This window comes from Streptomyces sp. 11x1 (genome assembly GCF_032598905.1).
GTDB lineage: Bacteria > Actinomycetota > Actinomycetes > Streptomycetales > Streptomycetaceae > Streptomyces.
In genome coordinates this window covers 4,006,941-4,064,611 of record NZ_CP122458.1, presented here as the reverse complement: position 1 = coordinate 4,064,611, position 57,671 = coordinate 4,006,941, and the positions used below count along the sequence as shown (strand labels likewise).

Below are 57,671 nucleotides of genomic sequence, written 5' to 3'. Positions count from 1 at the left end.
CAGGAGGAACAGGCGGAAGGCCGCGTTCGACCAGCGGTCCCGGGTGCGGACGGCCACGTACGCGAGCGGAATGGACAGGGCCAGGACGATGCCCACGACCGACACCGCGACGATCGCCGTGTTGCTCAGCAGATGACCGAAGCCGCTGGTGAGGACGGTGTTGTAGTTGTCGAGGGTCGGGTCCGTGGGAGGCTTGAGGGGGTTGCCCGTCAGGGCCTTGTCCGCGTTCGTGAGCGACGCCGACAGCATCGCGTAGATCGGGATCAGGACGACGACCAGCCAGACGAACGCGCCGAGTCCCGCGACAGGGTTGGGCCGCCGGGTCCAGTGCCGTCGGCGCCGGGGTGACTCCGTGGACGGGCTCCCGTCCGGCTGCCGGGTGCTCGTGGGGCGCGCCAACGTGTCGTGTGACACTCCGTCACATCCCTTCGCGGGTGCTGCGCATGGCGCCGAAGCCCGTCAGCCGGACCAGGACCAGCGAGAGGCCCGTCGCGGCGATCACCAGGAACGACGCGATGGCGCTCGCGTAGCCGAAGTCGTACGTCTTGAAGCCGGCCTCGTACATCAGGTACGGCAGGATCGCGGTGTCCGTGCCGGGGCCGCCCTTGGTGAGGATCAGGACCGTCTCGAAGTACGTCAGTGAGCCGACGACCATCAGGACCGTGGACGTGGTGATCGTGTGCCGCAGCTGCGGCAGCGTGATCGAGAAGAACTGGCGGTAGCGGCCGGCGCCGTCGATGGCGGCGGCCTGATAGAGGACCTCCGGGATCTGACGGGCCCCGCCCTGGTAGATCAAGGTGTGGAAGGGGATGAACTGCCAGCCGCCGACGAAGACGATCGCGAGGAACGCGCCGCTCTGCGAGCCCAGGGTGTCCGCCTGGATGATGCCGAAGTTCGGGTCGAGCAGGGCGTAGAACAGGATCGCGATGGCGGTCGAGGAGAGCAGGAACGGCACGAAGAAGACCGCGGAGAGGATCGCGCGGTTGCGCTGCCGGCCCGCCGCCCAGACGCCGAGCAGCAGGGCGATGACCGTCTGGAAGACCCAGCTGGCGACCGTCAGGACGACGGTCAGCCACAGGGACTGCGTCATCCGCGGGTCGTCGAGGAGCTTCCGCCAGTTGTCGAGGCCGACCGGCCGTGGATCGCCCAGGCCGTCCCAGCTGGTGAAGGAGAGGTAGAGGGCGAGGGTCATCGGGACGACCGCGAAGAACGTGAAGAACAGGACTCCGGGCAGGGCCCAGGCGGCGTGCGGACGGCCGGCGCGGCTCGCACGGTGCTCCGGTCCCTTCCGCGCCGTCGGTCCCTTTCCCGGCGCCGGTGCCTTCTCGACCGTGACGGTCACTTCAGCCCCTTGCACGCCGTCACGAACTCGCTCGGCGAGGACTTGCCGGCGAACAGCTTGCCGATCTCCGTGTGCATCTTGGTGCCGATTCCGTCGCCGAGGGCCTGGTCCCAGGAGAGCGTGAAGGCGGGGGCCTTCTGCACCATGTCGTACTGGAACTTCGCGTACTCGGGGTTCGGCGCGGAGGCGAGGAGCGCGGCCGCGTTCGAGGTGGTCGGTACGTCGCCGTTGTCGACGAGGGCCTTCGCGTACGCCTCCGAGGCGCAGTCCTTGAGGAAGCCCACGGCCAGGTCCTTGTTCTTCGTACGGGCGTTGATGGACCAGTAGTTGGTGGGGTTGCCGACGACGTTGCGGACATCGCCGGTGCCGCCCTCGACCGTCGGGAAGGGGGCCCAGCCGAGGTTGCTCTTGGCGAAGTCCGGGAACTTGCCGAGCTGGGTCGAGTACTCCCAGGAGCCCATCAGGTGCATGGCGGCCTTGCCGCGCGCGAAGACCGCGGGGGCACCGCCGTTGACGTACGACACCGAGGTGAACTTGGAGCCGAAGGCGCCGTCGTCGACGAGTTCCTTGACCAGTTCGGCGGCCCTGAGCATCGCGGGGTCGCCCCAGCCCTCGAAGTCGCCGTCCTGGATGCGCTTGAAGACCTCGGGGCCGCCGAGCCGGTCGACCAGGTACTCCAGCCACATCAGGTTGGGCCAGAGGTCGGAGCCGCCGAGGGCGAAGGGGGTGATCCCGGCCTTCTTCAGCTTCGCGTTGTTGTCGAGCAACTGGTCCCAGGTGGTGGGCGGCTGGAGCTTGTGCTCGGCGAAGACGGACTTGTTGTAGAAGAGGATCACCGGCTGCATGCCGCGCATGGGGATGCCGTAGTGGCGGCCCTTCAGGTCGCCGGCGGACAGGACCGAGGGCAGGAAGCCGTCCTTGAGCACCGGGTCGTCGTCGATGATGTCGGTGAGGTCGACGAGCTTGCCCGCCTCCTCGTACGGCTTGATCGAGCCGCCGCCCCAGTTGAAGAAGATGTCCGGGGCGCCGGGCGAGCCCATGGCCGTGCGGAGCTTGGGGGAGTAGTCGGAGCCGGGGACCTTCTGGAGCTTGATGGTGCCGCCGGCCTTCTTCGCCGCGGCCGACTTGTTGAACCGGTCGACGCTCGCCTGCTGGACCTTCACCGCGTCGTCGCCGTACACGAACGCGGTGAGCGTCTTGCCGTCCCCGCCGCCCGCGCCGCCGCCGGAGCCACAGCCGGTGAGACCGGCGCCGAGCCCGGCGGTGAGCAGCGAGGCGGACCCCGCGCCGAGGAACCAGCGCCTGCTGAACGGCCGGCCGCCCGCGCCGCTTTCGGTGGACCCGCCCACGCCGCTTCCGGTGGACCCGCCTGCGGTCGCCCCGGTGGACCGGCCTCTGCTCGACTCCATGACAGCACCCTTCGCGAATGTTCGGATGTGCGAATGTTTCGGATGTCACTTCGAATGTTCCGGGAACGTAAGGCCGTCGAAAGGGTTCGTCAAGGGGTCGCGCAGGGATACGATCCCGCACATGAAGCCCGCGAAGCCCGAGGAAATTCAGACAAGAGCGCGTTCGTCGCAGTCCACGCAGACCGCGACGCTCGCCGAGATCGCCCGCCAGGCCGGCGTCTCGGCTCCGACTGTTTCGAAGGTGCTCAACGGCCGCGCGGACGTCGCGCCCGCGACCCGCACCCGCGTCGAGGACCTGCTGCGCGAGTACGGCTACCGTCGCCGACGCGCCGAGGCGACCCGGTCCCCCCTCATCGACCTGGTCTTCCACGAGCTGGAGAGCGCCTGGGCCATGGAGGTCATCCGGGGCGTGGAGAACATCGCGCGGGAGGAGGGCCTGAGCGTCGTCCTCTCCGAGAGCGCGGGGCGGCTCACCCCCGGCCGCACCTGGGCCGACCAGGTGGCAGCCCGGCGCCCGCACGGCGTCGTGCTCGTCCTGTCGGGGCTGGACGAGTCCCAGCGCGCGCTGCTCACCAGCCGCTCCATCCCGTTCGTGGTGATGGACCCGGCGGGCGACCCCGGCGACGACGTGCCCTCGATCGGCGCCACCAACTGGCAGGGTGGCCTGGCCGCCACCCGCCACCTCGTCGAACTCGGCCACCGGCGGATCGGCGCCATCAGCGGGCCCTCGCGGATGATCTGCAGCCGCGCCCGGGTCGACGGCTACCGGGCCGCGCTGGAGACCGCCGGGCTGCCGGTCGTGGCCGACCTGATCAAGGCCGGGGACTTCCACCACGAGACGGGCTACCGGCTGGGGCTGGACCTGCTGCGCCGCCCCGACCGCCCGACCGCCGTCTTCGCCGGCAACGACCTCCAGGCCCTCGGTCTCTACGAGGCGGCCCGGGAACTGGGCCTGCGCATCCCGGAGGACCTCAGCGTCGTCGGCTTCGACGACCTGCCGGTGGCCCGCTGGGTGGGGCCGCCGCTGACGACCGTGCGACAGCCCCTGATGGAGATGGCCGAGGCGGCGGCCCGCCTGGTGCTGGACCTGGGCCGCCAGGACGGGGGCCCGTCGGCGGCGACGAGAGTGGAACTGGCGACGAGCCTGGTGGTGCGCAGCAGCACGGGGGTGCCGCCGCTTCATTGACGCCCTCGCCTGCGTGAACGCAAACGATTCCGGTCAGCACCGCTACGCGGTGCCACCTCGGGTTCCTGCTTCACGGGCCCCTGCCACCCGGAGGTGGTCCTACAAGGCCTCCACAGGCCTGACTTCCCGCCCGTCCGGCGGTAGGTCCGCCAACCATGTTGTAGGACAAAGCGACTCTAGCGGCGGCGCTGCGCCCCTACGGGCCGCCGAGGCGAGGATGCCGTGCACCTCCCCCCTGAGGGCTGGAGCACTGGGCAAGTGTTCGGTAGCCCCTTCAGCTCTGAAAGGCCGGCGAAGCCGACTGTCAGGGGCGCGGGGAACTGCGCGACAGGCCGCGACGGTGCGTTTGCGGCCTGGAACCCGTCGCGGCAGACGGGTGTCCGGAAGTTGATGTGTTGACGGCCGAGCCGAGCCGCCTCACACTCCTCCGAAGCCAATCGGTTGCACAATCGAAACTTTCGGATGCGCCCGCACGAGATCTCTGAGAACCGGCTTGTCCCTCACCTCGCTGCTCACCGGCACCGTGGCCCTCGCCGCCCTGTTGGTCGCGGCCCCCACCGCCCACTCCGCCGACCCCGTACGTTCGGGGCGGGGCAGCAGGTCGGCCAGGCCTGGAACGCGAGCTGCGCCCAGACCGGCGCGGCGGTCAGCTGCTCCAACGCCTCCTGGAACGGGAGCGTCCCGAGCGGCGGTTCGTGACCCGTACCGACGGTGACGCTGGGCTGAGCGTGACTGCAGAGGGCTGAGAAGTCTGAGAATTTCCGAAGGACCGGCGGCATGAGGTTCTGCCCGTAACAATTCGGACGTAAGTTCCTGTGCGTGAATGGTGAAGAAAGCGCGTTCGGGGGCGGCAGTGGGGACCCGGGGGGACGGCGGCGCCGGCTGAAGATCGCCGGGGGGCTGCTCGCCGGGATCCTCGTGGTCGGCGCGGGCGGGGCGGGCTGGGCCTTCTGGCGGCTGAACGACAACATCCAGAGCGTCGACATCGACGCCGCCCTCGGCGACAACCGCCCCGCGAAGGTCCGTACCTCACCGGAGCCGTCCGCGTCGGCCACCGTCGAGGCCCTGCCGAGCGGTGCCCTGAACATCCTTGTCCTCGGCTCCGACTCCCGCAGCGGCAAGGAGAACGCGAAGCTCGGCGGCGGCGGCGAGGGGGCGGGGGCCCGCTCGGACACGGCGATGGTCGTTCACATCGACGAGGGCCGCACCGGCGCGACGGTCGTCAGCATCCCCCGCGACACCCTCGTCACCCGCCCGTCCTGCCCGCTGGAGTCGGGCGGATCGACGGCGGTGGCGTACAACGTGATGTTCAACAGCGCGTACGCGGTCGGCGGCCCGGTCTGCGCGGTGAAGACCGTCGAGTCGGTCACGGACGTCCGCATGGACCACTACGTCGAGATCGACTTCGCCGGCTTCGCGAAGCTCGTCGACGCCCTCGGCGGCGTCACGGTCACGACGGAGGAGGACATCGACGACGAGGACAGCCATCTGAGCCTGCGGGCCGGCACCCACCACCTGGACGGCGAGCAGGCCCTCGCCCTCGCCCGCACCCGGCACGGCATCGGCGACGGCAGCGACCTCGGCCGTATCGGTCTCCAGCAGAAACTGGTCAAGGCCCTCCTGGACCAGATCTCCTCGACCGACCTCCTGACCAACCCGGCCCAGCTCTACCGGGCCGCCGACGCGATCACCGGAAGCCTGACGACGGACACCGGCCTGGACTCCCTCACTGAACTGACGAGGCTGGGCGAGAGTGTGCGGGGGCTGTCCTCCGTCGGCACGAGGACCGTGATGATGCCGGTGGTCACGGCCCCGTACGACCGCAACCGGGTCGTGGCGGACGAGCCGGAGGCGGGGCGGCTGTGGGAGTCGCTGAAGTAGGGGCGAAGGGATCGCCGAGGCGGCGGCGAGAAAGATTTTGAAGAAGTTCGCCGGCCGTGTCGATCCGGGGTGCGGTCGTTCGACGTAGGGGTGAGAGTCGGGGAAAGCCCCCGCCCGCCGATGCCGTAGGAGCCACCATGCCGCGCTATCTGTCGCTGGTTCAGATCGACGAGAAGACCGCCCCCGCCGAGGGTCCCAGCCCCGAGCTGATGCAGCGGATGGGGGAGCTGCTGGAGGAGATCACCAAGGCCGGGGTCATGCTCGACACCGCCGGGCTGACGCCGACCGCCCAGGGCAAGAGGGTGCGCTGGGAGGGCGGGAAGCTCTCCGTCACGGACGGGCCGTTCACCGAGTCCAAGGAGGTCGTCGGCGGCTACGCGCTGATGCAGTGCAAGGACATGGCCGAGGCGATCGAGTGGACCCAGCGGTTCCTGAAGGTGCACGAGGAGCACTGGACGGTGACGTGCGAGGTGCGGGAGATCGCGGAGGGCTGAGCCCGTCCGGCCGGGTCCGTCGGGTGAACTTGTCCGGCCGGGTCCGCCGGTCGGGTCTGGTCTGTGGGGCTGGGTCCGCCGGTCGGGTCTGGTCCGTGCGGCCGGGTCCGCCGGCGGGGCCGCCGCTTCTCGGACGCCGGGGATGTCGTGTCTGATGGTGGGCTGTGACTCCACAGCCCACCACGGACAGCACGCCCGACCCGGACCCGGACCCGGAGGGAGGCCCGGACGCGGAGAGGGGCCCGGCCTCGGAAAGGGATCCGGGCTCGGAGAAGAACCCGGACACGGCCATCGAGACCGTCTTCCGGATCGAGTCGCCCAGAGTCATCGCCGGTGTCGCTCGGATCGTGCGGGACGTCGGCATCGCGGAGGAGCTGGCGCAGGACGCGCTGGTCGCGGCGCTGGAGCAGTGGCCGAGGGACGGGGTGCCGGACAACCCGGGGGCCTGGCTGACGGCCACGGCCAAGCACCGGGCGATCGACCTCGTGCGCCGCCGTGAGCGGTACGCGCGCAAGCTCGCCGAGGTGGGGCGGGACCTGGAGGCGGCGGGGCCGTACCTCGACCAGCCGTCCGACCCGGACGACATCGACGACGACCTGCTCCGCCTGGTCTTCACGGCCTGCCACCCGGTGCTGTCCGCCGAGGCCCGCATCGCCCTCACCCTGCGCCTCCTCGGCGGCCTGACCACCACCGAGATCGCCCGCGCCTTCCTGACCCCCGAGCCGACGATCGCCCAGCGCGTCGTCCGTGCCAAGCGCACGCTGGCCACGAAGAACGTCGCCTTCGAAGTGCCGTACGGCCCCGACCGCGAGGCCCGCCTCGACTCGGTGCTCGAAGTCATCTACCTGATCTTCAACGAGGGGTACGCGGCCACCGCCGGCGACGACCTGCTGCGCCCGGCGCTCTGCGAGGACGCCCTCCGACTGGCGCGCGTCCTGGCCCAGTTGATGCCCAAGGAGCCCGAAGTGCACGGCCTGGTGGCCCTGCTGGAGCTTCAGGAGTCGCGGGCGGTGACCCGCACGGGGCCCGCCGGGGAGCCGGTCCTGCTGCGGGACCAGGACCGCCGCCGCTGGAACCGCCTCCTCATCGCCCGGGGCTTCACCGCGCTCGGCCGTGCCACGCCCGCCGCGCACGGCGCGCCGGGCCCGTACGCCCTCCAGGCGGCCATCGCCGCGTGCCACGCGCAGGCGCACACCTACGAGGAGACGGACTGGCCGAGGATCGCCACGCTGTACGCCCTGCTGGCCGCGCGCGCCCCGTCGCCCGTCGTCGAACTGAACCGCGCGGTCGCCGTCTCGATGGCCGAGGGCCCCGGCGCCGCCCTGGAGATCGTGGACGCCCTCACCGCCGAACCGGCCCTGCGCGACTACCACTTGCTCCCGAGCGTCCGAGGAGACCTGCTCCGTCGCCTGGGCCGCACGGAGGAGGCCAGAGCGGAGTTCCTGCGGGCGGCGGGCCTGACCCGCAACGAACGCGAGCGCGAACTGCTGCTGGCGCGGGCGGAGGAGGACGACCGAGGGGCCGGTGAAGGGGGCTGGCCGACAGGGGGCTGAGAGGCGGGATGAGGAGTGGGGGCGCGAGGAGTTGGGGCGAGGAGCGGTTGGGCCGCGCGCTGAGGGCTGGGGACGCGTCGATGCGCGGCTGCTCCGTGTGCGGGGCACCGAGGGCCCTGCGCAACGACGGGCCTTTGACGAGCCGCGAGGGTGCCCGAGGAAGCCGCGCCGGGCCGCGCCGGGGGCCGTGATGAGCCGCAGGGAGGACCGAGGAGCCGCACGCTGGGTCGGCCGGGCACGACGGCCGCGATCGCGGCTTGTCACGGGCCGGGACAGCCGTGCGACCGGCAGCCCCACGGGCGGCGACGGCACGGCGCGGTACCCCCGGCGGAACCCGTCGGCGGTACCCCCGGCGAAGCCCGCCCCCCTACGCCGGGTGGCCGATCAGCATGGTGGGGGCTCCGGCCACCCGGGTCAGGAAGACCGTGGCCGAGTTGCGGCCCTGCGGCTTGACCTTCCTGCGCAGTTCCTCCGGCTCGACGGCCGACCCCCGCTTCTTCACCGTGAGGATGCCGACCTCCCGCTCGCGCAGCAGGGCCTTCAACTTCTTCACGTTGAAGGGCAGTTGGTCGGTGATCTCGTACGCCGCCGCGTACGGGGTGACACGGTGCTCGTCGGCCGTGACGTAGGCGATCGTGGGGTCGATCAGCCCGCCCTCCAGTTCCTCGGCGACCTCGGCGACCAGATGGGCGCGGATGACGGCGCCGTCGGGCTCGTACAGATACCGGCCCACCGGACGGACCGGCGGGTCGGGCAGCATCGTCGCGGGGGTGGCGTGGACACCTGCCCCGGCGGGCAGCAGCATCGCCCGCCGCGCCCCCGGCGTCCCGTCCGCCCGGAACCAGAGCACGGCCTCCTTCACGTCCCCGCCGTCGGAGATCCACTCGGCCTCGGCCTCCGGCGGGATCGCCTCGTGCGGGATGCCCGGCGCGATCTTCAGCGCGCCGAGCGGGGCCTTCAGCGCGGCCGACACGGCCCAGGACAGGGGAGGGGAGTAGGCCTCCGGGTCGAAGATCCGGCCGCGCTTGGAGGAACGCCGGGCCGGGTCGACGAACACGGCGTCGTACCCGTCCGTGTCCACCTCCGTCACATCCGCCTCACGCACCTCGATCAGCTCGGCCAGCCCGAGCGCGTCGGTGTTGGCGCGGGCCACCGCCACGGTCAGCGGGTCGCGGTCGACGGCCAGCACCCGGATCCCGGCGCGCGCGATCGCGATCGCGTCCCCGCCGATCCCGCAGCACAGATCGGCCACCGAGCGCACGCCCAGCGCCCGGAGGCACTCGGCCCGGTACGTCGCCACGCTCGTCCTGGTCGACTGCTCGACCCCGTTCGGCGTGAAGAACATCCGCCCCGCGTCCGTCGCGCCGAACTTCGCCGCCGCCCGCTGCCGCAGCCGGGCCTGGGCCAGCGCCGCCGAGACCAGTTCGGCTGGGTGGTCGCGGCGCAGCCGGGTCGCCACGGCCAGCTCCCGGGCCGGCTCGGTGTCGCGTACCTCGTCGAGGAGGGCGCGGCCCTCGGAGGTGAGGAGGGGGGCCAGGAAGGTGGCGGGGTCGAGGTCGTTCACCGGGTCATTGTCGGTCAGGGGGGCGGGGCCGGGGCCAGGGGGGAGGGCGGTCCGGGCCAAGGAGAGGGAGGTGCGGGGCGAGGGGAGGGTGGGGTGGGCCAGACGGTGGATGGTGGGGGGAACCGTGGCGGTGTCGGGGCGGTGGAGGCGGTCCGCCCTGCGAGGATGCGGCGCCATGCGATTCGTACGACAAAATGATGTAAAGAGTGCGAAGCGGGCGGGTCTCCGGAGGGGGTGGGGCGGTGTCCGGGGCTGCGTCGCGCTGCTCGCCGTCGCGGCAGTGGTGTCCGGATGCGGCGGGGAAGGCGCCGAGGAGGCCTTGGAGCGGGGCTCCGCCGGGCGGCGAGGTGCCGCCGAGGCCGGGGCGACCGCCGGGACCGCCGAACCCGCCCACGGCCAGCAGGGCGGGGCGCGGCAGCACGGACAGCGGCGCCTCGACGCGCCCGCCGCACGCGCCCTCGACGCGTACGCCGGGAAGGTGCGCCGGGCGCACGCCGCGCGGGTCGCCGCCGCGAAGCGCTGGGGGCTGGCGAAGGTGCCGCTGAGCGCGCCCGCGCCGCCGGTGCGGAAGCCGGAGCTCAGGACCCGCGAGGGGTTCGAGGTCGACGGGCACGCGGAGGACGGCCTCCCCCCGGTCTTCACCACCGTCCCCACCCGCCACAAGGTCGTCTTCCTCACCATCGACGACGGCGCCGAGAAGGACCCCGCGTTCCTGCGGATGATGACCGACCTGCGGATCCCGTACACCGCCTTCCTCAGCGACTACCTGATCAAGGAGGACTACGGCTACTTCGCGCGGATGCGGGACCGTGGCGCCGCCCTCCACAACCACACCCTCCGCCATCGCCACCTGCCCCCGCTCTCCTACGCCGCCCAGAAGCACGAGATCTGCGGCATGCAGGACGTGATGGAGAAGCGGTACGGCACCCGGCCAACCCTCTTCCGGCCGCCGTACGGCAGCTACGACCGGGACACCCTGCGCGCCGCCGCGACCTGCGGGGTCAAGGCCGTCCCGCTCTGGAACGAGGAGGTCTTCGTCGACCGCTGGGACTACCGCGAGTCGGACCGCGAACTCCGCCCCGGCGACATCGTCCTCAGCCACTTCCGGGGCACGTCGGACTGGAAGGGCACCATGCCCGACATGATCCGCCACTTCCTGAACCTGGTCACCGCCGAGGGCTACGCGGTGGCAAGGCTGGAGGACTACCTGTGAGGGCCTACGGGGGCGGGCGGGGACCGGTCCGGGGCGGGTGGAGACCTGTTCGGGGCGGGGGGCGCGGTCCGGGTGCGCTGGGCGTACGCCGCGGGTGGGGTGCATGTCGTGGGCGGGGCGCAGGCCGCGAGGGGAGCGAGGCCTGTGGGCGGCGTGCGGGCCGTGCGGAGAGCGCAGGCCGTGGGCGGTGTGAAGGCCGTGGGGGGAGCGCCGCCCACGGGTGGGGCGTGGGGCGTGCGTGGGGCGCTGGCCGTGGGCGGGGCGCAGGCCGCGAGGGGAGCGCGGCCTGTGGGCGGCGTGCGGGCCGTGCGGAGAGCGCAGGCCGTGGGCGGTGTGAAGGCCGTGGGGGGAGCGCCGCCCGTGGGTGGGGCGTGGGGCGTGCGTGGGGCGCTGGCCGTGGGTGGGGCATAGGCCGTGCGTGGGGCGCTGGCCGTGGACGGGGCGCAGGCCGTGCGCGGGGCGCCACCGACGCCCGGACGTCAGCCCCCCGCCCCCTGGCCACGACCGTCCTTGCCGCCGTCGCCGCCCTCACGGCCCTGACCGCTCTGCTTCTCACCGGGTGCGCTGCCGCCCCGGCGCACCCCGGCCCCGTCGCCCCTAGCCTGGGTGCGAGCGGACCCATGAAGCCCGGCCCCGTCGCCCCGCGCCCGGGTGCGGGCGGGGCGATGCAGTCGCGTCCCGCACCTCCCCACTCCGGCGCGCAGTCCCCCGCACGCCCCCACCTCCACCCGGCGTCGCCCCCCTACCGCCGCTGGGGCCTCCCCGCCCCCCTCGCCCCCGCGCCCGAGAAGCCCGACCGGCCCCCGGCGCCCCGCGCGGCGGAGCCGGGGCTGCCGCCGGTCGTGGACCGGGTGCCGACCCGGGACAAGGTCGTCTTCCTGACGTACGACGACGGGGCCGAGAAGGACCCCCGGTTCGTGGACATGGTGCGCGAACTGCGGCTGCCGGTGAGCATGTTCCTGACGGACAGCGTCGTGGGGCCGGGATACGGCCACTTCGCACGGCTGCGGGCGGTCGGCGCCACCGTGCAGAACCACACGCTCGACCACACCGCCCTGCGCGGCCTGCCGTACGCCGGGCAGCGCGCCGAGATCTGCGGCCAGCAGAACAAGCTCAAACAGCGCTTCGGCGTCCGGCCGACCCTCTTCCGCCCGCCCTACGGCGTCTACGACACCACCACGCTCCGCGCCGCCGCCGACTGCGGCCTCTCCGCGGTGGTCCTGTGGCGCGCGTCCATGCAGATCCACGACCTCCGCTACGCCGTCGGCGACCGCCTCCGCCCGGGCGACATCGTCCTCGCCGGATTCCGGGGCCCGGACCAGCTCAAGGGCACCACCCTCACGGAGATGACGACCCGGCTGCTGCGCCGCGTCCAGGAGCAGGGACTGACGGTCGGCCGCCTGGAGGACTACCTCTGACACCGCGACGACCGACCGCCGCAACCCGCTCGATTAGCAGTCCGCTTGACCGAGTGCTAATCGCGGTCATAGTCTCAGGTCTGGCACTCCCCCCTGGAGAGTGCCAACAACGCGACGGGCAGGTCCGGCACCCGCGACGACGGATCCACCTGGTCGCCACCTCAGACAGTTAACCCCGTGAGATCTCCGAAGGGGGAGGTCGGATCGTGACGACCACCAGCTCCAAGGTTGCCATCAAGCCGCTCGAGGACCGCATCGTGGTCCAGCCGCTCGACGCCGAGCAGACCACCGCCTCTGGCCTGGTCATCCCGGACACCGCGAAGGAGAAGCCCCAGGAGGGCGTCGTCCTCGCCGTCGGTCCGGGCCGCTTCGAGGACGGCCAGCGCCTGCCGCTCGACGTCTCCGTCGGCGACATCGTGCTGTACAGCAAGTACGGCGGCACCGAGGTGAAGTACAACGGCGAGGAGTACCTCGTCCTCTCGGCTCGCGACGTGCTCGCGATCGTCGAGAAGTAGTTCACCCGCTTCACCTGCTTCACCCGCTTCCTCACCGAAGCACCTTGCTTTTGAGCTGCGCCCTTGGCCCCCGCGACCACTAACAAGCCGGGCGTCGGGGGCGCAGTTCGTTTCACCCACGTTTTCCGAGAGGGCTGAACCGCTCCCATGGCGAAGATCCTGAAGTTCGACGAGGACGCCCGTCGCGCCCTCGAGCGCGGCGTCAACAAGCTTGCCGACACGGTCAAGGTGACGATCGGCCCCAAGGGCCGCAACGTCGTCATCGACAAGAAGTTCGGCGCCCCCACCATCACCAACGACGGTGTGACGATCGCCCGCGAGGTCGAGGTCGAGGACCCGTACGAGAACCTCGGCGCCCAGCTGGTGAAGGAGGTGGCGACCAAGACCAACGACATCGCGGGTGACGGCACCACCACCGCCACCGTGCTCGCCCAGGCGCTGGTGCGCGAGGGCCTGAAGAACGTCGCCGCCGGTGCCTCCCCGGCCGCCCTGAAGAAGGGCATCGACGCCGCGGTCAAGGCCGTGTCCGAGGAACTCCTCGCGACCGCCCGTCCGATCGACGAGAAGTCCGACATCGCCGCCGTCGCCGGTCTGTCCGCCCAGGACCAGCAGGTCGGCGAGCTCATCGCCGAGGCGATGGACAAGGTCGGCAAGGACGGTGTCATCACCGTCGAGGAGTCCAACACCTTCGGTCTGGAGCTGGACTTCACCGAGGGCATGGCCTTCGACAAGGGCTACCTCTCGCCGTACTTCGTCACCGACCAGGAGCGTATGGAGGCCGTCCTCGACGACCCGTACATCCTCATCCACCAGGGCAAGATCGGCGCCATCGCCGACCTGCTGCCGCTGCTGGAGAAGGTCATCCAGGCCAACGCCTCCAAGCCGCTGCTGATCATCGCCGAGGACGTCGAGGGCGAGGCCCTGTCGACCCTGGTCGTCAACAAGATCCGCGGCACCTTCAACGCGGTCGCCGTCAAGGCCCCCGGCTTCGGCGACCGTCGCAAGGCGATGCTGCAGGACATGGCGACGCTGACCGGCGCCGAGGTCATCTCCGAGGAGGTCGGCCTCAAGCTCGACCAGGTCGGTCTCGACGTGCTCGGCTCCGCCCGCCGCGTCACCGTCACCAAGGACGACACCACGATCGTCGACGGCGCCGGTGACTCCGGTGCGGTCCAGGGCCGCGTCGCCCAGATCAAGGCCGAGATCGAGAACACGGACTCCGACTGGGACCGCGAGAAGCTCCAGGAGCGTCTCGCGAAGCTGGCCGGCGGCGTGTGCGTCATCAAGGTCGGCGCCGCCACCGAGGTGGAGCTGAAGGAGAAGAAGCACCGTCTGGAGGACGCCATCTCCGCGACCCGCGCCGCGGTCGAGGAGGGCATCGTCTCCGGTGGTGGCTCCGCGCTCGTCCACGCCGTGAAGGTCCTGGAGGGCAACCTCGGCAAGACCGGCGACGAGGCCACGGGTGTCGCGGTCGTCCGCAAGGCCGCCGTCGAGCCGCTGCGCTGGATCGCCGAGAACGCCGGCCTGGAGGGCTACGTCATCACCTCCAAGGTCGCCGAGCTCGACAAGGGCCAGGGCTTCAACGCCGCCACCGGCGAGTACGGCGACCTGGTCAAGGCCGGCGTCATCGACCCGGTCAAGGTCACCCGCTCCGCCCTGGAGAACGCCGCCTCCATCGCCTCCCTCCTCCTGACGACCGAGACCCTGGTCGTCGAGAAGAAGGAAGAGGAGCCGGCCGACGCGGGCCACGGCGGCCACGGCCACGCCCACTGACGTACGACGTCGGCAAGCCGTAGGCGAAGGCCCGGCACCCCTCGGGGTGCCGGGCCGTTCCCATGTCCCCGCTCTCGCCCACCGCTTCCGGCGCCGCCTACCGCTCCAGCGCGTCGAGCGCGCCCAGCTGCCCCATCAGCCCGAGCCGGTCGTACTGCCACCAGCCCTCGACGATCTTCCCGTCCGGCGAGAAGCGATGGATCGTCGTGCCGGTCATGGTGACCTCCCGCCCGGTGGCCGCGATCCCGAGGAAGTCGCCCTGGTGCGTGCCGTTCCACGTCCAGCGCGTGCACACCTGGTCACCCTGCGCGATCTGGTCACCGATCGCGAACGAGAAGTCGAAGGCGGCCCGCCACATGCCGACCTCGCGCCTGACCGCGTCCATGCCGATGGCGTCCTGCGGGTTGGCCGGATCGTGGTCGTGGTAGTCCTCGACCAACAGATCGTCGAGCGGCGGCAGTTCGCCCTCGGTCCCGATCGTCTCGAAGAACCTGCGCGCGTTCGCCGCGTACAACTGCTCGTCGCGCACCACGTCCAGATCGGTGAACGTGGGCATCTCGTCGCACAGCGCCACCATCTCCTGGAAGATCCGCTCCGTCTCCGGCAGCCCGGAGTTCCGCATCGCCTCCTCGTACGAGGGGAACTCCACGATCTCCACGAAGTGCGAGCCGTCCGAACGGTCCTTCCCGATCACACTGTGCGTCGCGGTCCGCTTCCCCTTGGTCTGCTCCACCCAGGTGTCCATCAGCCGGTTCATCTCGTCGAACCTGCTGGTCCTGCAGTCGATGAGCTGCACGAATGTCATGACACACCGCCTCCGACCCCCCTGGGTCCGGATGAACAGCTCCATTGTCGCGCCGGGCCGCCGCCCCCACCCGCCGGGCCGTCCGGGGGACGGCTACTGCGGCCCGTACTTCCGTCCCGTCTTCGAGCTGATCCCGCCCAGCAGCCCGCGCGGCACCACCTTCACCACACCCATCAGCGCCTTGTAGCGGGGGTCCGGGATGGAGACGGACCTGCCGCGGGAGAGATCGGCGAGCGCGGCGGTGACGAGCTTGTCGGCGTCGAGCCACATCCAGGAGGGGATGCTGTCGGTGCCCATGCCGGCCCGCTCGTGGAACTCGGTCCGGACGAAGCCGGGGCAGAGGGCCATCAGCCGCACCCCGGTCCCGGCCAGATCACGCGCTGCACCCTGCGTGAACTGCACGACCCACGCCTTCGACGCCCCGTACGTGCCGCGCGGCACGAAGGCCGCCACCGACGCCACGTTCACCACACCGCCCCGGCCGCGCTCGCGCATGGCCTCGGTGGCCGCCGAGGTCAGACGCAGGACCGCCTCGCAGTGGACCTTGAGCATCCGCAGCTCGTCGGCCATGGCGACGTCGAGGTAACGACCCTTGTTGCCGAAGCCGGCGTTGTTGATCAGCAGGTCGACCGGGTTCTTGCGGTCCGCCAGCCGCCGCGCCACCGTCTCGATGCCGTCGTCCTCCGCGAGGTCCGCCGTCAGCACCTCCGCCTCGATGCCGTGCCGGTCGTGCAGCTCGGTCGCCTGCTCCCGCAGCCGCTTGGTGTCCCGCGCCACCAGCACCAGGTCGTGCCCGTCCGCCGCCAGCCGCCGCGCGAAGGCGGCACCGATTCCCGCGGTCGATCCCGTAATCAGAGCCGTTGTCATGGCCCAAGCGTAGTGACCGCGACCGCGCGGGTCCGATTGCTCCACCGCACGTTCACCAGCGACTTCGCCGACACCTCGGTGAACCCCCGCATCGCCGTGGCACCTTCACCGGCACCCCGCCCTGCCCCGACCCGTCACCCCTGCGCCGCCACGTACTTCCGCGCGATCTCCAGCACTTCCGGATGCAAGGCCTCGTCCGCCGCCAACAGCCTCGGCAGCAGGGAGTGTTGATCCATCATGGCGCGGAAGACGAGCGCCACGGTGACATCGTGGTCGGGCCGGTGGACGATCTCGATCGGATCGCCCGGGCTGATCTCGCCCGGCCGGATCACCCGCAGATACGCTCCGGGCGCGCCCTGGCGCGTGAAGCGCTTGACCCAGCCCCGTTCGCCCAGGTGGCGCTGGAAGTTGAGACAGGGGACGCGACCGGAGGTGACCTCCAGGACCACCTCGGAGCCGATCCGCCAGCGTTCGCCGATGAGGGCGCCGGAGACGTCGAGGCCCTGAGTGGTGAGGTTCTCGCCGAACACCCCGCTGGGCAGGGTGCGGCCCAGTTCGCGCTCCCAGCCGTCCAGGTCCTCCCGGGCGAAGGCGTAGACCGCTTGGTCGTCGCCGCCGTGATGCCGGGTGTTGCACACCGCGTCCCCGGCCACGCCGCTGGCGCCGACCCCCTTCGGTCCGGGCGTCGCCACCCGCACCGGCCCGTCCACCGGCCGCTTGTCGATGCCCGAGACCCTCTTCGACTCCTTCACGACGTCGACGGCTCTGGCCCGGCCCACATTCAGTGATAGAAGCTTCATACCGGCACCGTAGGCGCGCACGGTCAAAGCGTCGACGCAATATCCGGCACGCGGTCCAAGCCCCGCTTATGCTCGACCGCGTGATCGAGGCCCGTCATCTCCGCGTCCTGCGCGCCGTCGCCACCACCGGCTCCTTCTCCGCCGCCGGCCGGGAACTCGGCTGCACCCAGCCCGCCGTCAGCCAGCAGATGAAGGCGCTCGAAGCCTCTGTCGGCACCCCGCTGCTGGTCCGCACCGGCCGGGAGATGCGGCTGACCCAGGCGGGCGAGGCGCTGGTACGGCACGCGGCCGGCATCCTCGCCGGGCTCACCGCTGCGGAGGAGGAGGTCGCCGCCATCGCCGGGCTGCGCGCCGGACGGGTCCGCCTGGTCTCCTTTCCCAGCGGCAGCTCCACCCTGGTGCCCACAGCCCTGGCGGCCCTGCGCGCCGATCACCCCGGAACCCGGGTCTCCCTGGAGGAGGCCGAGCCGCCGCGGTCGGTCGAGATGCTGCGCGACGGCGACTGCGACATCGCGCTCGCCTTCCGCTACGAGGGCGCCCTGGGAACAGAGGAGGGGGAGTGGGACGACCTGGTCGTGCGCCCCCTGCTCACCGATCGACTCGTCGGGCTCGTCCCGCACGGGCACCGGCTGGCCCGGGCGCGCTCCATCGGCATCGGCGAACTCGCCGGGGAATCCTGGATCGCCGGCTGCCCGCGCTGCCGGGGGCAACTGGTCCGGGTCTGCGAGAGCGCGGGCTTCACGCCCCGTATCGACTTCGCGACCGACGACTACCCGGCGGTGGTCGGACTGGTGGGCGCGGGGCTGGGCGTGGCCGTGCTGCCGGAGCTGGCCGTGGAGTCCGTACGCCCCAAGGGGGTGCGCACGGTGTCGGTCGAGCCGGTGGTGCACCGGGAGATCGTGGCGCTCACCCTGCCGGACCTGGCCCTCGTGCCCACGGTCGCGGCGACGCTGGACCGGCTGGCCGGAGCGGCCGCGCGCTAGCGCCATGCGCTGAAGAAACGTTCTTTCAGGTATCCGAACCGCTGTCGCTCCCGGACGCGGACGCCGTCACCAGCCGGTGCCGGGCCCTGCCCATGAGCTCCTCGCGCTCGTCCTCGGTCAGCCCGCCCCACACGCCGTACGGCTCGCGCACCGCCAGGGCGTGGGCCGCGCACTGCGCGCGTACCGGGCATCGCATGCAGACCTCTTTGGCCGAGTTCTCACGAGCGCTCCGTGCCGCACCGCGTTCTCCTTCGGGATGGAAGAAGAGCGAGCTGTCGACCCCACGGCAGGCCGCGAGGAGCTGCCAGTCCCACAGATCAGCGTTCGGTCCGGGAAGGCGGGAGAAATCTGCCATTGCGTGTCCCCTTGTTGCCGTTCTGGGAGGAGATGGTGCCCACGACCGTACATCGACTATCTAAGGAGATGAAAATATGACTCATTGCGAATCTAGCCTCAGACACCAATAAATGGGAACAAAAACGTCTGAATGGGGCATAGGTTGTGATGAAACGTTGAGGGTCCGTCGCGCATGTCTGCATCGTGTCCACCCCCTCACGTAGAGTGCCGAAGGTGACCAGCCATCCCGTAACTCTTTCGAGTGACCGTCGTTGAGACGGGCGGAGGCGGTTGAAAGAACAAGCGCTCGGGCAGGCGTTCGTGTCCGCTCGTGAGTGTCGACCGCACAGGTGACGATTTCGTACCAGCCTGGAGGCTCAAGGTGACGCGCATCAGCTGCGGAGGGCGGCCATGACATCCGTCCTCGTCTGCGACGACTCCCCGCTTGCCCGAGAGGCGCTGCGCCGCGCGGTGGCGACCGTGCCCGGCGTCGAGCGCGTGACCACGGCGGCCAACGGCGAGGAAGTCCTCCGCCGCTGGGGGGCCGACCGCTCGGACCTGATTCTGATGGACGTACGCATGCCCGGTCTGGGCGGCGTCGAGACCGTACGGCGGCTGCTGTCCGCCGACCCCGGGGCGCGCATCATCATGCTGACCGTCGCCGAGGACCTGGACGGCGTGGCCCTCGCGGTCGCCGCCGGCGCACGGGGCTATCTGCACAAGGACGCCTCCCGCGCGGAGCTGCGCGCCACGGTGACGCAGGCCCTCGCCGACCCGACCTGGCGGCTCGCCCCGCGCCGGCTGCGCTCCGCCGAGATGGGGGCCGCGCCGACGCTCACCGCGCGGGAGATCCAGGTCCTGGAGGGCATGAGCCACGGCCGCTCCAACGCCGAGATCGGTCGCGAACTGTTCCTCTCCGAGGACACGGTCAAGACCCATGCCCGGCGCCTGTTCAAGAAGCTCGGCGCCTCGGACCGCGCGCACGCGGTGGCGCTCGGCTTCCGCTGGGGTCTGGTCCGCTGAGTGGACCGTGCCGGGGGTGGTCCCCCACGAGGGAGGAGCCCCGCCTGCCGCACGGCCGGCGGGGGTGACGAGACGATCCGCCGGGTGCCCGCTGCTCGTTTCGCCGCGGATGCCGCATCCTTGAGGTGTGGAGTCCCTAGGGGAGCAGTCGAACGAGCGGGAGGGGAGGGCGCAGGAGATGAGTTCCGGCGCGCCTGCTCATAACGCTTCGGTGCACAACCATGGACGTGGCGCCACGGACCGGACGGCCGCAAGGCACCATGGACCGATGCGCGACGACGAGACGACAGTGATCGGTGCGCTCGTGCATCGCGCGGTCGACGGGGACGAGCAGGCCACGCATGATCTGCTCGCCCATGTCCACCCCTTGGCGCTGCGCTACTGCCGCACCCGTCTGTCCCGGCTGCCGGGCGACGCGCGGCACTTCGTGGAGGACCTGGCACAGGAGGTCTGTGTCGCCGTCCTCCTCGCGCTGCCGCGCTACAAGGACACCGGAAGGCCGTTCGAGGCGTTCGTCTTCGCCATCGCCGGCCACAAGGTCGCCGACCTCCAGCGGGCCGCGATGCGCCACCCCGGATCGACGGCCGTCCCCTCGGACGAGATGCCGGAGCGCCCCGACGACTCCCTCGGCCCCGAGGAGCGCGCCCTGCTCAGCAGTGACGCCGAGTGGGCCAAGAAGCTTCTGGCCAACCTCCCCGAGAACCAGCGGGAGCTGCTGCTGCTGAGGATCGCGGTGGGGCTCACGGCCGAGGAGACCGGACAGATGCTGGGGATGTCACCGGGTGCGGTCCGGGTGGCCCAGCACCGGGCCCTGAGCAGACTCCGGGCGCTGGCGGAGCAGTAGCCGCCCTCGCACGGACCCCGGGGGGCGCCCCGCGTGAACAGGCGGGGCGCCTTTTCCGTACGAACATACGAAGCCCGGCGGTACTTCGTACCGTGGAATGTGTGCCCCGCGCTTCCCGTTAGCATGGACATCCGCACCGATCAAGGCCATTTGGGGAAGGTGTCATGACTGCCAACGTCGACGGAGTGCCCGATAAATTCGCGACGCTCGGGCTGACCTACGACGACGTGCTGCTGCTGCCCGGCGCGTCGGACATGGCACCCGACGAGATCGACACCGCCTCGTACGTCTCCAAGAACGTGCGGGTGAACATCCCGCTGCTCTCGGCCGCGATGGACAAGGTCACCGAGTCCCGCATGGCGATCGCCATGGCCCGTCAGGGCGGCGTGGGCGTGCTGCACCGCAACCTGTCCATCGAGGACCAGGCCAACCAGGTCGACCTGGTGAAGCGCTCCGAGTCCGGCATGGTCGCCGACCCGATCACCGTGCACCCGGACGCCACGCTCGCCGAGGCCGACGCGCTCTGCGCCAAGTTCCGCATCAGCGGCGTCCCGGTGACCGACGGCAACAAGAAGCTGCTCGGCATCGTCACCAACCGCGACATGGCCTTCGAGACCGACCGTTCGCAGCGGGTCCGCGAGGTCATGACGCCGATGCCGCTGGTCACCGGCAAGGTCGGCATCACCGGCGTCGAGGCCATGGAGCTGCTGCGCAAGCACAAGATCGAGAAGCTGCCGCTGGTCGACGACGCGGGCATCCTCAAGGGCCTCATCACGGTCAAGGACTTCGTCAAGGCCGAGAAGTACCCGCACGCGGCGAAGGACGGCGAGGGCCGCCTCCTCGTCGGCGCGGCCGTCGGTGTCGCCGGCGACGCCTTCGAACGCGCCCAGGCCCTCATCGAGAACGGCGTCGACTTCATCGTCGTCGACACCGCCCACGGCCACTCCCGCCTGGTCGGCGACATGGTCGCCAAGATCAAGTCGAACTCCTCCGGCGTCGACGTCATCGGCGGCAACATCGCCACGCGTGACGGCGCCCAGGCCCTGATCGACTCCGGCGTGGACGGCATCAAGGTCGGCGTCGGCCCCGGCTCCATCTGTACGACCCGGGTCGTCGCCGGCATCGGCGTCCCGCAGGTCACCGCCATCTACGAGGCATCCCTCGCCGCCAAGGAGGCCGGCATCCCGGTCATCGGCGACGGTGGCCTGCAGTACTCCGGCGACATCGCCAAGGCCCTGGTCGCGGGCGCCGACACCGTGATGCTCGGCTCGCTGCTCGCGGGCTGCGCCGAGTCGCCGGGCGAGCTGCTCTTCATCAACGGCAAGCAGTTCAAGTCCTACCGGGGCATGGGTTCGCTGGGCGCCATGCAGTCGCGCGGCGACCGCAAGTCGTTCTCCAAGGACCGCTACTTCCAGGAGGGCGTCGCCTCCGACGAGCAGCTCGTCCCCGAGGGCATCGAGGGCCAGGTGCCCTACCGCGGCCCGCTCTCCTCGGTCGTCCACCAGCTGGTCGGCGGCCTGCGCCAGTCGATGTTCTACGTCGGCGGCCGCACCGTCCCGGACCTCCAGGCCAACGGCCGGTTCGTCCGGATCACCTCCGCGGGGCTCAAGGAGAGCCACCCGCACGACATCCAGATGACCGTCGAGGCGCCGAACTACAGCCGCAAGTAGAACGCAAGCAGAAACGGCACGACGCTCCAGGGCGGTTCCGGACACTCCGGAACCGCCCTCGGCGTGCCCGTCGGCGATACTGGTAGACGCTGAACGCATCAGGGAAAGGCCACAGACGTGACTGAGATCGAGATCGGGCGCGGCAAGCGCGGCCGCCGGGCGTACGCCTTCGACGACATCGCCGTCGTCCCCAGCCGCCGTACGCGGGACCCGAAGGAGGTCTCGATCGCCTGGCAGATCGACGCCTACCGCTTCGAGCTGCCGTTCCTGGCCGCCCCCATGGACTCGGTCGTCTCCCCGGCCACCGCGATCCGCATCGGCGAGCTGGGCGGCCTCGGCGTCCTCAACCTCGAAGGGCTCTGGACCCGGTACGAGGACCCGCAGCCGCTGCTCGACGAGATCACCGACCTGCCCGTCGAGGCCGCGACCCGTCGCCTCCAGGAGATCTACGCCGCTCCCATCAAGGAGGAGCTGATCGGGCAGCGCATCAAGGAGGTGCGCGACTCCGGCGTCGTGACCGCCGCCGCGCTCTCCCCGCAGCGCACCGCCCAGTTCTCCAAGGCCGTCGTGGACGCGGGCGTCGACATCTTCGTCATCCGCGGCACGACCGTGTCGGCGGAGCATGTCTCCGGTTCGCACGAGCCGCTGAACCTGAAGCAGTTCATCTACGAGCTGGACGTCCCCGTGATCGTCGGCGGCTGCGCCACCTACACGGCCGCCCTGCACCTGATGCGCACCGGCGCGGCCGGCGTCCTCGTCGGCTTCGGCGGCGGCGCCGCGCACACCACGCGCAACGTGCTCGGCATCCGGGTCCCGATGGCGACGGCGGTGGCCGACGTCGCCGCCGCGCGCCGGGACTACATGGACGAGTCCGGCGGCCGGTACGTGCACGTCATCGCGGACGGCGGTGTCGGCTGGTCCGGCGACATCCCCAAGGCGATCGCCTGCGGCGCGGACGCGGTGATGATGGGCTCACCGCTGGCCCGCGCGACGGACGCGCCCGGCAAGGGCAACCACTGGGGCATGGAGGCGGTGAACGAGGAGCTGCCGCGTGGCATGAAGGTCGACCTGGGGACTGTGGGGACGATCGAGGAGGTCCTCACGGGGCCGTCCCACACGCCCGACGGCTCCATGAACCTCTTCGGCGCGCTGCGGCGGGCGATGGCCACGACCGGGTACAGCGAGCTCAAGGAGTTCCAGCGGGTCGAGGTGACGGTGGCGGATTCGCCGCACATGCGGTGACATGACGCTGCGCTCGGCTTGAGCGGGGTTCGGGGCTCGGTTGCCTTGGGGTGACCGGGCCCTTTTGTCTGCCCAAGTGGGGTGGTGGGGGCGTGAGTTGTGGGGTGGGGGCGCGCGGGTGTGTTGGGGACGAATGTGGGCCGAACGGGCGTAGCCGGGCGATAGCGTTCGTGTCCGGCGCCCCAGCTTGGCTGGGAGCCCCCTTCCAAGGACACGATCCGGACCCCGCCCTCGGGGCCCGGCCCGATTCCGACGGACCGTCCACCGGGCACTGGGCGGTGTCGTGGAAGGGGGCGCCCATGGGACGTCACCGCAAGCCCACTCGCTGGGACCGGATCCGTCTGCGGATGGTGAAGTGCCGGAGGAGGTGGATCTTGCGGATTTTCGGATGGTGAGCGGCCGCCCCCACGCAAGCTAGGGGCGGACACTCCGTGAACCATCCAGGAGCTCGTCGCAGTCCCACCTGCGGCGGGCTCCACCTGTTTCCGTACGGTACCGGTGGAGGCGGGCGGCTGCCAGCGGCCCCGGAAGTCAGGGCTGTGTCGTGCGCCCCCTCTCACAACCTGTGCGCCGCCCCCGTGGGTGTGGCCCCCCGCGTGTCCAGCAGGAGCTGGGCCTTCACCGACAGGCCCTGGAGGTCGTAGGTGCGGTGTTGCTGGAGGAGGATCGTCAGGTCGGCGTCGGCGGTGGCCTCGTAGAGGGAGTCGGCGCGGGGGATGGGGCGGTCGAGGACGCTCCAGGTGGGGACGTGCGGGTCGTGGTAGCTGACGTGGGCGCCGAGTTCGATGAGGCGGCGGGCGATCTCGTCGGCGGGGGTGCCCTGTTGGTCGGGGACGTCGGGCTTGTAGGTGACGCCGAGGAGGAGGACGCGGGCGCCCCGGGCCGACTTGCCGTGCTCGTTGAGGAGCGTGGCGGCGCGCTGGACGACGTACTGGGGCATGCGGTGGTTGACGCGCTGGGCCAGTTCGACCATGCGGAGGGAGCGGGGGGCGTGGCCCGCGAGGTCCTGGGGGAGCGCGTGGCCGCCGACGCCGGGGCCGGGGCGGAACGCCTGGAAGCCGAAGGGTTTCGTCTCGGCGCAGCGGATGACGTCCCAGAGGTCGACGTTCAGGTCGTGGCAGAGGGCGGCCATCTCGTTGACCAGGGCGATGTTGACGTGGCGGTAGTTGGTCTCCAGGAGGTGGACCGTCTCCGCCTCGCGCAGGCCGCGCGCGCGTACCACCTTGTCGGTGAGGCGGCCGTAGAACGCCGCCGCCGATTCCGTGCAGGCGGGGGTGAGGCCGCCGATCACCTTGGGGATGTTGGCCGGGCCGTAGGCGCGGTTGCCCGGGTCGACGCGGGCCGGGGAGTAGGCGAGGTGGAAGTCGCGGCCCGCGCGGAGGCCCGAGCCCTCTTCGAGGAGGGGGCGCAGGAGATCCCCGGTGGTGCCCGGGGGGACCGGGGACTCCAGGATGACCGTGGTGTGGGGGCGCAGCCGGGCGGCCAGCGTGCGGGCGGCCTCCTCGACCTGGGTGAGGTCGAGCGAGCCGTCGGCGCCGAGTGGGGCGGGGGCGCAGATGACGGCCGTACGGACGCGGCCGAGTTCGGCGGGGCTGGTGGTGGGCTTGAAGCCGCGGGCCAGCATGCGGCGGAGCTCGCCGGGGGTGAGGGAGCCGGAGTCGGGGCCGGTGCGGTAACCGAGCGTGGCGATGCCGGCGGCCACGGCGGCCTGGGCCAGCGGCAGCCCCAACTGGCCGAGTCCGATCACGGCGAGATCTGCGGGCATGGCGGGGCCGTCCTTCCCAGTAACCGAAGCGGGACAGACGCGCAAGCCCGGTGGTCTGGATGAGCGAGCGCAATGTCACATTAGGCGGAAATATGACCGATATGCGGGATTGGGGAGTTGTTTTTCTGTGCGCGTCCTGCGGAGTTATCCACAGGCTGGGGGCCGGTGGTGGCCGAAGTCGGGCAACGCGGTCAGAATTTTGGGCAGGGGATGCGAGAGGGACGAAAGAGCTGGGTCTCGCCGACGGGCACGGACGGATGAGGCCGACGCGACGGACAGCGGGAGGCAGCGGTGAGGACAGCGGCACTGGGGCCGGCGCAACGCGCCGAGTCACTGGCGGGTATGGCCGAGCACGAGCTGGACGTACTGGTCGTGGGTGGTGGCGTGGTCGGTGCGGGCACGGCCCTGGACGCCGTGACCCGCGGTCTGTCCACGGGTCTGGTCGAGGCGCGTGACTGGGCATCGGGCACCTCCAGCCGGTCCAGCAAACTGATCCACGGCGGTCTGCGCTATCTGGAGATGCTCGACTTCGCCCTCGTCCGGGAGGCCCTCAAGGAGCGGGGGCTGCTGCTGGAGCGGCTGGCCCCCCACCTCGTGAAGCCCGTGCCCTTCCTCTATCCCCTGCAGCACAAGGGCTGGGAGCGGTGGTACGCGGGCTCGGGCGTCGCGCTGTACGACGGGATGTCCATGGCGCGCGCGCACGGGCGAGGGCTGCCGATCCATCGTCACCTGACCCGTCGCCACGCCCTGCGGATCGCCCCCTGCTTGAAGAAGGACGCGCTGGTCGGTGCCTTGCAGTACTACGACGCCCAGATGGACGACGCCCGGTACGTCGCCACCATGGTGCGCACGGCCGCGTCGTACGGGGCGAAGGTCGCCAACCGCGCGCGGGTGACCGGGTTCCTGCGGGAGGGCGAGCGGGTCGTCGGGGCCAGGGTGCAGGACGTCGAGGGCGGCGGGGAGTACGAGGTCCGCGCCCGACAGGTCGTCAACGCGACCGGGGTGTGGACCGACGACACCCAGGCGATGGTGGGCGAGCGCGGACAGTTCCACGTACGGGCCTCCAAGGGCATCCATCTGGTCGTACCGAAGGACCGGATCCACTCCACGACCGGGCTGATCCTGCGGACCGAGAAGTCCGTGCTGTTCGTCATCCCCTGGGGTCGGCACTGGATCGTGGGCACCACGGACACCGACTGGGACCTCGACAAGGCGCATCCGGCGGCCTCCAGCGCGGACATCGACTATCTGCTGGAGCATGTGAACTCGGTCCTGGCGGTGCCGCTGACGCGGGACGACGTCCAGGGGGTGTATGCCGGACTGCGGCCCTTGCTCGCGGGGGAGTCGGACGCCACCAGCAAGCTCTCTCGTGAGCACATCGTGGCGCATCCGGTGCCGGGGCTGGTCGTGGTGGCCGGGGGCAAGTACACGACGTACCGGGTCATGGCCAAGGACGCGGTGGACGCGGCCGTGCACGGGCTCGACCAGCGGGTCGCGGAGTGTGTCACCGAGGACGTGCCGCTGCTGGGCGCCGAGGGGTACCGGGCGTTGTGGAACGCGCGGGCGCGGATCGCGGCGAGCACCGGGCTGCACGTGGTGCGGGTGGAACATCTGCTGAACCGGTACGGGTCGGCCACCGAGGAGGTGCTCGAACTGATCGCCTCCGATCCTTCGCTGGGGGAGCCGCTGCGGGCGGCCGACGACTATCTGCGGGCCGAGGTGGTGTACGCGGCCTCGCACGAGGGGGCGCGGCATCTCGACGACGTGCTCACGCGGCGGACGCGGATCTCGATCGAGACGTTCGACCGGGGGACGCGCAGTGCGCGGGAGGCGGCGGAGCTGATGGCTCCGGTGCTCGGGTGGGACAAGGACCAGATCGAGCGGGAGGTTCAGCACTACGAGAAGAGGGTGGAGGCGGAGCGGGAGTCGCAGCGGCAGCCGGACGACCTGACGGCGGACGCGGCGCGGTTGGGGGCGCCGGACATCGTGCCGCTGTAGCCGGACACGGGCTGGTCCGTTTCTGGGCCGGGCTCAGAAACGGGGCCCCGGTGGTGAAGTGTGGGCGGGTGTGGTGAGGGTCTTGGAGGTGGGGTGGCCGGTTGAGGGGGGCCCTGGGCGTGGGGCCGTTGGCGGGTGGGTGACAATGGAGGCTCTGTCAGGGCGGGTTGTATGAGGGGACGCATGTCGGAGGCGGAGCGGGCTGGGGAATCCCGTCAGGACAAGGACGCACGTCTCCTCGCCGGGCGGTACCGGCTGGGAGGGGTGCTCGGTCGCGGCGGCATGGGCACGGTGTGGCGTGCCATGGACGAGACGTTGGGCCGTACGGTCGCCGTCAAGGAGCTGAGGTTCCCGTCGAGCATCGACGAGGACGAGAAACGGCGGCTCATCACACGCACGCTGCGCGAGGCCAAGGCGATCGCGCGGATCCGGAACAACGCCGCGGTGACGGTGTTCGACGTCGTCCATGAGGACGACCGGCCGTGGATCGTCATGGAGCTCGTCGAGGGCAAGTCGCTCGCCGAGGTCATCCGGGAGGACGGCGTCCTCGAACCGAGGCGCGCCGCCGAGGTGGGGCTCGCCATCCTCGACGTGCTGCGCGCCGCGCACCGCGAGGGCATCCTGCACCGGGACGTGAAGCCGTCCAACGTGCTCATCGACAAGCACGACGGCCGGGTCGTCCTCACCGACTTCGGTATCGCCCAGGTCGAGGGCGACCCCTCCATCACCTCGACCGGCATGCTCGTGGGCGCTCCCTCCTACATCTCGCCGGAGCGGGCGCGCGGGCACAAGCCCGGGCCCGCCGCCGACCTGTGGTCGCTCGGCGGTCTGCTCTACGCGGCGGTCGAGGGGGTGCCGCCCTACGACAAGGGTTCCGCCATAGCGACACTGACCGCGGTGATGACCGAGCCGGTGCCGCAGCCGAAGCGCGCCGGGGCCCTCAAGGACGTCATCTTCGGCCTGCTCACCAAGGACCCCGAGCGACGTCTCGACGACGCCGGCGCACGGGCCATGCTCAACAGCGTGATCCACGCGCCCGACCCGAAGGACGTCGATCCGGTGGACGCCACCCGGGTCGTGCCGTTGCCGCCGGCTCCGGAGGAGCGCGCGAAGAAGGGCGGTTCCGGTGGGGCCGGGGCCAAGGGCGGTGCGGACGAGCGGGTTCGGGCGCCCCGGTGGTCCATGCGGAAGGGGCCGGCCGCGGCTGCGGCCGGGGCCGCCGGTGGGGCAGCGGCCGGCGGAGCCGGCACCGGCGTCGGCGCCGCGCGGGGTACCTCCGGTGGGACTTCGGGAGGGGCCTCCGGCGCGGTTTCCGGTGGGGGCGGTCCGAAGTCCTCGGCCTCGGCGGCCGTGACGACGCGGTCTGCTTCCGTCGGGGTGTCGTCCGGGGCCGACAGCGCGACGAAGGGCGGGGGCGCGGCGCAGGCGGACAAGCCGGCGTCCGCGGTGCCCGGCCCCCGGGCCGGCGGAATCGGTCAGGGCGCGGGCCCGGGGAACTCCGTGTCGACGGGGCGGACTTCGGGGTGGCCCGAGATGACGCCGCCGGATCTGCCGCCGCGGCCGGTGCCCAGGGCGCCGATCACGGACGTGGTGTCGCGGCGGACGCTGGCGGTCATCGCCGTGGCCGTGGCCCTCGCCGTCCTCGGAACCGTCCTGGTGCTCACCCTCGGTGGGGACGACGGCAGTTCGACCGGCAGCAAGGGTGCCGACACCAAGGCGGCCGCGTCCAGCGGGTCGGCGTCGGGGAGCGACGCCGACGGCAAGGACGCGGACAAGGGCACGGACGAGGACACCGGCAAGGAGAAGGGGTCCGACCCCAGCCCCGACGGGGAGACGACGGAGGAGGCCACCGGGTCGGGTGGAGCGGGCGGCAGTTCGCCGAGCCCTTCGGGCGGGTCGAACGGCGCCGGAAGCGGTGACGGCTCCGGCTCGGGCGACATCGCGGCCGAGACGTACAAGAGCGCTCAGGGGTTCTCGATCGGGCTGCCCGACGGGTGGAAGTACCAGTCCACGGACAACGCGGGTGCCCGGTTCTCCGGCCCCGACGGCCAGCGTCTGCTCGTCGGGTGGACGTCCACGCCGAAGAGCGACCCGGTCGCGGACTGGAAGAACCAGGAGCGCTACATGACGCGTTCGCAGTACAAGCGGATCCGAATAGAGTCGGTGGACTACCGGGGCTGGAACGCGGCCGACTGGGAGTTCACCTACATGGAGAGCGGGACGAAGAACCGTTCGATCGACCGGGGGTTCGTCGTCGACTCGCAGCAGGGATACGCGTTGATGTACACCGCGAAGGCCGCGAAGTGGAGCGGTGAGCTGCGCAAGGACACCTGGCGGACGTTCACGAAGACGTTCGAGCCGAAGGCGTAGGGCTTCGCGCCCGGTGTGTGGGGGCGCGTGGCGGTGGGTGTTGTGCGCCGGTGTGTTGAGGGTGAGGGTGCTGTGCGGGCCCGTGCCTTGGTTCGGGGTGCCGTACGGGGGCGTGCGGGTGCGCGGGGCGGGGCGAGGCGGCTCCGTATGAGCTCAGCTTCGGGAGTTGTGCCCGCCGGGTGAGTTCGGCGACGGGTCTTCCGGGGAAGATCGGATGCGTTCGAGCGCATTCGAGACGAACGAGATATCGCATCGAGTCAATGTGAGTTGCCTCCGGCACGTATCGTGAAGGGCTGCGGATCGTACGCATCCAGCACGGAACGGGTCGCTGGGCGAGCGGAATTGACCAACCGGGCGGTCGGGGGAGGGCATTGTGGACGCATACGCGGGGCGGGTGCTCGCCGACCGCTATCGCCTGCCGCTGCCGCCCTCCGACGAGTACGAACTCGCCGCCGAGATACGCGCCTTCGACACCTACAGCGGGCAGGAAGTCCTGGTCCGGCAGGTGCCGCTGCCCGAGGTGGTCGAGGCCGAGGTGCTCGACTCGGACGGTCTGCCCGAGGGGTTCGTCGCGCGGGACGGCGGGGCGCGCCGGGGCGCCGGACGGGCCGCGCGTGGGTCCGCCGACCCCGCCGTACGGCGGGCCATCGAGGCCGCGCAGGCCGCCGCGCAGATCCCCGACCATCCCCGGCTCGACCAGGTCTTCGACGTGTTCGCCGAGGGCGGCTCGTTGTGGATAGTGAGCGAACTGGTGTCCGCCCGCACGCTGGAGGCGCTCCTCGCCGAGCAGCCGCTGACGCCGTACCGCGCGGCCGAGGTCGCCGCCGACGTGCTCACCGCGCTGCGGGCGCTGCACGCGCACGGCTGGGTCCACCGGAACATCACCGCCCGCACGGTGCTGGTCTGCGACGACGGCCGGGTGATGCTGACCGGGCTGGCCGCCGGGGCGGCGGAAGAGGCGCTGTGCGGGTACGACCCGGTGCCCGCACGGGAGTACGAGGACAGGCCGCCCCCGGCACCCGGCGGTGGCGCGGGAGCGCCCGCCGGGTCCGGTGCGGGACAGGGGCCACGACAGGTCCCGGTGCCGCCCGGCGGGGTGCGGGACGCACGGCGTGGCCCGGTGCCGCCCGGAGGTGTGGCGGACGTCGGGCGTGGCCCGGTGCCGCCCGGTGGTGTTCCCGGGGCCCGTGGCGGTGCGCTGCCCGCGAGCGGCGGCGGTACGTTCGGCGGTGCCCGGGGCGGGGTCCCCGGGGGCGCGGTCGAGGATCCCGAGGCCGCTCGGCGGGCCGCGATAGAGGCGCGGGCGGCTGGGAGTGCGGCCCCGGGGGCGGATCCCTCCGGAGGGCAGCGCGCGCTGGAGGCCGGCGGGGACGCGCGCGCGGCGCGGGCGGGTGCCATCGCGGCGTACCGGGCTGGTGCGCGGGCCGCGGCCCGGGTGCAGGACGACCAACGCGGCGGGCCGGGCACGGGGTTGCCCGCCCAGCGGCCGGCGCCGCAGGACCGGGCGCCCGCGGCAGGACCGGACAGCGGCCCGACGTCCGGCGCGGCGACGCGCCCGGTGCCGCTCCACCAGATCGCCGACCCCTACGGCGTCCTCGCGAACGGCGGCGCCACGAGCGCCTGGCACGGCGCCCTGCCGCGCGGCGGGACGACCACGCCCGGCGCGGGCGCGGGCGGGACGCACGACAGCGGCATTCGCGGCACCCACGGCACGTCCGGTGGCCCCGGCGGCTCTGGCGGCCTCGACGGCTCCGGTGGAGGCGCGGCCGGTGAGGCGTCGTACGGCGGCGGGGCTCCCAGCGACGCGCCGTACGGTGGTGGGTCGGTCGGCGGGGCGACGGTCGGCGGGGCCAACTCCGACGCCGTGCCCGGCGCGCCGGTTCCCGTGGGTGTGACGGATGCCGTTCCGTGGGGCGGTGCCGGGGCCGGAACCGCGCCTAGGCGAGGCCCCGCGACCGCGCTCGCCGCCGAGCGCGCGCGGCAGGCGCGGATGGCCGTGGTGGGGCCGGTCACGGAGCGATGGGCGCCGGAGCAGGCCGGACCGGTGCATGAGAACTGGCAGTTGGCCGCGCCGATCGGACCGGCCACGGACCTGTGGGCGCTCGGCGCGCTGCTGTTCCGGGCCGTTCAGGGACACGCGCCGTACCCGGAGGAGAACACCGCCGAGCTGGTGCAGATGGTGTGCGCCGAGCCGCCCGCGTTCGCCGAGGAGTGCGGACCGCTGCGGCCGGTCGTGGAGTCGCTGCTGCGGCAGGACCCCACCGAGCGGCTGGACTTCGAGGAACTGCGCGGCTGGCTGCGCTCTCTGGTGCGGTCGGCGCCCGAACCCGAGGCCGGTACGCACGTGGTGCCCGCCCCGCCCGTCGACGCGAGCCGGCTGCCGATCGTACGGCGGCGCGGCGAACTCGTCCGCAGACGACGGGCCGGGCTGCCCGCGACCAGCGCGCACGCCCGCCACAAGCGCACCCGCCAGGACAGGCGGCCCCAGCCCCGCAAGCTGGGCCGGAACCTGCTCCTGCTGATACTGCTCGCGCTGGCCGCCGCCATCACGTACGCCATGGTGTTCATGCCGAAGGCCACGCCGAGCAGTCAGGGCAGTGACCCCGGCAGCCGTACGGACAGTGTCGGGCAGCCGAGTTCGGCGCCGGAGGCGAGCGGTGACTCCCGGCCCGGTCAGAACTCGAGTTCGCCCGACGGAGGTGAGGAGGGCCGGAGCGACGCGAGCCCCTCACCCTCGGAGTCGTCCGGGTCCACGCAGACGCAGACCGGTGACCCCGAGGTCGCCCAGGGGTTCACGCTGCGCAAGGACCCCGAGGGGTTCCACGTCGCCGTCGCCACCGGCTGGGACCGCGCCGGCAAGAACGGGCGCGGCCAGATCGTCTACTCCCAGGGCGGCTTCGAGCTGATCGTCGTCCCCGGGCGGGACAGCACGTCGACGTACGGCAGCGATCCGCTGAAGTACCAGCGGGAGGACGAGCGCGAGTTGCAGCCCTTCCGTGACTCGACCTGGGCCACCTCCACCGGTATGCGGCTGGTCGAGGTGGGCGGGGTGACCTCGGCCGAGGGGCAGTTCACCTGGCAGGACGCCGAGGGGCGCGGTGTCTTCGTACGGAACCTGGCGATCCTGCTCGACGGGCGGTACCACGTGGTGCAGGTGCGCGGGCCGGAGGCGGAGCGGGACGAGGTGACCCGGCTGTACGAGCAGGCGGCGGCCACGTACAAGGCGACCGGCTGAGCGGCAACGTACAAGGCGAGCGGCTGAGCGGACACATACAAGACGACCGGCTGAGTTCGGTGAGGTCGCTGTTCGGCAAGGTGGCGGAAGGTTGCGCTCCGTTCGCGGAAGCGAGAACCGTCACAGTGCGGTCTCTGTGCGGCCCGGCCGGTTCCCCGGGCCGTGGGCCGCTCCCTACTCTGACCCTGTCAAGAGCATTGCGGGGCAACGTGAATCAGATGCAGGGCCAGCTCCTCGCGGGGCGCTACCGGCTCGTCGACACCATCGGCAGCGGTGGCATGGGACGGGTCTGGCGTGCGCACGATGAGGTGCTGCACCGGGCTGTCGCGGTCAAGGAGTTGACGGCCGCGCTCTACGTCTCGGAGAGCGAGCAGGCCATCCTGTTGCGACGGACCCGGGCCGAGGCACGCGCGGCGGCGCGGATCAACCACTCGGCAGTCGTCACCGTGCACGACGTGCTGGAGCACGACAACCGGCCGTGGATCGTCATGGAGTTGGTCGAGGGTGTCTCGCTGGCCGACGCCGTGCGGGACCGGGGCAGGGTGGAGGCGCGCGAAGCGGCGCGGATCGGTGTGTGGGTGCTGCGCGCGCTGCGGGCCGCCCACCGCGCCGGTGTGCTGCACCGCGACGTGAAGCCGGGGAACGTGCTGCTCGCCGAGGACGGCCGGGTCATGCTGACCGACTTCGGTATCGCGCAGGTCGAGGGCGACACCACCATCACCCGCACCGGGGAGATCGTCGGTTCCGTCGACTACATCGCCCCCGAGCGGGTGCGCGGGCAGGAGCCCGGACCCGCCTCCGACCTGTGGTCCCTGGGCGCCACCCTGTACACGGCGGTGGAGGGCAAGTCGCCGTTCCGGCGCACCACTCCGCTCACCACGATGCAGGCCGTGGTGAGCGAGGAGGCCGAGGAACCGGCGGGCGCCGGGGCGTTGGGGCCCGTCATCGCCGCGCTGCTGTGCAAGGACCCGGCCGTACGGCCCGGCCCCGACGAGGCCGAGCAGATGCTCGCCGAGGCGGCGGAGGGGCGGCGGCCCCGGGAGGCGCAGGCGTATCTGGCGACTCGGGAGCATCGGGAGCAGACGGGGGGTGCGGCTGCCGGGGATGAGGGCTCGGGGCGCGCGCACGTTCATGGGGCGAGTGGAACGAATGGTGGGGGCGGGCTGGGCGCGCACGGTGCGCCCGCGCGGGAGTACACCACCGGGGCCCAGGTCGGCTGGGGCGACGGGTCCGGTGGCTTTGGAGGCCCCGGGGCCCCGGTCGCGGGGGTCTATCAGCCGGGTTCCGCCGGGGCGCCCGTCGCCTCCAGCGGGAAGCGGCGCCGTCGGGGCCGTACGGTCGCGCTCGTGCTGGCGCTGGCCGTGCTGGCCGGTGGCGGCGGGGCCGTCGCCCTGCAGTACGCGGACGGATGGTGGGCCGGGAGCGGCACCTCTGCCGGATCGGACGGTTCGGGCGGGTCGGAGGACGGGGACCAGTCGGCCGACGGGGTGCCCGAGGGGTGGGAGCGGGTCGAGGACCCGGAGGGTTTCAGCCTCGCGCTGCCCAAGGGGTGGAAGCGGCAGGTCGAGGGCTCGCAGATCGACTACACGCCCGACGGCGGTGAGCACTTCCTCCGCGTTGCCGTGGACGACTCGCCGGACTTCGACAGCCCGTACCACCACCAGCTCGACCTGGAGGAGCAGGTGCGGACGCGGTCGGAGTACCGGCAGGTGCGCCTGGAGGAGAACATCTTCCGCGACCGGCCGGGCGCGCTGTGGGACTTCATGTGGACCGCGTCGGCGAAGGACGCGGAGTTCCCCGGGCCGCGCCGGGCGATCGAGCAGATGTACCTCTCCCGGGACGGCGTCGAGTACACGATCTACATGTCCGCGCCGGCGGGGGACTGGAAGGCGGCCGAGGAGCAGTTCTACGCGGTGCTGCGCAGCTGGCGGCCGACGGGGCGGTGAGTCCGACCCGCCGGGCACGACCGAGCGAGTCTGCCGGGGGCGCTCCCTCCTGACACGCGGAGACTCGCGCCCGGAAACACCAGCCCCCGGATGGTGACGGGTCGCACGAGGGCCCCACGGAAGTGCGGCGGGGGCCCGCGCAAGCGCCGGAGCGGGCTCTGCGTAGGTGCCCGGCGTGGTCCCTGTGGCGGTGCCAGCACGGGCCCTCGGAAGCGCGTCGAGGGCGGGGCCGCTCCGGCCCAGTGCCCCTTCCCTTCCCTGAATCCGCCGGCTCTCGGCCTTCGCGCGGCGCTCGCAAGGTGCTCGTGAGACGTGTGTGCGGCGCTTGTCGGCCAGCCCGTCGCGCGGCACCGGAGGGTTCGGGTCCGGTGCGGCATGATGGGGCGCATGGGGACCGAGGGGGAGAGTGTCCGTGTCATAGCCGGGCGGTACCGGCTGGAGGCCAGGATCGGCCGCGGCGGTATGGGGATCGTGTGGCGCGCCACCGACCAGCTCCTCGGTCGGCAGGTGGCGGTCAAGGAGCTCGCCCTGGACGACTCGCTCCCCGAGGAGCGGTCCCGGGAGCGGCGCGAGCGCACCCTGCGGGAGGCACGCGCGGTCGCCCGGCTCGGGCACCCGCACATCATCGTCGTGCACGACGTCGTCGAGCAGGACGAACGCCCCTATATCGTCATGGAGTTGATCGACGGCGGCTCGCTCGCGGAGCGGATCGAGGAGCGAGGGCCCGTCGACGCGCGGGAGGCGGCGCGGATCGGGATCGCCCTGCTGGGCGCGTTGCGCCGGGCGCACGACGCCGGAGTTCTGCACCGGGACCTCAAGCCCGCGAACGTCCTGATCGAGACCGGCACCGACCGGGTCGTCCTCACCGACTTCGGTATCGCCCAGGTGGCAGGCGCGACCACGCTCACCGAGAGCGGGTCCTTCGTCGGCTCACCCGAGTACACCGCCCCGGAGCGGATGTCCGGGGTCCGCACCGGCCCGGAGTCCGACCTGTGGTCGCTGGGCGCGCTGCTGTGCGCCGTGCTCAGCGGGGAATCGCCGTTCCGGCGTGACTCGTTGGGCGGGATCCTGCACGCGGTCGTCGTCGACGAGATCCGGCCGCCCGCGCAGGCCGCGCCGCTTCTTCCCGTCGTACGGGGGCTGCTGGAGCGTGATCCGGACCTGCGGCTCGACGCGGCGGAGGCCGAGCGGCTGCTGCGGGCGTTCCGGGAGACGGGCCGGACTCCGCGGACGACCAAGAACCCGAGGGCGTCGCACGGTTACACCCCGACGCGGCGTGACGTGCCTCGTCCGGGCCGGGACGCGTGGCGTACGGCCGCCGCCGGTGGCGCGGGGCACGCAGGTGCTGCCGCCCAGGATGTGACCGCCGGGGGCGGACAGTCGCCCTCGGACCCGGGCGGACCCGGTGCGGCGGCGCCGGGGGAGCGGCCCGGGGAGGGGCGCCCGACACACTCCACGCGGAGCGTGCTCGTCGCGGCCGCGCTGGTGGCGGCGATGGCCGGGGCCGGCGTCTCGGCGGCGGCACTGCTGATGCGCGAGGGGGGCGGTGGGGGCGGCACGCCCGGCAGTTCGGCACCGCGGACCCCGGGCGTGTCGAGCACGGCCGGGGATTCGGGAGGGTCGGGAGAGTCGGGAGGCGAGGGGGAGCCGGGGTCGGCGGGCGAGTCGGGACAGTCCGGCTCGCCGAGTACTCCGCACACGCCGGGCGCGTCGAGCTCCTCGGGCGGGTCCGGGGGGCCCGGCGGCACAGCCGGTCCGTCGGGCGACGCCACACCCACCGTGACACGCTCCCGGGCGGCCACCGCGCCGACCGTGCCCTCGGGGTACCGGCTCGCCCGGGACGAGCGGGGCTTCAGCCTCGCGGTGCCGGACGACTTCACCCGGGAGCCGCAGGGGGAACGGGTCTTCTACATGTCGCCGGGGCAGGTGGTCCGGATCGGCGTCAAGGTCGACGACCCGGGGGAGGGCGGGCCCACCGGGGTGATGCGGCGCGCCCATGCGAAGGGGCCCTCCACGAACCCCGGTTACCGCGACGGCCGGGTCACCGAGACCAGGCACGACGGGCGGCCGGCCGCGCTCTGGGAGTTCACCTGGGACGGCTTCAGCGCGGCGGAGGGACCCCGGCACACGTACGACCTGTGCTGGGAGCGGGACGGGCGGCTGTACGACGTGTGGGTGTCGGCGCCGGTCGGGAGGGTGAGCGAGGCGAAGGAGTACTTCGACGTGGCGGTGGACACGTTCGTACGTAACTAAAGCGGAGATAAGTGGTGTTCTGCGTCACGGGTCTGTGACCGGAAAGCGGCGGGGCTGGCTGCCGAAGCGCTTGCCGCGATACAGATGAACGTATGAGCAGCAACGGGGGCGCCCCTTACGGAACAGGGCCTGGGCCCGGCTACGGAGCCGACGAGCCGACGAGTTTCGGACTGCAACCGCCGCAGCCGGGCGCGTCGTACCCCGGGAACCCGTACGCGCAGCCGACCCGGGCCGCGGACCGGCCCGCGCCGCCCTCGGCGCCGCAGTCACAACCGCAGGCCCATTCACAACCGCAGGCGCAGCCGCAGTCACACCAGCAGGCGCAGGTGCAGCCGCAGCACGCGCAGGAGGCTCGGCCCGTACCGCCCTCGCACGCGGCGCAATCCGCGCCCGCCGCGCAACCCGCGCCCGCCTCGCCGGATCCCGGTACCGGGCGGCTGATCGCCGGTCGCTATCGGCTGCTCGCCAAGCTCGGGCACGGCGGTATGGGCACGGTGTGGCGGGCGCAGGACGAGACGGTGGACCGGGAGGTCGCCGTCAAGGAGCCCCGCGTACCCGACCACCTTCCCGAGCGTGAACGGGCCAACGCCTACGAGCGGATGCGCCGCGAGGCCCGCGCGGCGGCCCGGCTCGATCATCCTTCGGTCGTGAACGTGCACGACGTGGCGGTCGTCGACGACCGGCCGTGGATCGTCATGGAGCTGGTACGGGGGCGCTCGCTGGGCGACGCGTTGCAGGAGGGCACCCTCGGCACCCGTGACGCGGCGAGAATCGGCCTCGACGTGCTCGGCGCGCTGGAGGCCGCGCACGCGGCGGGCATCCTGCACCGGGACGTCAAGCCCGACAACGTCCTCCTCGGCCGGCACGACCGGGTCGTCCTCACCGACTTCGGTATCGCCCAGATCGAGGGCGAGACCAATCTGACGGACACCGGCGGCTTCGTCGGTTCGCCCGAGTACATCGCCCCCGAGCGCGTGCTCGGCCAGCGCCCCGGGCCCGCGTCGGACCTCTGGTCGCTCGGCGTCGTCCTCTACGCCGCCACGGAGGGCGTGTCGCCCTTCCGGCGCAGCAACACGCCCGCGACCCTGCAGTCCGTGCTCAACGCCACGCCCGCGGCGCCCGCCTCGGCCACCGGTCCGCTCGCCGAGGCCATCAACGGCCTGCTGCAGAAGGACCCGGCGCGCCGTCCGAGCGCCGCCCGTGTCCGCGAGTTGCTGGAGACAGCCGCGAACCCGCCGGCGCCCGTGCTCACCCAGGTGGTCCAGACGGCCGCCGGGACCCGGCCGGGGGAGCCCAAGGGCATCAGGATCGGCGCCAAGACCCTCGCCGGGGTCGGCGCGGCGGTCGTCGCGACGGCGGTCGCCGGGCTCGGTGTGCTGGGCGTGGCGGCGGCGGTGACGGCCTACGTGGTGATCGCCGACCCCTTCGCGGGGCCGCTGCCGGACGGCTGGAAGCAGCGGGACCTCGGTACGAAGGTCGCCGCGAGCGTGGGCGTGCCCGGCGACTTCGTGAAGGACCGGTTCGAGCCGGACGAGACCGACGGAACGTTTGCGCAGTACAGCGACCCGAGCGGGCTGATCCGGATCAACGTCGACCGGGACATCAAGAAGGACGACAAGGAGAACGAGATCCCGGGCGTCGCGTTGGACAGGGCGTACGCCGACTGGGAGCTGGTCAAGGACGGCGAGTACTCGCTGGACGTCGCCTACGACCCCGCGCCCAAGGGGCGGCCGCAGGAGGCCCGCTTCCAGGACCACGACGCCGCCGAGAACACCATCCGGTACACGACCACCGACAGCCAGGACCCGCGCCAGCGGGAGGCGCGGGTCCTGTACTACCGGGCCGGCAACGGTGACATGTACCGGTTGTGGATCGACTATCCGGGCAAGGGGCACTTCACCGAGCAGGGCCGCGAGATCGCCCGTACGGTCATCGCGAACCTGAAGATCGACACGATGTAGACGCGGCCTCGCCCCCGAAGCGTCGGCCTCACGAGAGCGCGAGGGCCAGGTCGTTGGTGACGGTGAAGAAGAAGCGGGCCTGTGGCACGGATCCGTTCGGTGTGGTCATGGTGACCGCTGGGTACTTGTCGGTGTCCTTGCGGTCCACGATGTCGTCGAACAACCGGCCGAGCCGGATGAGTTCGGCGTCGGGGGCGGGGCGGAGGAACAGGTCCCAGATCACCTTGTCCGGGCCGGCGGGGCACGGGAGGGACGTCAGCCGCGCGCGGAATCCGGGTCGCCCGGTCGCGCGTGTCCCTTCCGGGCCTGTGCCTTCCGGGTCTCTCCCCTCCGCGCCCGTCTCCTCCGCGCCCGTCTCCTCCGCGCGTGTCGCCGGTGTCTCGAAGTCCGCCACGTCCTCGCCCCGGGCGACGCCCACCAGCATCGCGCCCTCGCCGAGCACGGCCCCGTGCAGGACGCCCTCGACGGCGAGCGACCCGTCGTCGACGGGCAGCGCGGTGACCTCGGCGTGCGCGGTGCGGTGGAAGGTGCGCAGCGCCAGGTAGCCGTCCTTCGTGGCGTACGGGATCCACCAGGCGACCGGCGACCGGTCCGGGAGCTCGGCGGTCAACAGGCCCCGCTGCTCGACCAGTCCCGCCCGCAGGCGGCGGCGGGCCCCGTCCCCGCCCCGCTCGACGTGCAGGTCCCAGCGGCCCTCCGCGAGGGCCGGCTCGTCGCGGCTCAGTGCGGCGGTCCACGGGCTCCTGGGGTCGTCCGGCGTGTCCTGCCGCAGGGGGACGCGCACCTCGTCGTCGGCGTGGCGTCGGCGTAGCACGAGCGTCAGGTCCGCCCCCGACACGCCGGACGCGGCGACGGTGACCCGCACACCGCCGCGCCGGTCGACACGACAGCCGGCCTTCGGACGTAAGGGTTTCGCAGCCCCGGGTTTCGCGGCCCCGGCCTTCGCGTTCCTGGTCGTCGGCTCGGTCGCTCCGGGCTGCTCGGCCGGCGTCGAAGGGAGCCACCCCAGTGCCCGGCGTAAGCGGCGGCCCAGTTTCACCGGGGCCGGGGTGCGGGCCTCCTGGAGATCGGCGATCAGCTGTTCGTACTCCGCGGCGATCGTGCGGGGCGCGTACCGCTGGACGGTCGTGCGGCCGGCGGTGCCGACGCGCTGCCGCAAGTCCGGGTCGTCGATGAGCCGGAGCAGGCCCGTGGCCAGTGCGTTCGGGTCGCCAGGGGTGACGAGGAGGCCGTCGGTGCCGTCGGTGACGATCTCACCGGGGCCGTGCGGACAGTCGGTGGCCACCACGGGGACACCGGCGTGCATGGCCTCCAGGATGGTCATGCCGAACGACTCCCACTCGGAGCTGACGGCGGCGACGGAGGCCTTCGCCCACTCGGTCTCCAGCGTGGCCCGGGCGCCCATGAGGAAGACGTGGTCGCCCAGCCCGAGTCTGTCGATCGTGGCGCGCAGGTTCGCGCGCTCCGGGCCCTTGCCGTAGATCCGCAGCCGCCACTCGGGGCGTTCGGCGACGACCTTGGCGAAGGCCTCGATGAGCAGGTCGTACCGCTTGACCGGGAACAGACGCCCGGCGGCGACCACCAACGGCGCGCGCAGGTCGGAGGGTTCGGGCTCGGGCCGGGGCGCGGCGTTGGCGATGTTGGTGATGCGGGTGCGCAGGCCGGGCAGGTGCAGACGGTGGTCGGCGGCGTCCCGCGCGGAGACGGTGACGAAGGCGTGCAGACGCTTGATCGCCGCGTTCTGCGCCTCGCGTACGCCGGGCACGTGGTTGTCGTACGACAGGTGCTCCTGCCCGATGAGCAGCGGGCCCCGGCGGGACGCGCCGGTCGTACCGAAAGCGCCGGACGCGACGGGCGGGCGGCGCGAGCCGACGCCGCCGTGTCCGGCCAGGGCCACCACGAGCGCCGGGCGGGTCGCGACGACGACATCGGCGTCGGTGGTGTCGAGGAAGGCGCGCAGACGTTCGTCGGTGAGGGCGGTGTAGCGGTGGGCGAGCACCTCGGTGGGCGGGACCACGGCGGAGGGCCGGGACATCAGCTCGTGGCCGCCGTCGTAGGACTCGGCGTCGGGGCGCTCGTCGACGAGCGGTAACAGGCGGACCTTGCCGCTCATCCCGAGCAGCGGGCGGTCCTCGGTGCGCAAGACGGAGACGACCTCCACCTCGTGACGGGCTGCCAGGGCTCCGGCGAGGTTCAGCGTCGAGCGGACGGTGCCGCCGATGGCGTACGCGTTGTGGAGCAGAAAGGTGATCTTCATGGTGCTCAGTGCGTCCTCTCAGCGATCCAACCCAGGACCCGGTCGGCGACCCCTCGCTCCTTCAACAGCGCTCCGCCGTGCGAGGAACCGGCCACCGTCTCCACTGTGACCCCGTTGGCGGGCATGTTGTGGTCCTTCTCCTCGGCGGCCTCGAGGTCGAGCGAGTGCCGGACGGGCACGAAGTCGTTTTCGGAGTGGAGCAGGAACATGGGGGCGTCGTCGCCGCCGGAGGCACGGTTCCTGACGACCATGTCCGTCCAGGTGTCCCGGCAACCGGGGTGCGCCGAGGCGGAGTTGTCCGACGGGTCGGGGTGACAGCGGGCCAGAAGCGTGGCGTTGTCGCGCAGCTTGCGCTGCCGGGCGGTCGCGTCACCGGCGTTGCCGTCGCGCCAGGCGCGGTACGGGTCGTTCACGGGGGACAGTGCCACGACGCCGTCGACGCGGAAGGCGCCGGAGCGGTAGGTGGCGACGGCCGTGGCGATCTGACCGCCCGAGGAGGAGCCCAGCAGGACCAGTCGGTCGGCGTCGAGGTCGAAGTCGGCGGCGTGTTCGCGGATCCAGTCCAGGGCGGACAGCGCGTCGGTCCGCTGGGCCGGCCAGGGGGCGTCGAAATTCAGCCGGTGGTCGACGGCGAAGACGGCGTACCCGGCGTCCGCGAACCTGCGCGACCAGCCGGCCCAGCCGGTGTCCTCGTACCAGTGGCCGCCGTGCAGGATCACGATGCCCGGCTGCTCCCCGCCCCGGTCCTCACCAGCGGTGTTCCAGTAGGCGTCGAGGGTCTGCCGGGGGTGCGAACCGTAGGCGTGGGAGCTCTCGTTGCGGCCGGCCGCCTCGCTCGTGCGGGTGTCGTGGACGAGCAGCGCGGCAACGACAGCAACGCAAAGAATGAGACAACCCCAGAGCCGACGCACGGCTACCTGCCCTTCGAGTGACCTGACGGCAGGCGACGTCGTCCCCGGGCACGGGACCCGACCGAAACGTCCACGGCATGGGGGCGCCCGCACGGCCTGCTTGCGTGAGCAACCGGACTATAGGCGGCCCGTGCGAGCAACCGTCAATCGGGGTAAACGAGTTGGCCGGAAATTTCCGGCCTGAATGGCTTGGCGGGGGTCGAGCATGACATATGCAAACATCTCCATGGCTGTGGATGACTCATGAAGAAAGAGGGGTTGACATGTAGGCGACGTGCGCCTTTAGCTTCCCCTTATGTGGCCAGGGGTGTTGCTGTGGTCACTCAACGGGGATATAGGGGTGAGTTGTGCGAATACGCACACGCACAGCAGGGTTGGCCCTGCTGGCTTCCGTCGTCATGTCATCGGGGCTGTTGCCCTCCAGCGTCGCCGGGGTGGCAGCGGCGGCCACCTGCACGGCGGGCACATCTACCGACTTCAACGGCGACAGCGTCGTCGACACGGTCGTCGCGGACCCGAACGCCACGGTGAGCGGCGTCAAGGGCGCCGGCCTGGTGCGGGTGATCCTGGGCGGCGGCAAGGGGGTCTTCGAGATCTCGCAGGCCACTCCCGGCATGAACGCCGCGCCCGAGCCCGGTGACGGCTTCGGCACCTCCCGCACCACCTACGACGCCGACGGCGACGGCTGCACCGACCTCGTCGTCGGGGTGCCGTACGAGGACATCACCAAGGGTGGAGTGAAGCTCGTCGACGCCGGGGCGATCTACATCATCCACGGCACGCCCACCGGTATCGGCGAGGGCTCCGTGATCGAGGGCTACAGCCAGTCGGGGCTGGACCCTGACACCACCACCGAGGCGTACGACTGGTTCGGACAGTCCGTCAAGGGCGGCGAGACCGCGACCGGTGCGCCCTACCTGGTCGTCGGTGTGCCCGGCGAGAACGTCGTCACCGGCGGCACCGACTACGCGGACGCCGGCTGCGTGCACTACATCCAGGGCGGCACCAGGACGACCGTCAACCAGAACGACCCGGGGGTGCCCGGGACCGTCGAGGCCCACGACCGCTTCGGCTACTCCGTGGCCGGCACCAACCGCTACTTCGGCGTCGGCATCCCGGGCGAGGCCATCGAGGACAAGACCTTCGCCGGAGGTGTCGCGGTCTTCAACCACACCCTGGCGAACGGAGTTCCCACCGCCCTGGCCGGATTCGACCAGGACGCCGCCGGGGTGACCGGCACGGCCGAGGTCGACGACGGCTTCGGCACCTCGATCGCCATGACCGGCTACCGGCCGAGCGGCCAGACGTACAACTCCGACGTCCTGCTCGCCGTCGGCACGCCGGGCGAGGACATCGGCACGGTTGCCGAGGCGGGCGGCGCGGCGGTCTTCCGGATCCAGCCCTCCGGCACGTACACCGAGACGGCGGCCATCGACGCCGCGGTGGCGGACGTCGAGGGCGACCCCGTGGCGGGCGACTTCCTGGGCCAGCGCGTGGCCATCTCCAACACCAACACCAGTGTCGTGACCACCGCCGACACCGTACGGCTGGCCGTCGGCATCCCGGGCAAGGACGTCGGCGCCGCCACCGACGCGGGCGCCGTCCAGGTCTTCCGGCCACTGGGCACGATCGGCGCGGCCGACCGGCTGGTCACCCGCGGCTCGGGCCTGCCCGGTACCGCCACCCGGCGGGACCACCTGGGCATGTCGCTGACCGGCGGCGCGAAGAACCTCTATGTCGGGGTGCCCTTCAGCAAGGCGTCCGGCACCACCAAGGGGGTCCTCCACGTCCTGACGTGGGCCGACCTCGACGGCACTACCAGTACGGGTGCCACCACGTACCAGCCGGGATCGGGCGGACTGCCCGACAACGGCGTCTCGTTCGGCGTGGTCGGGTGACGGACGGCATGGAGAGAAGGAAGTACACCGCGATGACGTTCCGTTCGAACAGAAGTACGGGAGGAGGGGTGGGTGCCTCCCGTGCGGGCAGGCGTCCGGTCCGCTCGCTCACTGTCGCCACCGCGCTGACGGCCCTGCTGGTGACGGCACTCGGCAACGCCCCCGCCCCCGAGCCCACGGCCGCGACCGCCGCTGCGGGCAAGGCCGCCGAGAAGGCGGACAAGGGTACCGGCCCGGCCCTCACCGAGGACGCAGCCCAGGACCGGGCCGCGAAGACCGGGAAGAAGGTCGAGATCACCAGCCTGCGCGACGAGCGCAGCACGACGGTCGCCAACCCGGACGGCACCTTCACCGTCACCGAGTACGTGCAGCCGGTCCGCACCCGCAAGAACGGCGTCTGGACCGAGATCGACACCACGCTGGTCAAGCGGGACAACGGCACATACGCCCCCAGAGCAGCCGTCACCGCGATGGCCTTCTCCGGCGGCGGCGACCGCACCTTCGCCGAGATCGAGAAGGACGGCCGCGCCCTCTCCCTCGACTGGCCCGGCACACTGCCCGAGCCCAGGATCGACGGTTCCACCGCCACCTACCGCGACGTCCTGCCCGGCGTCGACCTCAAGGTCACCGCGAACGCCGAGGGCTTCTCCCACGTCCTCGTGGTCAAGAACGCCGAGGCCGCAGCCCACCCCGACCTCGCCACCCTCGAACTCCCGGTCGACACCACCTCGGTGGAGCTGACGGAGAGCGCCGGCGGCGGTCTGACCGCCACCGACCGCGGTTCCGGCGGCGCGGTCTTCGAGGCGCCGAAGCCGTTGATGTGGGACTCCGGCGAGGGCACGGGCGAACCGGCCGAGGCCCCTGCGCCCCCCGGCGGGGACATCACACCCCCCGACGGCGCCACCGTCGAGGACGTGGCGGTGGCCGTCGACTCCGACAGCGTCACCCTCACCCCCGACGCGGACCTGCTCACCGGCGACGACACGGTGTACCCGGTCTACATCGACCCCGTGTTCCGCACCGCCAACCGCACCGGCTGGACCATGGTGTCCTCCGACTCCCCGTCCGACTCCTTCTGGAAGTTCGGCGACGACGAGGGCGTGGGCCTGTGCCCGTCCAACGTCTCGTTCCGCTGCTCCAGCAGCAGCGACAAGAAGCGGCAGTTCTTCGCCATCCCGACCGGGACGTTCGAGGGCAAGGGCATCGTCGAGGCACAATTCGCCGTGACGCTGGTCCACTCCTACAGCGACTCCGCGCGCGAGGTGCAGCTGGCCCGCGTCAACAGCACCGGCGCGAGCGCGATCAGCTCGAAGACCAACTGGTCCAACCAGCCCTCCTCGAAGGACACGATCACCGCCAAGTCGCCGACCGACACGGCCGGTTCGTGCACCTCGACCAACCAGAACGTGCGCTTCGGCGTGACCGGCACCATCCGGACGGCGGCCGCCAAGGGCTGGGACACCACCACGTTCCGCCTCAAGGCCGCCAACGAGTCGGACGTCTCGTACTGGAAGCGCTTCTGCGGTAACGCCCACCTGGAAGTGACCTACAACCGGCCGCCGTTGCAGCCGGACCAGGGCGCCCTGCAGATGAAGCCGGGTGGCTCCTGCGAGTTCGGCGCGGCCACCGAGCACTACGTCACCGAGGCGCCCCGCGTCAGCGTCGTGCTCAAGGACTACGACCACAACGACACCGGCTCCAACTCCGAGCAGCTGCAGGCCCAGTTCAAGGTCTTCTGGGAGAAGGACGGCCAGACGGTCACGCACTACGCCACCACGGGTCAGCGCGCCACCACCAACGTCAGCAAGAAGATCACCCAGACCGGTCAGGCGACGTCCTTCTACACCATCGGCAGTGACGTCAAGGACGACGGCGAGCCCGGCTTCACCCTCCCGAAGAACACCGTCATCGGCTGGGCCGTGCGCGGCTACGACCAGGTGGCCTACGGTGCCTGGTCCTCCGACGGCGCGCAGACCCGGTGCGAGTTCATCTACGACACCACGCAGCCCAGGTCGGCGACCGTCACCTCCGCCACGTACCCGGACGACGAGGCCTGGCACGTCGGCACCGGCGACTACGGCAGCTTCACCATGGACTCGCCCTCCGCCGACGTCACCAAGTACACGTACCGCTTCACCGGCCCGCACGCGGTGAACACCCCGAAGACGGTGGCCGCCGAGTCCACCGGCGGCCCGGCGACCATCCGCTGGATGCCGCCGAGCGAGGGCACGTACGCGCTGCAGGTGACGGCCGTCGACGGGGCGGGCAACGCGCAGAAGACCCCGACGGTGCACGTCTTCCTCGTCAGCGACGGCCGGGCGCCGGTCGCGGCCTGGACCCTCGGTGACGCCAGGGGCTCCACGAAGGCCGCCGGCAGCGGGGACGCGCCCGACGCCACCGCCGGCTCCGGGGTGACCTTCGGCGCCGGGGGACCGCTCGGCTCCGCCGACACCGCCGTCTCCTTCGACGGCACCGAGAACGCCTGGCTCGACGCGGGCGAGCCCGCCGTCGACACCGGCAGGACCTTCTCCGTCGGAGCCTGGGTGATGCTGCCCTCGCTGCCGAAGGAGAACATGACCGTCGTCAGCCAGGACGGCACCGCCCAGCCCGGCTTCGAGCTCGGCTACGACGTGGACTCCGCGTCGTGGACCTTCCGCATCCCCTACGGAGACATCGAGTCGCTCGGCACCTGGAAGGTCTCGGGCGCCGCCGCCGTCCCCGGCAGCTGGACGCACCTCATCGGGGTCTACGACGCCGAGCAGCGCAAGATGATGCTGTACGTCAACGGCGTCCTGGTCGCCGACGACGTCCAGGCCCGCCGCACCACCTGGAACGCGGGCGGCGCCGTACAGATCGGCCGCAAGCTGGCCCTCGACGGCTACCTCGGACACCTCAAGGGCACGGTCGCCGACGTCAAGATCCACGACCGGGTGATCCCGCCCGCCGAGGGGCAGGAGCTGGGCGGCGTCCAGCCCCGCCAGCTCGCCTACTGGCCGCTCGACGTGTCCGCGTCCGGCATCTCCCCGGAGGTCGACGGCGGCACCGGTCTGACCCTGGGCGGCGGCGCCTCCGTCTACCTGCCCGACGACTCCTGCGACCCCGAGGCCGACCCGGAGTGCGTACCCCCGGCCGAGCCGCTGTGGGGCGACGGGCACCTGGCGCTGAACGGCACGAACGCCTACGCGACCCGGGCCGCCGGCGTGCTCTCCGCGGAGGACAGCTTCACCCTCACCGCCCGCGCCCGGCTCGCCTCGACCGGCTCCACCGCGGACCAGACGGTGCTCTCGTTGTCCGGCGCCAGGGGCAGCGCGGTCACGGTCAAGTACCTGGCCGCGAGCAACCGCTGGCAGCTGAAGGTGACCGACGCGGACGCGACGGACCCGGTGGTCACCACGGTCCTCGACCACGGCGACCTGCCGAGTGCGGAGGGCGACGGCGACCATCTGGCGCTCGTCCACAACGCGGTCTTCGGTGACGTGCTGCTCTACGTCAACGGCGTCGCGGTGGCGGAGGCTCCCTGGGACAACACATGGAACTTCACGACCACGAGCCTCCAGGTCGGCCGCACGCTCACCGGAACGGCGGGGAGCGAGTACTTCTCCGGGGCGGTTGACGAAGTCCGCATGTACCAGGGGCCGTTGGACGCATCCCTGGTGACGCTGGTGGCGGTCATGCCGGCGGGCTCAAGCATCAGTGAAGGGTGACCAGGGCGTTCTTCGTCCGCGGACCGTCCGTGGCTGATCGCGCAGTTCCCCGCGCCTTAAGGGGCGCGGGGAACTGCGCGAACGCCCCCACCGGCCGGTGGCCGCGCAACCGACCTACTCCGCCTGCCCATGGCGCACCGGCCCCACCCTCACCCATTCGACCCCCTCTCTTCCCGATCCCCTCCTGACGGGAGACGTCATGTCCTCGCCCCCCTGGTACCGGTCCCCGAGACCGGCCTGGCGCACCGGCCGTCGCCGCGCCGCGCTCGTGCTCGGCCTCGCGCTGTCGATCGGCCTGCTCCCCCAGTACTCCCCCCAGGCCCTGGCCGCAGCCGACGGCCTCACCAAGCCCGGCACCCAGACCAACCTCGACGACCCGGTCCGCGGCAGGAACGCCAAGCCCGAGAAGTTCAGGCAGAGCGACGACGTCGCGAAGGCCGCGGTCAAGGACGCCGAGAAGACCACCTGGCCCAAGGCGGCCACCGCCGAAGTCGCCCTCACGAGCGACAAGGCCACCCGGGCCGAGGGCCTCCCCCTGACCGCCAGGGCCATCGGCGGCAAGAACGCCGCAGACTCCCTCCGCGTCGAGGTCCTCGGCCGCAAGGCCACCACCGCGGCCGGAGTCGACGGCGTCCTCTTCACGGTCGCCCGCGCCGACGGCGAGGACAGCAGGGGCACCGCCCAGGTCGCCCTGGACTACTCGGCCTTCGCGGACGCGTACGGCGGCGGCTACGGCTCCCGGCTGCGCCTCGCGCAGTACCCGGAGTGCGTACTGACCACGCCGGAGAAGAAGAGCTGCTCGACGCCGACGTACCTGAAGAGCACCAACGACGCGGCGAAGCAGACCCTCACCGCCCAGGTCACGGCGGCCGGCGACACGGCCGGCACCGATACCCAGCTGATGCGGACCGCGTCCGCGAGCACCTCCTCGGTGACCGTCCTCGCGGCCACCGCCGGCGCGGAGGGCGACGGCGGCGACTACAAGGCGACGAGTCTGAAGGCGTCCTCCGAGTGGGGCGTCGACACCTCGTCCGGCGCCTTCACCTGGTCGTACCCGCTCACCACCCCGCCCGTCCCCGGCGGCTCGCAACCCAAGGTCGGCCTCTCCTACAACTCCCAGTCGGTGGACGGCCAGACCGCGGCCACCAACAACCAGGGTTCGTGGATCGGCCAGGGCTTCACCTACGAGCCCGGCTTCATCGAGCGCAGCTACAAGGCCTGCGCCGACGACGGTCACGAGGACACGTACGGCGACCAGTGCTGGGCGTACGACAACGCCACGCTGTCCCTCGCGGGCGGCACCTCCGGCGAGATCGTCAAGGACGACACCACCGGGGAGTGGCGGGTCAGCGGTGACGACAACTCCAAGGTCGAGAAGCTGACCGACGCCGCCAACGGCGACAACAACGGTGAGCACTGGAAGGTCACCACGACCGACGGCACCCAGTACTTCTTCGGCCTGGGCCGCCTCCCCGGTCACAGCAGTGGCAAGGAGGAGACCGCCTCCACCTGGACCGTTCCCGTGTACGGAGACGACTCGGGCGAGCCCTGCCACAACGCGACCTTCGCGAACGCCCACTGCACGCAGGCCTGGCGCTGGAACCTCGACCACGTCATCGACCCGCACGGCAACGTCATGTCGTACTACTACGGCAAGGAGACGAACCACTACACGCAGGGTCTGAAGACCGGCGAGAACGGCAAGGCGTACGTCCGCGGCGGGTACCTCAAGCGGATCGACTACGGTCAGCGCGCCGGCAAGGTCTACTCGACCGAGCCGTCCGCCCGTGTCGTCTTCACCACCGCCGAGCGCTGCATCGGCGATCTGACCGACTGCGAGCCCGGCGACCTGACGGACGCCACGGCCGCCGACTGGCCGGACGTGCCCTGGGACCAGAACTGCAAGGCCGACACCAAGTGCGTGGGCCAGAACTCGCCGACGTTCTGGACCCGCAAGAAGCTCACGAAGATCACCACACAGATCCGCACAGGTGACTCCACGTACTCGGCGGTCGACGAGTGGGCCCTCTCCCACGACTTCACCGACAACGGTGACGGCTCCAAGTCGCTGTGGCTGAAAGCCATCGATCACACCGGCAAGGTGGGCACCGACGTCCCGATGCCGTCCGTGGAGCTCTACGGCCAGCAGCTCGCCAGCCGGGTCGACGTGGCCGGCGACAACATCCAGCCCTTCCACCGCTTCCGGCTGTCGGCGGTGAAGAACGAGACCGGTGGGGTCCTCAGCGTCAACTACGCGGACACGCAGTGCACATCGAGCACCCTGCCCGCCGAGGACTCCTCCACCAAGCGCTGCTTCCCGGTCAAGTGGAGTCCGCCGGGAGCCGAGGAGCCGATCGTCGACTGGTTCCACAAGTACGTCGTCGCCTCCGTCGTGGAGCAGGACCTCACCGGCGGCAACGCCGAGAAGGTCACCTCGTACACCTACCTCGGCGACGCCGGCTGGCGGAAGGTCAGGCCCGACGGCATCACCACCGCCGAGTTCCGCACCTGGGGCGACTGGCGCGGCTACGGCCGGGTCCGTGTCGAGACCTCCGACGGTACCAACTCCGCCTCGAACACGAAGTCCGAGCACGTCTTCTTCCGAGGGCTCGACGGTGACGTCGACGCCGACGGGGACGCCCGCTCGGCCACGGTCAAGGACTCCGCCGGTACCTCCTACGAGGACTCCGACTGGAAGGCCGGCCAGGAGCTGGAGACGATCACCTACAACGGCTCCGACATCACCCAGCGCGCGGTCACCCTGCCCTGGACCCACGTCACGGCCACCCGCGTCGAGGACTGGGGCACCCGCCGGGCGCGCTACCTCGACAAGGGCTCCGTCGACACCTACGTCTCCCTCGGCTCCGGCAACTGGCGGCACCTGAGGTCGACGACGTCCTACGACGACAAGACCGGGCGCGCCGTGCGGGTGGACGACGCCGGCGAGGTGGGCGTCGCCGACAACGAGTGCACCCGCACCGAGTACGCCGACAACGCGAGCCTCCACCTCTACTCGTACGTCTCGCGCGTGGAGAAGGTCGGCGTCGACTGCTCGACGACGCCGAACCGCAAGACGGACGTCATCTCCGACGAGCTGACCCACTACGACGGTTCGACCACCCTGGGCGCGGCCCCCACCAAGGGCGACGCGACCATGACCAAGAAGCTGTCGGCGCACGACGGCACGACGGCCACGTACCGGACGACCGCCGTGACGACGTACGACGACTACGGCCGCCCCCTGGTGGCGAAGGACGCCCAGACGGCGTCGTCCGGCACGGCGTACACCTCGTCGACCACCTACACGGACACCTTCGGTCTGGCGACGAAGTCGACGACCACGAACAGGCTGGGCTGGACGACGTCCACCGAGTACGCACCCCAGTGGGGCCTGCCCCGTGCGAAGGTCGACCAGAACGGCAAGCGGACCGAGCTTGCCTACGACGGGCTCGGCCGTCTCACCTCCGTCTGGCTGCCGGACCGCATCGGGCTGAGCGCCTCGATCAAGTACCAGTACCTGGTCCGCGGAGACGACGCACCGACCGCCGTCCACACCCAGCGGATCGAGAACGACGGCACGTCGTACGGCAGTGAGTGGTCGCTGTACGACGGCCTTCTGCGGCCCCGTCAGGAACAGACCGAGGGCGCCGACGGCGGCCGTATGGTCGCGGACACCCTCTACGACGGCTCCGGCCGTGTGGTGAAGGTCAACGACACCTACCATGTCGCGGGCGCCCCCGCCGCCACGCTCTTCGAGCCGGTCGACGCCGACCTCGACGCGCAGACGGTGACACAGTACGACGGGGCGGGCCGGGTCACCGCGACCCTCTTCAAGGTGCAGGGCGCGGAGAAGCACCGCACGACATACACGTACGGCGGCGACCGGGTCACGACGACACCGCCGGCCGGCGGCACGAAGTCGACGGTCGTGACGGACGCGCGGGATCGCACCACGACCCGGATCCAGCACCCGGCCTCCGGTGGCGCCGTCACCACCTCGTACGCGTACACGGACGCCGGCCTGCTGTCCAAGGTGACGGACGACCAGGGGAACACATGGTCGTACACCTACGACCAACTGGGCCGCAAGAAGTCGGCGGTGGACCCGGACACGGGCGAGACCACGTTCACGTACGACGAACTGGACCGGCAGACCTCGTCCACCGTCAACGGTGCCAGGACGTCGACCGTGTACGACGAACTGGGCCGCCCGGTCTCGACCTGGGACGGCGAAGCCACCACCGGCACGAGGCTCTCCGTCACCCGGTACGACACGGTCGCCAAGGGCGAGCTGTACGGCGTCTACACCTACAAGGACGGCGCTGTCCACTCGTCGGTGACCTATCCGACGCTCGACCCGGAGAACGACTACAAGCCGGTCTCGACGAAGTACTTCCTGTCGAAGACGGCTGAGCCACAGCTCGGCGGCACCTACGAGTTCACCACTCAGTACAACGACGACGGCACCGTACAGGGGCAGGGTCTGCCGGCGGCAGGCGGTCTGGCGGGCGAGGCGCTGTCGTACTCGTACGACGAACTGCAACGCCCGGTGGCGCTGAACACCTCGCTGGGCGGCGGCAGTTACGTGTCGGACGTCTCCTACTCCCCGACGTCGAACCTGGAACAGCTGGAGCTGTCCACCGGGGACGCGTCCGCTCCCAAGACGTGGATCACGAACACGTTCGAGCGGGGGACGGACCGGCTGACCAGCACGCGGACGGACGTGGAGGGCGCGTCGAGCGTCGCCTACGACGCGAGCTACACCTACAACGCGGTGGGCGACATCCTCTCCATCGCCGACACCCCGACCGGCGGCACGCGGGACGTGCAGTGCTTCGCGTACGACGGTCTGCGCCGACTGACGGACGCCTGGACGTCGTCGGTGGCGCCCGGCGGCGCGTCGGGCACGGCTGCCTCGCAGACCGCGTGCTCCTCGGGGGCGTCGTCCACCACGGTCGGGGGAGCGTCCCCGTACTGGACGGAGTACGGCTACGACTCGATCGGCAACCGCACGAGTGAGGTACGGCACGGACTGAACGGCGGCCCGACGTCGACCCGTGCGTACGCGTACGGGGAGGAGGGCTCCGGTCCCGCGGGAGCGGCCTCGGGCGCCCACACGGTGTCCTCGGTCACCGAGACGACCACGGCGACGGCCACGACCCCGCAGATCACGTCTCGGGACACCTACACCTACGACGCCTCGGGCAACACCAGGACGCGGGTCCTGGACGGGGACACCCAGTCGCTGGGCTGGGACAGGCAGGGCGAGCTGACGACGGTCACGAACGCCGACGGGTCCGTGACGTCGTACACCTACGACGCCTTGGGCCAGCGGATCGTTCGGGACGCCCCCGACGAGAAGACGTTCTACCTGCCGGGCATGGAGCTCCACCTGGCCAAGTCGACGTCCACCGTGACGGCGACGCGTTACTACACCTTCGCGTCCGTCACCGTGGCGATGCGGGAGGCGGACGGTGTCCGCTTCCTGGCAGCCGACCACCAGGGCACCGCGCAGCTGTCGGTCGACGCGAAGACGGGCGGGACGACCCGCCGCCGCACGGACCCCTTCGGCAACGCACGGGACGACTCCACGTCGTCCGCGACCGGGTGGGTCAACGACAAGGGCTTCGTCGGCGGCACCGTCCAGGGATCCACCGGCCTGACGACGCTCGGGGCACGCGAGTACGACACGGACACCGGCCGTTTCGTCTCGGCGGACCCGATCGTCGACTACACCGACCCGCAGCAGATCAACGGTTACGCCTACTCCAACAACAACCCGGTCACCTTCAGCGACGCCTCCGGACTGCGACTCGCGGAGTGCGTGGGCGGCTGGCAGGAGTGCGGGCCGTGGCCGACCGGCCACAAGCGCGGCGCGGTGGCCGCCAACGCCGACGGCACGGGTGGTGTCGCCCCCGCAGGCAACGCACACACCGCCGCCCAGGCGAAGGCGGACCACGCCCGGGCGGAGGAGGAGGCGGCCAAGCAGCGCGCCATCGCCATCGCCAAGGAACTCGGCAAGATCATCGCCGACGAGCTGGGCATCACGGACGCGCTGGACTGCTTCACCACGGGCAGCCTCGGCTCCTGCGGGGCGACCGCCGTGAACGTCGTCACCTCGCTGATCGGCGGTGGTCCGGTCGGCAAGCTCGTGTCGAAGTACTGGTACCGGCTCGACAAGGCGTACGCCCTCGGCAAGCGCGTCGTGGGACTCGGCAAGAAGCTGTGGAACGGGTTCAAGGACTGGCGCAAGAGCAAGAAGGCCGCCGACGCGGCTGAGAGCGCGGCCTCCTCGTGCAACAGCTTCACGCCCGACACACGGGTGCTGATGGCCGACGGTTCGACGAAGCGGATCGAGGACGTCGACATCGGCGACAAGGTCCTCGCCACCGACCCGGAGACCGGGGAGACCAGGACCGAGACCGTCACCGCCGAGATCAAGGGCACGGGCCTCAAGCACCTCGTCGAGGTCACCGTCGACACCGACGGCGACAAGGGCACCGAGACGGCGTCGGTCACCGCGACCGACGGTCACCCCTTCTGGGTGCCCGAACTCGGGGAGTGGCTGCGGGCCGAGGACCTCGCGGCGGGACAGTGGCTGAGCACCAGCGAGGGGACGCGGGTCCGGATCACGGCCGTGGTGCGGTGGAGCGAGCCGACAGCCACGGTGCACAACCTCACCGTCAGCGAGCTGCACACGTACTACGTGCTGGCCGAGGACGAGGCGCTCCTCGTCCACAACAGAAGCAGGCGCAGCGACCCGGAGCAGGTATGCCCCATCGGCAACTACGCCGGCGAGTCGATTCCCGCCCGGAGCAAGTCGCAGCGGTTCACGGACGAGGAGCACGACCAGATCGACGAGCTGGGCTTCCGGTTCGGATGCCATACTTGCGGCACACTCGACCCGGGGGGCAACGGCCGGTTCGTCCCCGACCACCAGCCGATCAGCTCCTGGGTTCCGGACGGCACGCCCCAGCGCCTCTATCCGCAGTGCCGCCCCTGCAGCAGTCGACAGGGTGGTTGGGCAGGCCGCTTGAAGTCGGTGATGAAAGGGCTCTATGACGCACAGGGCTATTGAGGGCCGTGAATGGCTGGAGACGGACGGCGGTCCCTTCCTGCTGGCTCCGGTGTCGCTGCTTCCCACCTGGACGGGATACGAGGGTGACTACGATCTCGTCATCGAGGGGACGGACGCCGGACGGTCGGAGTGCTACCTGCTGCCGGGCCGCAACGTGGTGGTCCTCGGGGACGAACCCCTGGCGAGCACGGTCCTGGAGTCGCGTTCTCTGATCGTCCAGTGGGTGCACGCGAACTCCGAGGACGAGATGCGTGCGCACGCGTCCGAGGTCGATCTCGACTCCATCGTCTGGCGTGAGGGACCGGTGCTGGAGAGCGACGGAAGTCTCGCGCTCATGGACGCGGCGCTTCCGGGCGCCGAAGCGACCGAGGACGACCTGTTCGTCCTCGAAAGCGAGGCGGGTGCCTATCGGATCGACAGCGCCGAAGTCCCGCTCGCTCCGCACTGCGCGGCGAGACTGCACCGGCTCGTGCCGGTGAAAGCGGGTTAGTCCGCGACACATCCGGTGGGTCACCGCTTCGGCGGTGGCCCACCGGATCTTTTGTCCTCGTCCTCGGCAATCGTCGCTTCGCCCGGCCCGCAGCCCCTAACATGCCGTGTCAAGTGCATGATCGGCGCGAAGGGCGAGCGAGCGTGGGCATCGAACACCTGGACGTACGGGCGCACGCGAGACAACGCTGGGCGGCCAGGGCCGCCCTCGGCTGCGCGGTCCTCGCCGTGCTGCTGCCCCTCGGCTACGCCCGCGGGGCGAGCCTCCTCCTCGTCGCCGGTGTCGTGCTGGGCGCCGGCCTCACCGTGGCCGCCCTCTGGTGGGTACTGACCCGGCGCGGCCCCGCCCGCGTCGCGGCGGGAGTGCTGGCCGTGGCCGCACCGGTCGGCGTCGTCTGGTGGTTCGCCGTCGTCAACCTGCTCTGGGTCGTGATCGTCTCCGCCGCCCTGTGGAGCGTCGCCGTCTGGTCCGGCAAGTTCGCCCTCAGCAGCACCAAGTCCCATCAGGTGCACGTCCCCGAACACCGCGTCCCGGCCCCCACCCGCCCCTTCCTCATCATGAACCCCAAGTCCGGCGGCGGAAAGGTCGAACGCTTCCGGCTGAAGGAGCGCGCCGAACGACTCGGCGCCACCGTCCACCTGCTCGACCCCGCGCGCCACGAGGACGTCGCCGTCCTCGCCCGGGACGCCGTCAGGAACGGCGCCGACCTCCTCGGCGTCGCCGGCGGCGACGGCACCCAGGCCCAGGTCGCCGCCATCGCCGCCGCGTACGACGTCCCGCTGCTCGTCATCTCCGCCGGCACCCGCAACCACTTCGCCATGGACCTCGGCCTCGACCGCGACAATCCCGCCGCCTGCCTCGACGCCCTCACCGACAAGGGCGTCGAACTCCACGTCGACCTCGGCTACGCCAGCGGCCACCCCTTCGTCAACAACGCCTCGTTCGGTGCGTACGCGGCCGTCGTGCAGAGCCCCGCCTACCGCGACGACAAGGTCCGCACCACCCTGGAACTGCTGCCCGAACTGCTCACGCACCAGCGGGGTCCCCGGCTCACGGCCCGCATCGGGGACGCCGTCATCGACGCGCCCCAGGCCGTCCTCGTCAGCAACAACGTCTACCGCAGTGACGACCTCGTCGGTCTCGGCCGCCGCGAACGGCTCGACGCCGGCGTGCTCGGTGTCGTCGGCGTCCGCGTCGACAGCGCCGCCGAGGCCGCCGGACTCGTCCTCGGCCCGAACGCCCCCGGCCTCAGTCTCCTCGTCGCCGACGAGATCGTCGTCGAGGCCGACCGGCCGGAGATCGAGGTCGGCGTCGACGGCGAGGCCCTCGTCCTGCCGACCCCCGTCCACTGCCGGGTCTCGCCGAAGGCCCTGCGCGTCCGCGTGCCCCGCGACCGCCCCGGCGTCCCCGAGCCCAAACCGCCCCTGGACTGGCGCCGGTTGCGCAAACTCGCCGCCGCGGTCGGCCGTACGGCGCTGCCCAAGCACCGCGAACGGTACGGCTGGGCCCAGGAGTTGTGGAACCGCCGACGCTAGAAACGCCGGTCGACCGGGTCCGCGTCGACAAGCTCCGCCCTCGCACGGTACTGATGGGGCATGAGCGACGACGGCGAACATCCGCGCGACGAACTCCCGTCCGGCGTCCGGGCGTCCCGGGCCACCGGTCGTCTCGTCGGCGGCCGTTACCGTCTCACGGAACGCGTCGGATCGGGCGGCATGGGCACCGTCTGGAGGGCGGTCGACGAACTCGTCGACCGCGAAGTCGCCGTCAAACAGCCCAAGCTCCCTGGCGACCCGTACGGCTCGCACGACCTGAACGGCCCGCATGGCTTGGACGGTCCGCATGGCCCGTACGGCCCCGGTTGTTCGGGCAGTCCCGGCGGGCCCGGCGACCCTGAGCAGGACGCCCGTCGGCGGGCCGCCAACCGGCTCTACCGTGAGGCCCGCGCCGCCGCCCGCGTCGACCACCCGTCCGCCGTCACCATCCACGACGTCGTGGTCGAGGACGGGGCGCCGTGGATCGTCATGGAACTGGTCCGCGGCGAGTCCCTGCACGAGGTGCTCAGACGTGGCGCCCTCACCCCGGTCGAGGCAGCCCGCGTCGGCATCGCCGTCGTCGGAGCGCTGCACGCCGCGCACGGCGTCGGCATCGTGCACCGGGACGTCAAACCCGCCAACGTCCTCCTCGGTCCGCACGGCCAGGTCGTCCTCACCGACTTCGGCATCGCCCACGTCCAGGGCGAGGAATCGCTCACCGTGACAGGGGAGTTCGTCGGGTCGCTCGAATGCGTCGCCCCCGAGCGAATGGCCGGCCCCGGCGCCGCCGGCCCGCCCTCCGACCTCTGGTCGCTCGGCGTCCTCCTCTACGCCGCCGTCGAGGGCTGGTCCCCCTTCCGCCGCACCACCCTGGAGTCCACGCTCGCCGCGATCCTCGCCGCCGAACCGCCGGCGCCGGAGCGGGCGGGCCCTCTCGCCCCCCTGCTCGTACGCCTGCTGGCCAAGGACCCGGCGCTCCGCCCGGACGCCGAGGAGACCGCCGGGTTCCTGAAGGAGGTGGCGGAGGGCCGGACGCCCGACCTCCGGACGCCGTCCGGGCTCCGCGAGTCGAGCGAGGACGTGGGGACGCGGACGCTACGGCTCGGCGAAAAGCCGCAGGATGCCGCCGGGCCGCAGCAGCGGAGGCCGCAGAACGTACGGGGTGAGGAGCCGGAGAGCGCACGGGGTGCGAGACCCGAGGCCGTGCAAGGTGCGAGGCCCGAGGCCGTGCACAGTGCGAGGCCCGAGAACTTACGGGGTGAGGAGTCCGAGAACGCACTGGGCGAGAAGCCCGATGACGCGCCCGACACCGAAGTCGGGCCGGTCGGCGCCGTGCGCCCCCGGCGCAGGTC

The 57,671-nt window shown here is 71.7% G+C and carries 36 protein-coding genes and 1 pseudogene (2 of these 37 cut by a window edge); 26 read left to right on the top strand and 11 right to left on the bottom strand.

Annotated features, from left to right (window positions below; all coding sequences use genetic code 11):
* The 3 genes in view from P8T65_RS17525 to P8T65_RS17515 are tightly spaced (at most 4 nt apart) and all read right to left on the bottom strand, a layout consistent with a single transcriptional unit that may run on beyond the window.
* Nucleotides 1–414, bottom strand: partial view of a carbohydrate ABC transporter permease gene (locus tag P8T65_RS17525; RefSeq protein WP_399099121.1) — the beginning only. The gene continues 492 nt to the left of window position 1, outside the view; 414 of the gene's 906 nt are visible here — the first part of the coding sequence; the start codon lies at nucleotides 412–414; its stop codon lies off the left edge, out of view.
* A gap of 4 nt (nucleotides 415–418) precedes the next feature.
* On the bottom strand, nucleotides 419–1,342 hold the full coding sequence (locus tag P8T65_RS17520) for a carbohydrate ABC transporter permease (protein WP_399099119.1): 924 nt from the start codon (nucleotides 1,340–1,342) through the stop codon (nucleotides 419–421).
* Complete coding sequence (locus P8T65_RS17515) at nucleotides 1,339–2,751, bottom strand: extracellular solute-binding protein (RefSeq protein ID WP_316726261.1); 1,413 nt, start codon at nucleotides 2,749–2,751, stop codon at nucleotides 1,339–1,341. The genes P8T65_RS17520 and P8T65_RS17515 overlap by 4 nt, the downstream gene beginning before the upstream one ends.
* A gap of 121 nt (nucleotides 2,752–2,872) precedes the next feature.
* Here P8T65_RS17515 and P8T65_RS17510 point away from each other — a divergent pair, with 121 nt between their 5' ends.
* The 5 genes and pseudogenes from P8T65_RS17510 to P8T65_RS17490 all read left to right on the top strand — a co-directional run bounded on the left by P8T65_RS17510 (nucleotide 2,873) and on the right by P8T65_RS17490 (nucleotide 7,865).
* Complete coding sequence (locus tag P8T65_RS17510) at nucleotides 2,873–3,937, top strand: LacI family DNA-binding transcriptional regulator (protein WP_316726260.1); 1,065 nt, start codon at nucleotides 2,873–2,875, stop codon at nucleotides 3,935–3,937.
* 579 nt (nucleotides 3,938–4,516) lie between these two features.
* Nucleotides 4,517–4,633 (top strand): annotated as a pseudogene (locus P8T65_RS17505) (cellulose binding domain-containing protein); the annotation flags it as partial.
* Between the two features lie 117 nt (nucleotides 4,634–4,750).
* Complete coding sequence (locus P8T65_RS17500; RefSeq protein ID WP_399103140.1) at nucleotides 4,751–5,818, top strand: LCP family protein; 1,068 nt, start codon at nucleotides 4,751–4,753, stop codon at nucleotides 5,816–5,818.
* Between the two features lie 137 nt (nucleotides 5,819–5,955).
* The gene (locus tag P8T65_RS17495; RefSeq protein WP_184904576.1) at nucleotides 5,956–6,312 is read left to right on the top strand and encodes a YciI family protein; all 357 of its coding nucleotides are present in this window, start codon (nucleotides 5,956–5,958) and stop codon (nucleotides 6,310–6,312) included.
* Nucleotides 6,313–6,476: 164 nt separating this feature from the next.
* Complete coding sequence (locus tag P8T65_RS17490) at nucleotides 6,477–7,865, top strand: RNA polymerase sigma factor (RefSeq protein WP_399099116.1); 1,389 nt, start codon at nucleotides 6,477–6,479, stop codon at nucleotides 7,863–7,865.
* A gap of 367 nt (nucleotides 7,866–8,232) precedes the next feature.
* Here P8T65_RS17490 and P8T65_RS17485 read toward each other — a convergent pair whose 3' ends face one another.
* Nucleotides 8,233–9,429: a THUMP-like domain-containing protein gene (locus P8T65_RS17485; protein WP_316726257.1), complete on the bottom strand. Its 1,197-nt coding sequence runs from the start codon at nucleotides 9,427–9,429 to the stop codon at nucleotides 8,233–8,235.
* Between the two features lie 175 nt (nucleotides 9,430–9,604).
* Between P8T65_RS17485 and P8T65_RS17480 the strand changes: the two genes are divergently transcribed.
* From P8T65_RS17480 to groL, 4 genes are all read left to right on the top strand, one after another.
* Entirely contained in the window at nucleotides 9,605–10,642 is a 1,038-nt protein-coding gene (locus tag P8T65_RS17480) for a polysaccharide deacetylase family protein (RefSeq protein ID WP_316726256.1), read from the top strand.
* A gap of 665 nt (nucleotides 10,643–11,307) precedes the next feature.
* A complete protein-coding gene (locus tag P8T65_RS17475; RefSeq protein ID WP_399103137.1) occupies nucleotides 11,308–12,060 on the top strand; it encodes a polysaccharide deacetylase family protein in 753 nt (250 codons plus the stop codon).
* 206 nt (nucleotides 12,061–12,266) lie between these two features.
* On the top strand, nucleotides 12,267–12,575 hold the full coding sequence (groES, locus tag P8T65_RS17470; protein ID WP_033527131.1) for a co-chaperone GroES: 309 nt from the start codon (nucleotides 12,267–12,269) through the stop codon (nucleotides 12,573–12,575).
* Between the two features lie 147 nt (nucleotides 12,576–12,722).
* Nucleotides 12,723–14,348, top strand: coding sequence for a chaperonin GroEL (gene groL / locus P8T65_RS17465; protein ID WP_184904568.1), 1,626 nt, complete (start codon nucleotides 12,723–12,725; stop codon nucleotides 14,346–14,348).
* A gap of 97 nt (nucleotides 14,349–14,445) precedes the next feature.
* Here the strand turns inward: groL and P8T65_RS17460 are convergent, their stop codons facing one another.
* From P8T65_RS17460 to P8T65_RS17450, 3 genes are all read right to left on the bottom strand, one after another.
* Nucleotides 14,446–15,153, bottom strand: a complete 708-nt coding sequence (locus P8T65_RS17460; RefSeq protein ID WP_316726254.1) for an ester cyclase — start codon at nucleotides 15,151–15,153, stop codon at nucleotides 14,446–14,448.
* A 93-nt stretch (nucleotides 15,154–15,246) separates the two neighbouring features.
* Nucleotides 15,247–16,020 carry an SDR family oxidoreductase gene (locus P8T65_RS17455; RefSeq protein WP_316726253.1) on the bottom strand — a complete coding sequence of 258 codons (774 nt, stop codon included), beginning with the start codon at nucleotides 16,018–16,020 and terminating at the stop codon, nucleotides 15,247–15,249.
* Nucleotides 16,021–16,154: 134 nt separating this feature from the next.
* Nucleotides 16,155–16,820, bottom strand: coding sequence for an MOSC domain-containing protein (locus tag P8T65_RS17450; RefSeq protein ID WP_316726252.1), 666 nt, complete (start codon nucleotides 16,818–16,820; stop codon nucleotides 16,155–16,157).
* Between the two features lie 80 nt (nucleotides 16,821–16,900).
* Here P8T65_RS17450 and P8T65_RS17445 point away from each other — a divergent pair, with 80 nt between their 5' ends.
* Entirely contained in the window at nucleotides 16,901–17,803 is a 903-nt protein-coding gene (locus P8T65_RS17445) for a LysR family transcriptional regulator (RefSeq protein WP_316726251.1), read from the top strand.
* A gap of 25 nt (nucleotides 17,804–17,828) precedes the next feature.
* Here P8T65_RS17445 and P8T65_RS17440 read toward each other — a convergent pair whose 3' ends face one another.
* Nucleotides 17,829–18,158, bottom strand: a complete 330-nt coding sequence (locus tag P8T65_RS17440) for a WhiB family transcriptional regulator (protein ID WP_184904558.1) — start codon at nucleotides 18,156–18,158, stop codon at nucleotides 17,829–17,831.
* Between the two features lie 392 nt (nucleotides 18,159–18,550).
* Here P8T65_RS17440 and P8T65_RS17435 point away from each other — a divergent pair, with 392 nt between their 5' ends.
* From P8T65_RS17435 to P8T65_RS17420, 4 genes are all read left to right on the top strand, one after another.
* A complete protein-coding gene (locus tag P8T65_RS17435) occupies nucleotides 18,551–19,162 on the top strand; it encodes a response regulator transcription factor (protein WP_003948568.1) in 612 nt (203 codons plus the stop codon).
* Nucleotides 19,163–19,430: 268 nt separating this feature from the next.
* Nucleotides 19,431–20,006: a sigma-70 family RNA polymerase sigma factor gene (locus tag P8T65_RS17430; protein WP_005481141.1), complete on the top strand. Its 576-nt coding sequence runs from the start codon at nucleotides 19,431–19,433 to the stop codon at nucleotides 20,004–20,006.
* Nucleotides 20,007–20,170: 164 nt separating this feature from the next.
* Nucleotides 20,171–21,676, top strand: a complete 1,506-nt coding sequence (gene guaB / locus P8T65_RS17425; RefSeq protein WP_316726250.1) for an IMP dehydrogenase — start codon at nucleotides 20,171–20,173, stop codon at nucleotides 21,674–21,676.
* A gap of 117 nt (nucleotides 21,677–21,793) precedes the next feature.
* A complete protein-coding gene (locus P8T65_RS17420) occupies nucleotides 21,794–22,918 on the top strand; it encodes a GuaB3 family IMP dehydrogenase-related protein (RefSeq protein WP_316726249.1) in 1,125 nt (374 codons plus the stop codon).
* Nucleotides 22,919–23,474: 556 nt separating this feature from the next.
* Here P8T65_RS17420 and P8T65_RS17415 read toward each other — a convergent pair.
* Nucleotides 23,475–24,683 carry a nucleotide sugar dehydrogenase gene (locus P8T65_RS17415; RefSeq protein ID WP_215448572.1) on the bottom strand — a complete coding sequence of 403 codons (1,209 nt, stop codon included), beginning with the start codon at nucleotides 24,681–24,683 and terminating at the stop codon, nucleotides 23,475–23,477.
* A 291-nt stretch (nucleotides 24,684–24,974) separates the two neighbouring features.
* Between P8T65_RS17415 and P8T65_RS17410 the strand changes: the two genes are divergently transcribed.
* The 6 genes from P8T65_RS17410 (at nucleotide 24,975) to P8T65_RS17385 (ending at nucleotide 38,446) form a co-directional block, all read left to right on the top strand.
* Nucleotides 24,975–26,681 (top strand): glycerol-3-phosphate dehydrogenase/oxidase, encoded by a 1,707-nt coding sequence (locus P8T65_RS17410; RefSeq protein ID WP_316726248.1) that lies wholly within the window; start codon nucleotides 24,975–24,977, stop codon nucleotides 26,679–26,681.
* A gap of 183 nt (nucleotides 26,682–26,864) precedes the next feature.
* Nucleotides 26,865–29,051, top strand: a complete 2,187-nt coding sequence (locus P8T65_RS17405) for a serine/threonine-protein kinase (protein ID WP_316726247.1) — start codon at nucleotides 26,865–26,867, stop codon at nucleotides 29,049–29,051.
* 373 nt (nucleotides 29,052–29,424) lie between these two features.
* Nucleotides 29,425–32,286 (top strand): protein kinase, encoded by a 2,862-nt coding sequence (locus P8T65_RS17400; protein ID WP_316726246.1) that lies wholly within the window; start codon nucleotides 29,425–29,427, stop codon nucleotides 32,284–32,286.
* A gap of 218 nt (nucleotides 32,287–32,504) precedes the next feature.
* On the top strand, nucleotides 32,505–34,232 hold the full coding sequence (locus P8T65_RS17395) for a serine/threonine-protein kinase (protein ID WP_316726245.1): 1,728 nt from the start codon (nucleotides 32,505–32,507) through the stop codon (nucleotides 34,230–34,232).
* A gap of 387 nt (nucleotides 34,233–34,619) precedes the next feature.
* Nucleotides 34,620–36,485: a serine/threonine-protein kinase gene (locus tag P8T65_RS17390; RefSeq protein ID WP_316726244.1), complete on the top strand. Its 1,866-nt coding sequence runs from the start codon at nucleotides 34,620–34,622 to the stop codon at nucleotides 36,483–36,485.
* Between the two features lie 92 nt (nucleotides 36,486–36,577).
* Nucleotides 36,578–38,446 (top strand): protein kinase domain-containing protein, encoded by a 1,869-nt coding sequence (locus P8T65_RS17385; protein WP_316726243.1) that lies wholly within the window; start codon nucleotides 36,578–36,580, stop codon nucleotides 38,444–38,446.
* A gap of 28 nt (nucleotides 38,447–38,474) precedes the next feature.
* Here P8T65_RS17385 and P8T65_RS17380 read toward each other — a convergent pair whose 3' ends face one another.
* Complete coding sequence (locus P8T65_RS17380; protein ID WP_316726242.1) at nucleotides 38,475–40,703, bottom strand: glycosyltransferase family 4 protein; 2,229 nt, start codon at nucleotides 40,701–40,703, stop codon at nucleotides 38,475–38,477.
* Between the two features lie 5 nt (nucleotides 40,704–40,708).
* Nucleotides 40,709–41,614: an alpha/beta hydrolase gene (locus P8T65_RS17375; RefSeq protein WP_316726241.1), complete on the bottom strand. Its 906-nt coding sequence runs from the start codon at nucleotides 41,612–41,614 to the stop codon at nucleotides 40,709–40,711.
* Nucleotides 41,615–42,027: 413 nt separating this feature from the next.
* Here P8T65_RS17375 and P8T65_RS17370 point away from each other — a divergent pair, with 413 nt between their 5' ends.
* The 6 genes from P8T65_RS17370 to P8T65_RS17345 all read left to right on the top strand — a co-directional run.
* Entirely contained in the window at nucleotides 42,028–43,512 is a 1,485-nt protein-coding gene (locus P8T65_RS17370) for a VCBS repeat-containing protein (RefSeq protein ID WP_316726240.1), read from the top strand.
* Nucleotides 43,513–43,580: 68 nt separating this feature from the next.
* Entirely contained in the window at nucleotides 43,581–47,216 is a 3,636-nt protein-coding gene (locus tag P8T65_RS17365) for a LamG-like jellyroll fold domain-containing protein (RefSeq protein ID WP_316726239.1), read from the top strand.
* Between the two features lie 199 nt (nucleotides 47,217–47,415).
* Complete coding sequence (locus P8T65_RS17360; RefSeq protein ID WP_316726238.1) at nucleotides 47,416–54,294, top strand: polymorphic toxin-type HINT domain-containing protein; 6,879 nt, start codon at nucleotides 47,416–47,418, stop codon at nucleotides 54,292–54,294.
* Complete coding sequence (locus P8T65_RS17355) at nucleotides 54,275–54,784, top strand: Imm21 family immunity protein (protein ID WP_316726237.1); 510 nt, start codon at nucleotides 54,275–54,277, stop codon at nucleotides 54,782–54,784. The genes P8T65_RS17360 and P8T65_RS17355 overlap by 20 nt, the downstream gene beginning before the upstream one ends.
* A 143-nt stretch (nucleotides 54,785–54,927) precedes the next feature.
* Nucleotides 54,928–56,319: a diacylglycerol kinase family protein gene (locus P8T65_RS17350; protein ID WP_316726236.1), complete on the top strand. Its 1,392-nt coding sequence runs from the start codon at nucleotides 54,928–54,930 to the stop codon at nucleotides 56,317–56,319.
* 60 nt (nucleotides 56,320–56,379) lie between these two features.
* Nucleotides 56,380–57,671 carry the 5' portion of a serine/threonine-protein kinase gene (locus P8T65_RS17345; protein ID WP_316726235.1) on the top strand. It continues 637 nt past the right edge of the window, so the window shows 1,292 of its 1,929 coding nt (coding positions 1–1,292); the start codon lies at nucleotides 56,380–56,382; its stop codon lies off the right edge, out of view.

Coding starts and splice junctions, on each gene's coding strand:
- P8T65_RS17515 (WP_316726261.1), bottom strand. CDS start 2,751: ATGGAGTCGAGCAGAGGCCGGTCCACCGGGGCGACCGCAGGCGGGTCC.
- P8T65_RS17510 (WP_316726260.1), top strand. CDS start 2,873: ATGAAGCCCGCGAAGCCCGAGGAAATTCAGACAAGAGCGCGTTCGTCG.
- P8T65_RS17495 (WP_184904576.1), top strand. CDS start 5,956: ATGCCGCGCTATCTGTCGCTGGTTCAGATCGACGAGAAGACCGCCCCC.
- P8T65_RS17480 (WP_316726256.1), top strand. CDS start 9,605: ATGCGATTCGTACGACAAAATGATGTAAAGAGTGCGAAGCGGGCGGGT.
- P8T65_RS17475 (WP_399103137.1), top strand. CDS start 11,308: ATGCAGTCGCGTCCCGCACCTCCCCACTCCGGCGCGCAGTCCCCCGCA.
- groL (WP_184904568.1), top strand. CDS start 12,723: ATGGCGAAGATCCTGAAGTTCGACGAGGACGCCCGTCGCGCCCTCGAG.
- P8T65_RS17460 (WP_316726254.1), bottom strand. CDS start 15,153: ATGACATTCGTGCAGCTCATCGACTGCAGGACCAGCAGGTTCGACGAG.
- P8T65_RS17455 (WP_316726253.1), bottom strand. CDS start 16,020: ATGACAACGGCTCTGATTACGGGATCGACCGCGGGAATCGGTGCCGCC.
- P8T65_RS17450 (WP_316726252.1), bottom strand. CDS start 16,820: ATGAAGCTTCTATCACTGAATGTGGGCCGGGCCAGAGCCGTCGACGTC.
- P8T65_RS17440 (WP_184904558.1), bottom strand. CDS start 18,158: ATGGCAGATTTCTCCCGCCTTCCCGGACCGAACGCTGATCTGTGGGAC.
- P8T65_RS17435 (WP_003948568.1), top strand. CDS start 18,551: ATGACATCCGTCCTCGTCTGCGACGACTCCCCGCTTGCCCGAGAGGCG.
- P8T65_RS17430 (WP_005481141.1), top strand. CDS start 19,431: ATGCGCGACGACGAGACGACAGTGATCGGTGCGCTCGTGCATCGCGCG.
- guaB (WP_316726250.1), top strand. CDS start 20,171: ATGACTGCCAACGTCGACGGAGTGCCCGATAAATTCGCGACGCTCGGG.
- P8T65_RS17415 (WP_215448572.1), bottom strand. CDS start 24,683: ATGCCCGCAGATCTCGCCGTGATCGGACTCGGCCAGTTGGGGCTGCCG.
- P8T65_RS17405 (WP_316726247.1), top strand. CDS start 26,865: ATGTCGGAGGCGGAGCGGGCTGGGGAATCCCGTCAGGACAAGGACGCA.
- P8T65_RS17395 (WP_316726245.1), top strand. CDS start 32,505: ATGCAGGGCCAGCTCCTCGCGGGGCGCTACCGGCTCGTCGACACCATC.
- P8T65_RS17390 (WP_316726244.1), top strand. CDS start 34,620: ATGGGGACCGAGGGGGAGAGTGTCCGTGTCATAGCCGGGCGGTACCGG.
- P8T65_RS17385 (WP_316726243.1), top strand. CDS start 36,578: ATGAGCAGCAACGGGGGCGCCCCTTACGGAACAGGGCCTGGGCCCGGC.
- P8T65_RS17380 (WP_316726242.1), bottom strand. CDS start 40,703: ATGAAGATCACCTTTCTGCTCCACAACGCGTACGCCATCGGCGGCACC.
- P8T65_RS17360 (WP_316726238.1), top strand. CDS start 47,416: ATGTCCTCGCCCCCCTGGTACCGGTCCCCGAGACCGGCCTGGCGCACC.
- P8T65_RS17355 (WP_316726237.1), top strand. CDS start 54,275: ATGACGCACAGGGCTATTGAGGGCCGTGAATGGCTGGAGACGGACGGC.